51 protein-coding genes, 2 tRNA genes and 2 pseudogenes (2 of these 55 cut by a window edge) are annotated in these 57671 nt (G+C 53.4%); 13 read left to right on the plus strand and 42 right to left on the minus strand.

All coding sequences use genetic code 11. From position 1 onward, the window contains the following. Together V8L73_RS15915 and V8L73_RS15920 are read left to right on the plus strand one after the other, a co-directional pair. Positions 1 to 546, plus strand: the 3' portion of a protein-coding gene (locus V8L73_RS15915; protein ID WP_051155841.1) for an AAA family ATPase. It extends 486 nt beyond the left edge of the window; only the last 546 of its 1032 coding nucleotides appear in the window; its start codon lies off the left edge, out of view; it ends in the stop codon at positions 544 to 546. Continuing rightward, complete coding sequence (locus V8L73_RS15920) at positions 543 to 1847, plus strand: DUF58 domain-containing protein (protein WP_347253428.1); 1305 nt, start codon at positions 543 to 545, stop codon at positions 1845 to 1847. Before V8L73_RS15915 ends, V8L73_RS15920 begins: the two co-directional genes overlap by 4 nt. 87 nt (positions 1848 to 1934) lie before the next feature. Here V8L73_RS15920 and truB read toward each other — a convergent pair whose 3' ends face one another. From truB to V8L73_RS15950, 6 genes are all read right to left on the minus strand, one after another. Then, positions 1935 to 2885, minus strand: coding sequence for a tRNA pseudouridine(55) synthase TruB (gene truB, locus V8L73_RS15925; protein ID WP_347253429.1), 951 nt, complete (start codon positions 2883 to 2885; stop codon positions 1935 to 1937). After that, the gene (gene rbfA / locus V8L73_RS15930; protein WP_027276033.1) at positions 2885 to 3286 is read right to left on the minus strand and encodes a 30S ribosome-binding factor RbfA; all 402 of its coding nucleotides are present in this window, start codon (positions 3284 to 3286) and stop codon (positions 2885 to 2887) included. The genes truB and rbfA overlap by 1 nt, the downstream gene beginning before the upstream one ends. 90 nt (positions 3287 to 3376) lie before the next feature. Then, entirely contained in the window at positions 3377 to 6052 is a 2676-nt protein-coding gene (infB, locus tag V8L73_RS15935; protein WP_027276034.1) for a translation initiation factor IF-2, read from the minus strand. 23 nt (positions 6053 to 6075) lie between these two features. Further along, on the minus strand, positions 6076 to 7563 hold the full coding sequence (gene nusA, locus V8L73_RS15940; protein WP_261831973.1) for a transcription termination factor NusA: 1488 nt from the start codon (positions 7561 to 7563) through the stop codon (positions 6076 to 6078). 19 nt (positions 7564 to 7582) lie between these two features. Continuing rightward, positions 7583 to 8035: a ribosome maturation factor RimP gene (gene rimP, locus V8L73_RS15945; protein ID WP_027276036.1), complete on the minus strand. Its 453-nt coding sequence runs from the start codon at positions 8033 to 8035 to the stop codon at positions 7583 to 7585. A gap of 208 nt (positions 8036 to 8243) precedes the next feature. Continuing rightward, positions 8244 to 8320 (minus strand) — tRNA-Met (locus V8L73_RS15950). A 220-nt stretch (positions 8321 to 8540) separates the two neighbouring features. Here V8L73_RS15950 and V8L73_RS15955 point away from each other — a divergent pair. Further along, complete coding sequence (locus tag V8L73_RS15955; protein WP_347253430.1) at positions 8541 to 9440, plus strand: LysR family transcriptional regulator; 900 nt, start codon at positions 8541 to 8543, stop codon at positions 9438 to 9440. Between the two features lie 57 nt (positions 9441 to 9497). Here V8L73_RS15955 and V8L73_RS15960 read toward each other — a convergent pair whose 3' ends face one another. The 12 genes from V8L73_RS15960 to norV form a co-directional block, all read right to left on the minus strand. Beyond that, positions 9498 to 10355, minus strand: a complete 858-nt coding sequence (locus V8L73_RS15960) for a dimethyl sulfoxide reductase anchor subunit family protein (RefSeq protein WP_261831972.1) — start codon at positions 10353 to 10355, stop codon at positions 9498 to 9500. A 1-nt stretch (position 10356) separates the two neighbouring features. Further along, complete coding sequence (locus V8L73_RS15965; protein ID WP_027276038.1) at positions 10357 to 10908, minus strand: DMSO/selenate family reductase complex B subunit; 552 nt, start codon at positions 10906 to 10908, stop codon at positions 10357 to 10359. A gap of 2 nt (positions 10909 to 10910) precedes the next feature. Further along, a complete protein-coding gene (locus V8L73_RS15970; RefSeq protein WP_347253431.1) occupies positions 10911 to 13496 on the minus strand; it encodes a molybdopterin-dependent oxidoreductase in 2586 nt (861 codons plus the stop codon). Positions 13497 to 13562: 66 nt separating this feature from the next. After that, positions 13563 to 14264 carry a TorD/DmsD family molecular chaperone gene (locus tag V8L73_RS15975; RefSeq protein WP_261831970.1) on the minus strand — a complete coding sequence of 234 codons (702 nt, stop codon included), beginning with the start codon at positions 14262 to 14264 and terminating at the stop codon, positions 13563 to 13565. A gap of 11 nt (positions 14265 to 14275) precedes the next feature. After that, the gene (locus V8L73_RS15980; protein ID WP_027276040.1) at positions 14276 to 15598 is read right to left on the minus strand and encodes a radical SAM protein; all 1323 of its coding nucleotides are present in this window, start codon (positions 15596 to 15598) and stop codon (positions 14276 to 14278) included. Positions 15599 to 15610: 12 nt separating this feature from the next. Continuing rightward, on the minus strand, positions 15611 to 16543 hold the full coding sequence (locus tag V8L73_RS15985; RefSeq protein WP_071783432.1) for a 4Fe-4S binding protein: 933 nt from the start codon (positions 16541 to 16543) through the stop codon (positions 15611 to 15613). 509 nt (positions 16544 to 17052) lie between these two features. Then, positions 17053 to 19149 carry a TonB-dependent receptor gene (locus tag V8L73_RS15990; protein WP_347253432.1) on the minus strand — a complete coding sequence of 699 codons (2097 nt, stop codon included), beginning with the start codon at positions 19147 to 19149 and terminating at the stop codon, positions 17053 to 17055. A gap of 420 nt (positions 19150 to 19569) precedes the next feature. Then, positions 19570 to 19752 (minus strand): DUF1869 domain-containing protein, encoded by a 183-nt coding sequence (locus V8L73_RS15995; RefSeq protein ID WP_027276043.1) that lies wholly within the window; start codon positions 19750 to 19752, stop codon positions 19570 to 19572. 2 nt (positions 19753 to 19754) lie between these two features. Then, entirely contained in the window at positions 19755 to 20108 is a 354-nt protein-coding gene (locus tag V8L73_RS16000) for a DUF1971 domain-containing protein (RefSeq protein ID WP_347253433.1), read from the minus strand. A 31-nt stretch (positions 20109 to 20139) separates the two neighbouring features. Then, positions 20140 to 20466, minus strand: coding sequence for a DUF1971 domain-containing protein (locus V8L73_RS16005; protein ID WP_027276045.1), 327 nt, complete (start codon positions 20464 to 20466; stop codon positions 20140 to 20142). A gap of 51 nt (positions 20467 to 20517) precedes the next feature. Continuing rightward, positions 20518 to 21651 carry an NADH:flavorubredoxin reductase NorW gene (gene norW / locus V8L73_RS16010; RefSeq protein WP_347253434.1) on the minus strand — a complete coding sequence of 378 codons (1134 nt, stop codon included), beginning with the start codon at positions 21649 to 21651 and terminating at the stop codon, positions 20518 to 20520. Continuing rightward, a complete protein-coding gene (norV, locus tag V8L73_RS16015; RefSeq protein WP_347253435.1) occupies positions 21648 to 23096 on the minus strand; it encodes an anaerobic nitric oxide reductase flavorubredoxin in 1449 nt (482 codons plus the stop codon). The genes norW and norV overlap by 4 nt, the downstream gene beginning before the upstream one ends. A 187-nt stretch (positions 23097 to 23283) precedes the next feature. Here norV and norR point away from each other — a divergent pair, with 187 nt between their 5' ends. Together norR and V8L73_RS16025 are read left to right on the plus strand one after the other, a co-directional pair. After that, the gene (norR, locus tag V8L73_RS16020; RefSeq protein WP_347253436.1) at positions 23284 to 24798 is read left to right on the plus strand and encodes a nitric oxide reductase transcriptional regulator NorR; all 1515 of its coding nucleotides are present in this window, start codon (positions 23284 to 23286) and stop codon (positions 24796 to 24798) included. Between the two features lie 414 nt (positions 24799 to 25212). Further along, positions 25213 to 27951, plus strand: a complete 2739-nt coding sequence (locus V8L73_RS16025) for an autotransporter outer membrane beta-barrel domain-containing protein (protein WP_347253437.1) — start codon at positions 25213 to 25215, stop codon at positions 27949 to 27951. A gap of 87 nt (positions 27952 to 28038) precedes the next feature. Here the strand turns inward: V8L73_RS16025 and V8L73_RS16030 are convergent, their stop codons facing one another. Further along, positions 28039 to 28521, minus strand: coding sequence for a DUF4822 domain-containing protein (locus V8L73_RS16030; protein WP_027276049.1), 483 nt, complete (start codon positions 28519 to 28521; stop codon positions 28039 to 28041). Between the two features lie 272 nt (positions 28522 to 28793). Here V8L73_RS16030 and cptA point away from each other — a divergent pair, with 272 nt between their 5' ends. Beyond that, positions 28794 to 30521 carry a phosphoethanolamine transferase CptA gene (cptA, locus tag V8L73_RS16035; protein ID WP_347253438.1) on the plus strand — a complete coding sequence of 576 codons (1728 nt, stop codon included), beginning with the start codon at positions 28794 to 28796 and terminating at the stop codon, positions 30519 to 30521. Positions 30522 to 30654: 133 nt separating this feature from the next. Here the strand turns inward: cptA and cueP are convergent, their stop codons facing one another. The 5 genes and pseudogenes from cueP to V8L73_RS16060 form a co-directional block, all read right to left on the minus strand. Next, positions 30655 to 31197, minus strand: coding sequence for a copper-binding periplasmic metallochaperone CueP (gene cueP, locus V8L73_RS16040; protein ID WP_027276051.1), 543 nt, complete (start codon positions 31195 to 31197; stop codon positions 30655 to 30657). 395 nt (positions 31198 to 31592) lie between these two features. Then, positions 31593 to 31754, minus strand: a pseudogene (locus tag V8L73_RS16045) (deaminase); the annotation flags it as partial. Position 31755: 1 nt separating this feature from the next. Further along, the gene (locus V8L73_RS16050) at positions 31756 to 32343 is read right to left on the minus strand and encodes a cytochrome c3 family protein (protein WP_347253439.1); all 588 of its coding nucleotides are present in this window, start codon (positions 32341 to 32343) and stop codon (positions 31756 to 31758) included. Positions 32344 to 32357: 14 nt separating this feature from the next. Next, complete coding sequence (locus V8L73_RS16055; protein WP_027276052.1) at positions 32358 to 32777, minus strand: cytochrome c3 family protein; 420 nt, start codon at positions 32775 to 32777, stop codon at positions 32358 to 32360. A gap of 23 nt (positions 32778 to 32800) precedes the next feature. Continuing rightward, positions 32801 to 34393, minus strand: a complete 1593-nt coding sequence (locus V8L73_RS16060) for an FAD-dependent oxidoreductase (protein ID WP_027276053.1) — start codon at positions 34391 to 34393, stop codon at positions 32801 to 32803. 178 nt (positions 34394 to 34571) lie between these two features. On the opposite strand from V8L73_RS16060, the gene V8L73_RS16065 reads away from it, so the two are divergent. Then, positions 34572 to 36371 carry a sensor histidine kinase gene (locus tag V8L73_RS16065; protein ID WP_027276054.1) on the plus strand — a complete coding sequence of 600 codons (1800 nt, stop codon included), beginning with the start codon at positions 34572 to 34574 and terminating at the stop codon, positions 36369 to 36371. Then, a complete protein-coding gene (locus V8L73_RS16070) occupies positions 36371 to 36997 on the plus strand; it encodes a response regulator transcription factor (protein ID WP_027276055.1) in 627 nt (208 codons plus the stop codon). Before V8L73_RS16065 ends, V8L73_RS16070 begins: the two co-directional genes overlap by 1 nt. Before the next feature lie 123 nt (positions 36998 to 37120). On the opposite strand, the pseudogene V8L73_RS16075 reads toward V8L73_RS16070, so the two are convergent. Further along, a pseudogene (locus tag V8L73_RS16075) lies at positions 37121 to 37546 on the minus strand (multidrug ABC transporter permease/ATP-binding protein); the annotation flags it as partial. Between the two features lie 342 nt (positions 37547 to 37888). On the opposite strand from V8L73_RS16075, the gene V8L73_RS16080 reads away from it, so the two are divergent. Further along, complete coding sequence (locus V8L73_RS16080; protein WP_027276056.1) at positions 37889 to 39262, plus strand: diguanylate cyclase; 1374 nt, start codon at positions 37889 to 37891, stop codon at positions 39260 to 39262. 289 nt (positions 39263 to 39551) lie between these two features. Here V8L73_RS16080 and V8L73_RS16085 read toward each other — a convergent pair. From V8L73_RS16085 to rlmE, 9 genes are all read right to left on the minus strand, one after another. Next, a tRNA-Leu gene (locus tag V8L73_RS16085) sits at positions 39552 to 39638 on the minus strand. Positions 39639 to 39680: 42 nt separating this feature from the next. Beyond that, the gene (secG, locus tag V8L73_RS16090) at positions 39681 to 40013 is read right to left on the minus strand and encodes a preprotein translocase subunit SecG (protein WP_027276057.1); all 333 of its coding nucleotides are present in this window, start codon (positions 40011 to 40013) and stop codon (positions 39681 to 39683) included. A 294-nt stretch (positions 40014 to 40307) separates the two neighbouring features. Further along, the gene (locus tag V8L73_RS16095; protein ID WP_347253440.1) at positions 40308 to 40952 is read right to left on the minus strand and encodes a hypothetical protein; all 645 of its coding nucleotides are present in this window, start codon (positions 40950 to 40952) and stop codon (positions 40308 to 40310) included. A 274-nt stretch (positions 40953 to 41226) separates the two neighbouring features. Further along, positions 41227 to 41895, minus strand: coding sequence for a GH25 family lysozyme (locus V8L73_RS16100; RefSeq protein WP_347253441.1), 669 nt, complete (start codon positions 41893 to 41895; stop codon positions 41227 to 41229). A 145-nt stretch (positions 41896 to 42040) separates the two neighbouring features. Next, entirely contained in the window at positions 42041 to 43381 is a 1341-nt protein-coding gene (glmM, locus tag V8L73_RS16105) for a phosphoglucosamine mutase (RefSeq protein WP_347253442.1), read from the minus strand. A 9-nt stretch (positions 43382 to 43390) separates the two neighbouring features. Beyond that, positions 43391 to 44224 carry a dihydropteroate synthase gene (gene folP, locus V8L73_RS16110; RefSeq protein ID WP_347253443.1) on the minus strand — a complete coding sequence of 278 codons (834 nt, stop codon included), beginning with the start codon at positions 44222 to 44224 and terminating at the stop codon, positions 43391 to 43393. A gap of 78 nt (positions 44225 to 44302) precedes the next feature. Then, on the minus strand, positions 44303 to 45241 hold the full coding sequence (locus V8L73_RS16115) for a hypothetical protein (protein ID WP_347253444.1): 939 nt from the start codon (positions 45239 to 45241) through the stop codon (positions 44303 to 44305). A gap of 221 nt (positions 45242 to 45462) precedes the next feature. Further along, positions 45463 to 47415 carry an ATP-dependent zinc metalloprotease FtsH gene (gene ftsH / locus V8L73_RS16120; protein WP_071783433.1) on the minus strand — a complete coding sequence of 651 codons (1953 nt, stop codon included), beginning with the start codon at positions 47413 to 47415 and terminating at the stop codon, positions 45463 to 45465. Between the two features lie 52 nt (positions 47416 to 47467). Continuing rightward, the gene (gene rlmE, locus V8L73_RS16125; protein ID WP_027276063.1) at positions 47468 to 48097 is read right to left on the minus strand and encodes a 23S rRNA (uridine(2552)-2'-O)-methyltransferase RlmE; all 630 of its coding nucleotides are present in this window, start codon (positions 48095 to 48097) and stop codon (positions 47468 to 47470) included. A 122-nt stretch (positions 48098 to 48219) separates the two neighbouring features. On the opposite strand from rlmE, the gene yhbY reads away from it, so the two are divergent. After that, positions 48220 to 48513 carry a ribosome assembly RNA-binding protein YhbY gene (gene yhbY / locus V8L73_RS16130; protein ID WP_027276064.1) on the plus strand — a complete coding sequence of 98 codons (294 nt, stop codon included), beginning with the start codon at positions 48220 to 48222 and terminating at the stop codon, positions 48511 to 48513. 89 nt (positions 48514 to 48602) lie between these two features. Here the strand turns inward: yhbY and greA are convergent, their stop codons facing one another. Further along, positions 48603 to 49079: a transcription elongation factor GreA gene (gene greA / locus V8L73_RS16135; RefSeq protein ID WP_027276065.1), complete on the minus strand. Its 477-nt coding sequence runs from the start codon at positions 49077 to 49079 to the stop codon at positions 48603 to 48605. A 312-nt stretch (positions 49080 to 49391) separates the two neighbouring features. On the opposite strand from greA, the gene dacB reads away from it, so the two are divergent. After that, a complete protein-coding gene (dacB, locus tag V8L73_RS16140) occupies positions 49392 to 50825 on the plus strand; it encodes a serine-type D-Ala-D-Ala carboxypeptidase (RefSeq protein WP_347253445.1) in 1434 nt (477 codons plus the stop codon). 57 nt (positions 50826 to 50882) lie between these two features. Here the strand turns inward: dacB and cgtA are convergent, their stop codons facing one another. The 4 genes from cgtA to rplU all read right to left on the minus strand — a co-directional run bounded on the left by cgtA (position 50883) and on the right by rplU (position 53867). Beyond that, positions 50883 to 52067, minus strand: coding sequence for an Obg family GTPase CgtA (cgtA, locus tag V8L73_RS16145; protein ID WP_261831952.1), 1185 nt, complete (start codon positions 52065 to 52067; stop codon positions 50883 to 50885). Between the two features lie 100 nt (positions 52068 to 52167). Further along, complete coding sequence (locus V8L73_RS16150; RefSeq protein WP_027276068.1) at positions 52168 to 53130, minus strand: DMT family transporter; 963 nt, start codon at positions 53128 to 53130, stop codon at positions 52168 to 52170. Between the two features lie 148 nt (positions 53131 to 53278). Beyond that, a complete protein-coding gene (gene rpmA, locus V8L73_RS16155; RefSeq protein WP_027276069.1) occupies positions 53279 to 53536 on the minus strand; it encodes a 50S ribosomal protein L27 in 258 nt (85 codons plus the stop codon). Positions 53537 to 53555: 19 nt separating this feature from the next. Further along, entirely contained in the window at positions 53556 to 53867 is a 312-nt protein-coding gene (rplU, locus tag V8L73_RS16160; protein ID WP_027276070.1) for a 50S ribosomal protein L21, read from the minus strand. 262 nt (positions 53868 to 54129) lie between these two features. Between rplU and ispB the strand changes: the two genes are divergently transcribed. Further along, complete coding sequence (ispB, locus tag V8L73_RS16165; protein WP_027276071.1) at positions 54130 to 55101, plus strand: octaprenyl diphosphate synthase; 972 nt, start codon at positions 54130 to 54132, stop codon at positions 55099 to 55101. A gap of 43 nt (positions 55102 to 55144) precedes the next feature. Here ispB and V8L73_RS16170 read toward each other — a convergent pair whose 3' ends face one another. Both V8L73_RS16170 and V8L73_RS16175 read right to left on the minus strand, forming a co-directional pair. Beyond that, positions 55145 to 55531 carry a DNA-binding protein gene (locus tag V8L73_RS16170; RefSeq protein ID WP_261831951.1) on the minus strand — a complete coding sequence of 129 codons (387 nt, stop codon included), beginning with the start codon at positions 55529 to 55531 and terminating at the stop codon, positions 55145 to 55147. Positions 55532 to 55565: 34 nt separating this feature from the next. Next, positions 55566 to 55940 carry a DNA-binding protein gene (locus V8L73_RS16175; RefSeq protein ID WP_027276072.1) on the minus strand — a complete coding sequence of 125 codons (375 nt, stop codon included), beginning with the start codon at positions 55938 to 55940 and terminating at the stop codon, positions 55566 to 55568. A gap of 573 nt (positions 55941 to 56513) precedes the next feature. Here V8L73_RS16175 and V8L73_RS16180 point away from each other — a divergent pair. Beyond that, positions 56514 to 56780, plus strand: a complete 267-nt coding sequence (locus tag V8L73_RS16180) for a helix-turn-helix domain-containing protein (RefSeq protein WP_027276073.1) — start codon at positions 56514 to 56516, stop codon at positions 56778 to 56780. Between the two features lie 82 nt (positions 56781 to 56862). Here the strand turns inward: V8L73_RS16180 and mdh are convergent, their stop codons facing one another. Then, positions 56863 to 57671, minus strand: the 3' portion of a protein-coding gene (gene mdh / locus V8L73_RS16185; RefSeq protein ID WP_027276074.1) for a malate dehydrogenase. Its footprint extends 130 nt past the window's final position; only the last 809 of its 939 coding nucleotides appear in the window; the start codon falls outside the window, past its right edge; the stop codon is at positions 56863 to 56865.

Here is a 57671-nt window from a genome sequence, read left to right on the forward strand (position 1 = left end):
CTTGAGCCGCCTTTCCTGGTTATCGCCACCCAAAATCCGATTGAACAGGACGGCACCTATGCCCTGCCGGAAGCGCAGCTGGACCGTTTCCTCCTGCACGCAGTTATTGACTACCCGACCGAAGCCGAAGAGCGCGATCTGATCGCCGCCATCACCTTTGAGCGCGTCGGCGATCGTCTGGACGTAGAAAATGTCGCCACGGTCGCCAGCCAAGAAGCGATCGTCGCGCTACAGAAAATCACCGCCTCCGTGCGGGTTGACGACAGCGTGCTGGACTACGCGCTGCGCATCGTGCGGGCAACCCGCAACTGGCCGGGCATCGCTACAGGCGCAGGGCCGCGCGGCGGCATCGCGCTTATCCGCATCGCCCGTGCCAGCGCTATCCTTGACGGCCGCGACTTCGTTACGCCGGACGACGTGAAGCAGCGCGCCCTGGCGACGCTCCGCCACCGCATCGCGCTTTCACCGGACGCCGAGATCGAAGGCCTGACGGAAGAGCATATTATTAATCGCCTGCTGGAACAGGTAGAGGCGCCGCGCAGATGATTCTGCCATCCAACCGGCTGCTGACTATCGGCGGGGTCTGGTTTGTTGCCTCCATCCCCGCCGCGATAGCCCCCGCCTTGCTTCCGCTCTGGCTGGTGCTGGGCGTCGCGCTGCTGTTGGTCGTGACGCTGGACGCCGCGCGTCTGGTGCGCCAGCCGCTTCCGGAAATACGGCGAGAAGTCGCGGGCAGCCTGCCACAGGCGGTATGGAGCGACGTAAAGTTATACCTGACGACGAGCGTGCCCGCCGGGCAACGTATCCAAATCAAAGACAGCCCGCCGGAAAAATGCGAATACAACGACGGCACTGTCGATACGCGGTTAATTCCCGGCCAGCAGGCGGAAATCGCCTATAGGATCCGTCCCCTGATGCGAGGTGACCTGTCGTTCGAACAGGCGCACCTGCGCCTTGAGTCGCCCTGGCGCCTCTGGCAGCGGCAGGCGTGGATTGGCGAGCGGCAAAAGGTCAGCGTTTACCCCAACTTTGCTCCCATTACCCAGATGGCGCTTCAAACGACCATGACGCAGGTCGGTATGGGATTCCACAAGTTTCGCAAACGCGGTCAGGGCATGGAGTTCGAACAGCTGAGGGAGTATCGCAGCGGCGATTCCCTTCGCCAGATCGACTGGAAGGCCACGACCCGCATGCGCAAAATGATCTCCCGCGAGTATCAAGACGAGCGCAACCAGCGGATTTTCATCATGCTGGACTGCGGCCGCCGCATGGGTGCCGGCGAAGGGGAACTCACCCACTTCGATCACACGCTGGACGCGGTCCTGCTGCTTTCCTACGTCGGGCTGCGCTACGGCGATTCCGTCGGGCTGATGAGCTTTGGCGGACCGGAGAGGCACCTGCCGCCCGTTCGTTCGGTTAACGCCATTAACCGCGTGCTGCACGAAATTTACGATCTGCAGCCCACGCTTTCCAGCAGCGATTTTGAAACTGCGGCGCAGTCGTTGGTCAGCCGCGAACGCAAGCGCTCTCTGGTAGTGCTGTTCACCAATCTGCGCGACGAAGATGAGCAAAGCCTGTTAGGCGCGGTCAGGCTGCTCGGCAAACGCCATTTGGTGTTAGTCGCTAGCCTGCGCGAAGCAGAGTTGGACGAAGCGGCCGGGTTGCCGATAAACAGCGCACAGGACGCGGCTTTGCGCGCTACCGCCGCGAGCTATCAGGCCAGGCGCAAAGCGGTGCTGGCGCGCCTGCGCAACGCGGGCGTTCTCTGTCTGGACGTTCAGCCGAAGGAGCTGGCGGTAGAAAGCGTTAACCGCTATTTGGCGATTAAGGCAGCGGGCAGGCTGTAAATGAATCAGCCGTGAGGCGGTCGATATAATTAAAAAGGGGAACGAATCACGTTCCCCTTTTTACATTCCGGCCAGACGCAAGCGGCATCAGTCGTTCATCGCCGGATCGACCACCAGACGGCGCGGCGCGACCATGCCGTCGTCGTTAATCTGCCCTACGCCGATAAACTCTCTTTCTTCACCGACCGTCAGGCGGACCATGCCGCTTTTCGGCGCTTCGGCGACGCGGACGGCCTGGCCCTGTTTAACATAGCCGCCAACGCTCGGCAGCAGGTTAACCTCAGGGAAATCCTCGACCGCAGTGTCCATCGGCAGCAGCAGTGGGTCCAGCAGCTCGGCCAGCGGGCGTTCCTCCGTCTGAGCCTGCGCAACCAGCGCTTCAAGCTGCGCCAGCGTCACCATTCTGTCGGCAGGATAGCGGGCCACGTTCAGCCTGCGCAGATAAATCACGTGGGCGCCACAGCCAAGCATTTCGCCAAGATCGTCAACGATCGTGCGAATGTAGGTGCCCTTGGAGCAGTGCACTTCAAGCTCCAGTTCGTTATCCTGCCAGCGGATGAGCGTCAGCTCATAGACGGTAATATCTCGAGCCTCGCGCTCAATCTCGATGCCCTGACGCGCGTACTCGTACAGCGGCCTACCCTGATGCTTCAGCGCGGAATACATCGAAGGCACCTGTTTTATCTCGCCGCGAAACCCTTCAAGCGCTTCATCCAACCGGGAGGCGTTAAAGGCAATCGGACGTTCTTCGACCACTTCACCGTCGGAATCGGAGGTGTTGGTTCTCTGCCCCAGACGGGCAATCACGCGATAGCGCTTGTCCGCATCCAGCAGGAACTGGGAAAACTTGGTCGCTTCTCCCAGGCAAATCGGCAGCATGCCGGTCGCCAGAGGATCCAGCGCGCCGGTATGCCCCGCCTTATTGGCCTGATAAAGGCGCTTTACCTTTTGAAGAATGTCGTTCGAGCTGGCGCCCGTAGGCTTATCCAGCAGCAGCACGCCGTGAACGTCGCGACCGCGACGGCGAGGACGGCCCATTACGCCTCGCCCTCGTCGCCATCAGCGGCGGCGCGACGCTCTTTATCATTCTTCACGACGTTGCTGACCAGGTTAGACATCCTCATGCCTTCAACCAGCGAGTTGTCGTAGGCAAAGGTCAGTTCAGGAATAACGCGCAGGCGCATTGCTTTGCCCAGCAAAGAGCGGATAAAGCCGCTGGCGTCAGTCAACCCTTCAAGGCCCGCTTTGATCGACGCTTCGTCGTTATCGTTCAGAAACGTGACGAACACTTTGGCATAGGCTAAATCGCGGGAAACCTCTACGCCGGAAACTGTCGCCATGCCGATGCGGGGATCTTTCACTTCTCGCTGAAGAATGATTGCGATCTCTTTTTGCATCTCTTGCGCAACGCGCTGAGTACGGCTGAATTCTCTCGCCATAATAATTCCTCCAAAAATAAGGGGGCATAACCGCCCCCTAATAATGCAATGTCGGCTCGGCTATGGAAGCCGGGCGCTAGCCTTCGAGCGTTAAGCGATAGTACGCTGAACTTCGATGACTTCAAACACTTCGATGATGTCGCCCACTCGGACGTCATTGTAGTTCTTCACGCCGATACCACATTCCATACCGTTGCGGACTTCGTTAGCGTCATCTTTAAAGCGGCGCAGGGATTCCAGCTCGCCCTCATAGATAACAACGTTGTCGCGCAGTACGCGAATCGGGTTGTGACGCTTCACTACGCCTTCCGTAACCATACAGCCGGCAATAGCGCCAAACTTCGGAGAACGGAATACGTCGCGCACTTCGGCCAGGCCGATAATCTGCTGCTTGTATTCAGGTGACAGCATGCCGCTCATCGCCTGCTTCACTTCATCAATCAAGTCATAGATGACGGAGTAGTAGCGCAGATCCAGGTTTTCGGCCTCGATAACCTTACGCGCAGACGCGTCGGCACGGACGTTAAAGCCCAGAATGATAGCGTTGGACGCCGCGGCCAGCGTAGCGTCGGTTTCAGTGATGCCGCCCACGCCGGAGCCGACAATTTTCACCTTCACTTCATCGGTAGACAGTCGCAGCAGAGATTCAGTGATCGCTTCCGCAGAGCCCTGTACGTCTGCCTTCAGTACGATATTCAGTTCGGCGACGTCGCCTTCTTCCATGTTGGCAAACATGTTCTCCAGCTTGGACTTCTGCTGGCGAGCCAGTTTGACTTCACGGAATTTGCCCTGGCGATACAGCGCCACTTCACGCGCCTTCTTCTCGTCACGTACGACGGTTGCTTCGTCGCCTGCGGCCGGTACGGCCGACAGCCCGAGAATCTCAACCGGAATAGACGGACCGGCTTCGGTGATTTCTCGACCCAGTTCGTCGCGCATCGCGCGCACTCGACCGTATTCGAACCCGCACAGAACGATATCGCCCTTGTGCAGAGTACCTTCCTGAACCAGTACGGTAGCAACAGGACCGCGCCCCTTATCGAGGAACGACTCAATCACTACGCCGCTGGCCATGCCGTCGCGAACGGCCTTCAGCTCAAGCACTTCAGCCTGCAGCAGAATAGCGTTCAGCAGGTCGTCGATACCCGTTCCAGCTTTGGCCGATACGGGAATAAACTGAGTTTCGCCGCCCCACTCTTCCGGCAGAACGTCGCGCTGAGCCAGCTCGTTTTTAACTCTGTCGAGATCCGCTTCCGGCTTATCGATTTTGTTAACGGCTACGACTAACGGCACCTTGGCCGCCTTGGCGTGCTGGATAGCTTCGATGGTCTGAGGCATCACGCCGTCGTCGGCTGCGACAACCAGAACCACGATATCCGTCGCCTGAGCGCCGCGAGCACGCATAGAGGTAAACGCGGCGTGGCCCGGGGTATCCAGGAAGGTGATCATACCGTTGTCGGTTTCAACGTGGTATGCGCCGATGTGCTGGGTAATACCGCCCGCTTCGCCAGAGGCCACTTTAGTTGAACGAATGTAGTCCAGCAGCGAGGTTTTACCATGGTCAACGTGACCCATGATGGTAACAACCGGTGCGCGAGGCTCCAGCGCCGCATCGGTATCGCGATCGCTCATCAGCGCTTCTTCCAGCTCGTTTTCACGACGCAGAATCACCTTGTGGCCCATCTCTTCGGCCACCAGCTGCGCGGTTTCCTGATCGATAACCTGGTTGATCGTCGCCATAGCGCCAAGCTTCATCATGGTTTTAATAACCTGAGAGCCCTTGACTGCCATCTTGTTGGCAAGTTCGGCTACCGTAATGGTTTCACCGATGATGACGTCGCGGTTAACGACCTGAGCCGGCTTGTTAAAGCTGTGCTGCAGCGAACTTGGCTTACGCTTGCCCTTACCGCCGCGAGTCGCCGCGCGGGCTTCTTCACGATCGGCCTTGGATTCGGAAAGCTTGTTGCCCTTCTTGGCGCGACCGGACTTGCCGCCGCGTGAACGACGTTCGCCTTCGACCTTACGGTCATTTTCATCTTCCGCTTCGCGCGCGTGGTGAGAGGTCGTCACGTGATAGTCGGTGGTATCCTCTTCCTGTGCGGGAGCTGCCCAGTTGGCCTCATTCTCTGCGGCCATGCGACGAGCCTCTTCCGCTACGCGATGAGCGTCCGCTTCGACCTTACGGCGAGTTTCCTCTTCTACCTTGCGCTTAAGCTCGGCAGCTTCCGCTTCGCGACGAGCCTTTTCGCTCTGTTCAGCTGAAACCTTTTCCGTCTTCGCCGGAGCCGGTTTAGCGTTCGCTACCGCTTTAGCCTTGTCTTCCTCGGATTTTTTCTCTGCCGCTTCGCGCTTGGCTTTTTCTTCCGCTTCGCGCTTGGCCTTCTCTTCGGCTTCACGCTTGGCTTTTTCTTCCGCCTCGCGACGAGCCTGTTCTTCAGCTTCGCGCTTGGCCTGTTCTTCCGCTTCGCGGGCTTCCTGCGAATCACGGTTTACGTAGGTGTGCTTCTTACGCACCTCAATCTGAACGGACTTATTCTTTCCGCCGGTGCTTGGGATGCTCAGCGTGCTGCGCGTTTTGCGCTGCAGCGTCAGCTTGGCCGGCGCGCTACCCTTGTTAAGGTGCGCCAACAGCGTTTCTTTTTCCTGCTGCGTCACAGAGTCTGCGGCAGATTTCTTGATGCCCGCATCAGCAAACTGCTGTAACAGGCGATCTACCGGAGTTTGGATCTCCGCGGCCAGCGATTTTACGGTTACTTCTTCTGACATGCTGTTCCTTCCTGCTACAGTAATTACTCTTCATTGCCAAACCAGCAAATATTGCGCGCGGCCATAATCAGCTCGCCGGCTTTCTCGCTGGTCAGGCCTTCAATATCGGTAAGATCGTCAACGCCCTGCTCGGCAAGCTCTTCAAGATTGCATACGCCCTTGGCGGCAAGCTTGTAGGCAAGTGCGCGATCGAGGCCGGGTAGGCTCAGCAGATCCTCTTCCGGCTTTTTACCACCCAGGCTCTCTTCCTGTGCCAGCGCCAGCGTCGTTAACGCATTCTTGGCGCGTGAACGCAGCGCTTCGACGGTGTCTTCGTCCAGACCGTCGATTTCCATCAGTTCCTTCGCGGGAACGTAAGCCAGCTCTTCCAGCGTTGAGAAGCCTTCCTGCACCAGCACGGTGGCGAAGTCTTCATCAATGTCCAGATATTTGGTAAACGCGTCGATCGCAGCAAAAGCTTCAGCCTGATGCTTGGCCTGCAGATCTTCGGTTGTCATCACGTTCAGCTCCCAGCCGGTCAGCTGAGCGGCCAGGCGAACGTTTTGACCGTTGCGGCCGATGGCCTGCGCCAGGTTGCTGGCTTCGACGGCGATGTCCATCGTGTGCTTGTCTTCGTCAACGACGATAGAGGCAACGTCGGCGGGCGCCATGGCGTTAATCACGAACTGCGCCGGGTTGTCGTCCCAAAGTACGATGTCGATACGCTCGCCGCCCAGTTCGCCGGATACGGCCTGAACGCGCGCGCCGCGCATGCCGACGCAGGCGCCGACCGGGTCGATACGCTTATCGTTGGTCTTCACGGCAATCTTGGCGCGTGAGCCCGGATCGCGAGCGGCAGCCTTGATTTCGATAACTTCTTCGCCGATTTCCGGTACTTCGATACGGAACAGCTCTACCAGCATTTCCGGGCGAGAACGGCTGATAAACAGCTGAGCGCCGCGCGCTTCAGGGCGTACGATATACAGCACGCCGCGCAGGCGGTCGCCAGGGCGGAAGTTTTCACGCGGCAGCATGTCTTCACGGTTAATCACCGCTTCAGCGTTGCTGCCCAGATCGAGAATGATGCTATCGCGGTTGACCTTCTTCACCACGCCGGTGACGATATCGCCTTCGTATTCACGAAACTGCTCCACCACCATGGCGCGCTCGGCTTCACGCACTTTCTGCACGATAACCTGCTTGGCCGTTTGGGTCGTAATGCGGTCGAAGGTGACAGATTCAATCTGGTCTTCAACGTAGTCGCCGAGCTGCATTGCCGGATCTTCGAACTGGGCCGCTTCCAGCGTGATTTCACGCGTAGGTTGAGTGACTTCCTCAACGACCAACCAGCGGCGGAACGTATCGAAATCGCCGGAACGGTGATCGATGCTGACGCGCACGTCGATATCCTGCTCATACTTTTTCTTGGTTGCCGTTGCCAACGCCGTTTCCAGCGCCTCGAAAATCTTCTCACGAGGAAGCGACTTTTCGTTAGAAACCGCCTCGACAACAGCCAGAATCTCTTTATTCATCTAGTTGCCTCATATGAGCTTAAAAGTGGGGAACAATGTTCGCTTTCTGAATATTGCTCAGAGCAAACATCTCATCTTTACCTTCGACGTTCAGAGTGATGGTTTCACCCTCAACGCCTTTAATCGTACCGACCCATCTGCGGCGATTTTGTACGCCCATGCGCAGGGTCAGGCTGACTTCTTCACCGATAAAGCGCTCGTAGTGCGCGGCGGTGAACAGCGGTCTGTCCAAACCGGGGGACGAAACCTCCAGGTTATAGGCCGTCGTGATGGGATCTTCCACGTCCAGCACTGCGCTAACCTGATGGCTGACGTCCGCACAGTCGTCAACGGAAATACCGTTTTCGCTGTCAATATAAATGCGCAGCGTCGACATGCGGCCGCGAATAAATTCAATACCGACCAGCTCAAAGCCCAGTGCTTCAACCGGTGCGCTAATCAGTTCCGTTAACTTTTGCTCTAGCGTGGCCAATCCCACCCCCAAGACATAAAAAAAGGGCCTTATAGCCCAGTGATTTTGCCGTCAAATAACAAAAAACCCCGCTTTACAAGTCGGGGCTTTTTGCAACTGGACCCTGTAAATGACTCAACGCCGTCGCGCTAAATCAGTCTAGTCTCTTTTCAAATAAAAGCAGCGATACGCCAAGAAGTTTATTATTTAAAAAGAGACCAAGGAAAACTGGTTGCGGGGGCCGGATTTGAACCGACGACCTTCGGGTTATGAGCCCGACGAGCTACCGGGCTGCTCCACCCCGCGTCCGAACGATGCGTATAATACGCGACTCGCCTATAAAACGCAAATGTTGATAAAGTCGACTCCCTTTGAAAACGCCCTGAAGAAATATTTGGCATAAAAGAGCGGATAATATTCGTACTGCGACCGGAATGCGTTATACAAGGCCGCGTTCGGCCCGGTTTTCAGCACCGAAGCGTAATGATAGTATGACTTCACCCATCTTTTATTTTTGGCGCCCTCAATGTCCTTTACGCTTCGCCAACTCGAATTTTTCGTTACGCTTGCCGATACGGGGCAAATATCAAAAGCCGCGCTGCGCTGCAACGTGTCGCAGTCGTCAATGACCGTATCTCTCAAAAATCTGGAAGAACAGTGTGAAAGGCAGCTATTTACTCGGCACGCGAAAGGCATTCGATTAACGAGCGAGGGGGAGCGGCTTTTACGCCACGCTCGGCAAATTCTAAATTCGGCCCAGCTGGCCGTAGCGGACGTTCGTATGCCTTCAAACGAGCTGCAAGGCCCGCTTCGCTTGGGCGTTACGGAGACGCTGTCGGCCTACATGCTGCCGACGCTGCTCAGCGACATCGCTGCACGCTTTCCCTCTTTGGAACTTGAGCTGCTGGAGCTACCCTCTACGCCGCTGTTTCAGGCGGTAGAAAACGGCGATGTCGACTTCGCCATTATGCTGATATCCAACATTACGCTGCCCAAGCGCTGCGAAACGGAGATCTTCTTTCGCTCAACCCGCCGCCTGTGGACCTGCGCGGGCCATCCGCTACAGAACGCGCCGACCATTACGCTAAAAGACGTGGCGCAGGAGGACTACCTGCTGCTCAATATGGACGACCATATTCCCATCGTCAACAGCTACTGGGGGAAACAGGGATTGAATCCCAAAGTCAAATTCGAATCGAGATCGATAGAGGCGGTCAGAAGCATGGTCGCGCTGGGCCTTGGCGTCACTATTTTGTCCGACTTCGTTTATCGCGCCTGGTCGCTGGAAGGCAACCGCATTATCCGCCGCGACGTAAGCAACGTCATTCCCTCGATGGATATCGGCGCTGTATGGATGAAGGATCGCCCGCTGTCGGGTCAGGCGAGGATGATGATTGATTTTATACGGGACCAGAGGATTTACTGAATTTAGAAAAAGAATGGGCCGCGCAAGCGGCCCATGAATAACAAAGGGATATAGACCTCAACCGCCTACGCTAAAGAAAGCGTAGCGACCCAGAAGCTCTCCCACAACGGTGACGACCAGCGCCAGAGACAGCAGCCCGCCCGGCAGCGCCTGACGCTTTTTAACGGCGTAGTTAACCGTAAGCAGCAGCGCAACCGCCAGCAGCACGTAGCGCCCTATCGTCAACGCTTCGACGTTTGCCGCAGCCGCTGTGCTGGTAATCCCGACAGACAGGCTGGACGTCAGGCCAGAGGTAGCAACGGCCAGCATTGCAATCACTGCAAGCGTCGCCAGCAAAATCCCCACGATGAACAGGCGAAGCAGCGACACCGTCAGGCCCGCATCGTCGCCTTCGGCCAACCGGCGCAGAGGCGACTGCATGCAGAGCGCGCCAAGCAGGCTACCCATCATGAGCGCCGAGCCGTAGAACCCGGCGTAGGTGCCCCAGCCCTGCCACAGGATAAAGCGGCTGTTGTCGTAAATAGCGGACATCACGAAGATATCCGCGACGCCCGCCAGCGCCGTCAGGGCCAGCAGCGCCGTAGGCACCTTCTTCTTCACCAGCACGACGACCGCCGTTAAAAACAGCAGCGCCATAAACAGCGCGGTGAACAGGATCTCGCGGCTCATCCACGAACTGGCGACGTGGCTTAAGGTATACAGCGCGTGCATCGGGTTGCCCAGGTGGGTCATCGACGCTAAAAGCCCTATAGCCCCAATCACCAGCGCGCACAGAATCGCCGGCCTGGCAACGGCCAGCCGCTTGTCGCCGTCCATCCCGCTAAGGGCGAACGTCTGGCAGTACCAGACGGTGACGACGCACCCTATCGCAAGCTGCATCAGCAGCGTAAAAATAACTAATGGCCATTCATGCATCTCAGTATCTCCGCTGTTTTTTATCGCCAACGACCAGGTTGGGATGGGTAATTGACGAATCGGGCAACCCTTCGATATTGGCGTTGTCTCCGTACTTTTTGCGCAGCTCGCTGATAGGACCGAAGTCCAGCGCCCGCATCGGACAGGCGTCCACGCACGCCGGGTTTTCCCCCTTGGCGCGCAGGCTCAGGCAGGTGTCGCACTTGGTCATCATGCCCAGCGCTTCGTCATACTGAGGCGCTTCATAAGGGCAAGCCCAGGTGCAGTAACGGCAGCCGACGCACAGGCTATGGTCGACGACGACGACGCCGTCCTCTTCGCGCTTATGCATCGCCTTGGTGGGGCAGTGGCTGACGCAGGCGGGCTCGTCGCAGTGGTTACAGGAAATGGAGAGGTGCCAGCGTCTCGGCTTGGGATAGCTTCCCTCTTCAAAGTCATAAACCCGACGGAAGTTGCGGCCAACTTCAAGGTCATTCTTATCTTTGCAAGCGATGACACAGGTTTTGCAGCCGATGCATTGCGCGGCGTTAAAATAAAATCCGACCTGTTCCATACTTATTGCTCCTCACCAAAAATAATACGCTGCGGTCTCGCTACGTCCGCAATTAGCGCTTCGCCATGCCACTTCTCTACGTTGCACAGCACGGTATTCCAACCGGACGTGCCCAAGCCGGTGGCGACCTGCTCGGTAATCGCGTTATCCGCGCCCGCCAGATCGACGCCGTTCTTCTCATCCAGTTCGAACCAGCTACCGTGCGGCAGGGCGACGACGCCGGGCTTGAGCGTTTCCGTTACCCAGGCCGGGCGCAGCGTTTTACCGGAAGCGCTGCTGATAAGCACCGTTTCGCCGTGCTTGATGCCTAAACGAACCGCGTCGGACTTATTAAGGTAGACGGGGGAAGGCCACGCCTCCCGAAGCCACGGAACGTTGTCCAACGTGCTGTGAGAACGCCTCAGGTAGTGAGGGTTATAAACCTGGAAGGGGTATTTGCTTTTGACCTTGCCCTTCCAGTCGGCGAAGCTTGCTTCGTATCCTTTAGCCTTCGGCGTATAGGCAGGGATCGGCGGTACTTCGCTCCAGTTGAATTCCTTACTGGCCTTGGTCAGCGCCGGACAGTAGATTTCAAACTTGCCGCTGCCGGTCTCGCGCGGATGGCCCTCGGGATCGCGCACAAAGTCTTCATAGGCGATGTAACCGTAGTTGTCGCCCTCTTTGCGCATAATCTGATAGCTGCCCTTTTCAAGGAACGCCTTCAGCGTAATTTTGCCCTGCTGCGCGCGTCCGGAGACGCCCCATTCGGCCAGATCCTGCTCGGTGATGGTCAACAGCGGCACCTTGGTCTTGCCGTCTTCGTCGATGACGTTGGCGCCCTGCAGCGTGTTGAAGAACTGCTGCTTCTCTGAAATCGGGAAGATTTTATCGACGTCGAGGCCAAGACGCTTGCCGATCTCTTTGGCGACCCACTGGTCGCTTTTCGCTTCATACAAAGGCTGTACGATATTCACCGCCACGATCAGAACTTCGCGGTTGCTCGGATTAAGGATGGTGCCTTCACGCTCCCACTCGGTGGTCACCGGCAGCACAACGTCAGAATACTTGGCGCTGGTGTGCAGTACGTAGGTCGGGGATACGATAAACTCCACCTTCTCTCTAAGCAGTGCGATGCCTTCGGTAATGTTGGCGCGAGTTTGCATCGTGGCATTGAAGGTATGGAACATCATCTGAACGTCGATGCGCTTATCGCCCGCGCCGCGTTGACGGCATACGCCCTCTTTCAGCACTCGGTTGATTTCATTATGGTTAATCGACGTTTTTATCGGATTGGGGAACGACGGTAGGCCGGTGCCGCCGCCGTTTACCAAGCGAGGCCCGCCGTTGCCGGCAGCGTAGTGGCAGCTGACGCCGGTCATTCTGCCCGGACGCCCCATGTGGCCAGTCATAAATCCCAGGGTTGAAAACGCATGTACCCAGCCTTCGCCGTCATGAATGCGCGCGGGCGCCCAGCCGGTCAGCATCGCGACGCGCTCGGTGCCGCCGATCTGTCTTGCCAAGCTGCGGATATCTTCAGGCGATACGCCGCAAATTTCAGACGCCCACTCCGGCGTTTTAGGCTCACGGGTGAAAGTGCCCAGCAGATAGTCTTTAAAGTTATCGTCCGGATTTGCGCCCGCGGGCATATGGTCTTTATCGAAGCCCACGCAGCAACGGTTCAAGAAGTCCCAGTCGATCAGCGGATTGGTAGTCGGCTCATCCTCTTCCAGCAGGGCGTACATGATGCCCAGCGCCAGCGCGTGGTCCGTTCCCGGGTTGATGGGAACCCACTGCGCGTCAAGCAGTTCACTGGTAGCGGTGTAGCTCGGGTCGATGCAGATAAAGCGAGCGCCCGCCTTCCTGGCCTGCAGGTAGTTATAGGACGGGCTGCCCGGGCTGCTCCATGCGGGGTTAGCGCCCCAGAGCACAACCAGCTGCGACTTGCGCAGATCGATACGATCGTTAGCGCCGAACTTGTACCAGCCGTCGTGTACGCCGAGATAGGGGGACGTATACAGCCAGGCGCCCCAGGAGGTGGTTCCCCAGTCGGACGTATAGCCGCCGTAGTTGGCGTAGACGTTAAAATAGTTGGCCCCGCTGCCGCCGGTCAGCCAGATGGATTCGTTGCCGTACTTCTCTTTTATCCGCTTGGTTTCGCTCGCAACGATGTCCAGCGCTTCGTCCCAACTGATGCGCACCCACTGGTCGCGGCCGCGCAGCGATTTATCGCCGCCGCCCGGCGCCCAGTTTTTACGCTTCATCGGATAGCGGATGCGGTCCAAACCAAACACCTGCTTACGCTGAGAGCGCCCGCGCAGACAGCCGCGCTGCTGCGGGGCATCGGCGGAGTCAGTGTGCGTATCGTCCGTTTTTTGCCGTTCGACGACGCCGCCAACCACCAGCGCCTTGTTAAGGCAGCGACCGCCGCAGTTATGCCAGCATGCCGCCGGCTTCCAGACGCCAGCCTTATCCGCCGCCGCAGAAGAGGGCGCTGCTGCGGTTTCCGCCCTCAGCCCCCGGCTTAGGGGCAGCGACGCGATTGCCGCTGCGGCAGTGCCCAGCTGTATAAACGTGCGCCTGCTGATACCTGAACGTGATTTATTTGTCATTAGATACTCCTAACATTGCTTATTGCTCGCTATGTTTTCCATCGTCGTTCTCGTTATTGTTTACTATCATCGTTTACCGTCGAGGTCGGCTTCCTTCGCCCAGGCGTCATTAAGCCGCCGAGCGTCGTGCTTTAAGAACGGGGGCAGCAAAAGCGCCACGCCGCGATAAAAATCGGTTTGTGCATGAGTCTGAACGTTTTGGCAAAACTCATCACAGAACGCCAAAAGATGCTGCGAAAGAAAATCGCACTGCGCGCGCAGGCGCGCGACGGCGCCGTTGAGGGAAACGCCTCTGTGCAAATCTTCGGCAACGCTTTGGCTTTGCTGAAACATAAAGTCCAGCTCATAGCCAATGTGGTCCGCCGCTTCGTTTTCACCTTCTTCCATCATCCAGCCGAAAGACTGATAAACGGCCTTTACCTCACGGGTACAGTGCTGAAAAAGCAGCTTATCCTTTGATACGTAGACCGACTCCCAAGGCGGTGCGGGAGGCGTCTCCGGCCCGATAAACAGGCGGGTGAAGTCCCAGTGCAGGTCTTCAAACGCGGCGTCTCCCGCCGTAAACGCGCTCTGCGACAGCGCGTTTTCTATCATTGTCAGCGCCGCGTTGAATTCCGCATCCGCTACGGGGGGAAACAGCGATTCGAGATCCTGTTCCCGTAAGAAATTCAACAGTTCCGGCGTCGGCTCCTCGATCAGAAGCCGCCGAAGGACGTCATAGCCCATCGGGCGCTGTGTGAGATAGTCGTGAACGTCTGAAGTGTTCATGGTCGTATCCTTTAAATCTCTGAAAATACGAAAGTGGACGGCGTGGCGTACTGCAACTGCACTTCTTTGATATCGAACTCGGTGGCCGAGTACTGCTCGATAACGTTAAGAGAAAGGCAGATTTCTACGTCCAACCGTTCGAGTAAAGCGATAGAAGAGGGATGAAACTGTACGAAGCCGCGCTTAACGTCGCGCCTTATGGGCCGTTTATGTTCGGTAAGAATGGCCGCCACGCCGTCGGCCTGTCGGCCAAAAACCTTGGCGCACTTCAGGAAATAGTCTTTCTCGGAGAAGAAGTAGGTATCGCCGACATCCGCATCGACGTTTTGCTGATAAACCTGCCCGGTATGCTTATTTTCCAGGGAGCAGTAGTGGACGCCTATCGATAGCCCCTTCTCCAGCGTAAACAGCATGAGCCTGAGCGCCGCGTTTTCGCTATCCGCGATAGCCAGACCGCCGGCGTACCAGTAGTTGTAATACACCTGATACGGCGGCGACTTCAGGGAAAATCCGCGTTCACGAAACGCCTGCGCGTTGTTTAACGGAAAACAGAATTCCAGCAGGTTAATGCCGTCGACGCCAATATCATCAAGCTCGCACAGCAGATCGCGCATTCTGTCGTCGCTGCCGGGGATAATGGGCATCTCCACCATCACCGAAGGGATATGCGCTCTGGCCAATCGAATACGCCTGAGCACCCGCGCCTGCTTTTCTAACGAGTCGTCAATTTTTATGCTGAAGCGGATCTCGTTTAGGCCCGACGCCTTTAGCCGCTCTACCGTTTCAAGATCGAGCGGATCGCCTGCGGTATAAAGGCGGGAATGGATATTCGGAAAGCTGTCGCGCAGGCGGTTAAAAAAGCTTACCGTCGCATCCTTATACAGCAAAGGCTCGCCGCCGGTCAGCGCGCCGTAGCTCAGCACGGCTCCGCTTTCGGCGATGTGCTGGACTTCCTGCTCCGCCTGACGAAAGTGGTTTTGGTAGTAGTCGTAGTCCTGCTGGTTGGGGTTAAAGCAGAAATAGCAGTCGCGATGGCACTTCAAAGAGAGAAAGGTGGTATGACTGGCTTCCCCGGTTCGACAGGCGATGCAGGCATCCGAAATCCAGTTAACGTGAATGCTTTTATCGCCGTTGGCAAAAACGGCGCCCTCGGCGCGCAGCCGTGCCCGAAGCGCTGCGTTCTCACGGGCCGAGGCCTCCGGCATTTCAAAATCAAGGCCGAATTGCTCCACGGCCTTCAGCGTATTCTTTTCGATATCCACATACTGCCTGGCATAGTCGGCAAAGTCGGGATCTTTGATACAGTCAAAGGAATCAAGGTGAATGGCTTTCATTTTATTCCTCCGTCACTGTGGGAAATTGAGGCTGTTCATACCGATGCGCTGGGTCGAAAAGCGCAGCCGCTCGCGCACGACGCAGGCCGGGCAGAGATGTTCATCGGGGCTCAACGACGGGTAGCGCCGCTGACAGCGCGGGCAGAGCGCCGCATGGAACGCGTACGACGAGACGGCGCTTTCCTTAACGTCCGGCCGAACGCTCAGCGCCTCTTCAGGGCAGCTCGCTTCGCAAAGCCGACACCCGACGCATTTCCCCGTATCGACAGAGAACTGCCGGTCCTGGTAATGAAACACGCCCGCAGGGCACAGCTGCAGGCAGCTGCCGCAAAGGGAGCAGCGCTCGGTAGAGACGTCGATACTGAACTGCTGGTAGGGTTTAAAAACCTCCGCCAGCGAAATATTTTTAGGCAGTTCGTCCTGCTTTAAATATCTCTGGATTAATCCAATGCCGAGTAAACGACGTCGTTTTATTGCGCTATCCTCTCGTTTAAAATAAGAATCATTATTATTTAAGGAGGGCGAAATAATGGAAAATGGCGGCTTGTTTATAGAATGTAAAAACGTGTTGGCTTCTTCGACAATATTCATCCATGACGGATGGCTTTCGTCGAGAATAAGGGTGCGATAGCCTTCATGATAATAAAGCAGCAGCTCTTTTAGCGAAGGAATGGATTCACCGTCCTGATATAAACGCTCATCCTCGGCGCGACGCTGCGGCATTGGCCCTTCTATGGCCATCACCGGACAGGCGAATACGCATCCGCCGCACCGGGTACAGGCTTCCGCCTTCACCGCTACGGTTTCATTTTCCGTAAGAGACAGGGCATGATGTTCACAATAATCAATACACTGCCGACAGGTTGCGCGTTTACTTTTATGCCGAATACAGTCTGATGTGACTAAAACCGTACCGCTTAGAAACGTGTTGATAGCATACTCCACGGCGCTGCTTGGTAATATAAACTGTTATAAAAATAAAAAATAAAAGCTAATTAAAATTAACTTTTTTAACAATGAAGGCGTATAATTAATTATTATGTTATTAAAATGTAACGATGGCTATTTATTACAATAACTCTATCGGGGGAATACTATTCTCGCACTTTTCGTAATGCCAATATAATTTTCACATATTGCATTATTTATTTTATCTATATTGCGATCTGGGTATTTACTTGTAATTGACGGTAAGAAATTATGGCGGCAGGCTGAGGTATAATTCTTCATCGATTAAAAGCTCTGCCTCCTCTTTGAGTAAGCGGCAGAGCCTGAGCGCTTAGAACGAGCGTTGGACGCAGTAGCGATCTGAGAACAATCGCGGTATACAATCCGATCGCTTGAATTCACACCTCTCGTATTTTGAGTTACTGCATCAATAACGAAATCGCCCCTTTCCAAGCGGGCGATTTTTAACGGCCGGGCGTTAAAAAAACAGAACGCTACACGTCCGCTTAGAAGCCGACGCTAACCGACACCCAGTAGTTACGCCCCGGCATCACGTGGCCCGTAGTGGACTGAGCGGAAGTGAAATAGTCCCCTGCCGTCGTTGTGCCACTGCCGACCTTATACACGTAGGTTTTGGTGAAGTCCTTATCAAACAGGTTATTCACCGCGCCGTTTAGCGTGACGTCTTTAGAGATCTTGTACGATCCGCCCATGTTGAAAACGGTATAGGACTTAAAGTTTTCTCCCAGATTGTCGTGAACCACCTTATTGGCGGCGCTCAGGTTCTCGTAGTTCTGAGTAAAGCGCGCCATTTTCCCCCGGTATTCCGCTTTAAACCAGGTGGAAAAACGATCGTTGACGTTCCACTTCAGGTTAGCATTCGCCATATGCTTCGGCGTGTTGGTCAACGGCGCGCCCTGGTTATCGCCGTCCTTCTGCTCGCTGTCGGTATAGGTGTAGTTCAGGTTAAGCATCAGGTCTTTGGTCCACAGCGGAATGCCGGTCGCAAGCTCCAGGCCCTGCGTGGTCGCCTTGCCGACGTTGGCGTAGGTGCTGGTGTTGTTGTCGATAGACTCGCTGACTATCTTGTTCTTAAAGCGGTTGTAGAACACGGTCGCATTCGCGCCAAACCCGCTGTCGTGCTCGTAGTAGGCGCCAAATTCGGTGTTAACGCTCTCTTCGGGATCGAGATTCGGATTGCCGATGGTGGTGATCGTCCCCTGCCCCGTCACGCCGCTGATGCCGTCATGTAACTGGGCAAGAGAAGGCGTTTTATAGCCGGTGCTGACGCCGCCTTTGAGGGTCAGCTCATCGAGCGCGTTCCAGACTAAGTACGCGCGCGGGCTGACGTGCCCGCCGAAGGTGTCCTGATATTCATAGCGAGCGCCGTAGGTTAAGGCCAGCGAATCTATAAGGTGCCATTCGTCTTCGCCAAACATCGACCAGGAGTCCTGTTCAAACTTGCTGCCGCCGTTGGCCAGCACGATCCCGTCTTTCATCTGGGCGTTCCAATACTCACCGCCGACGGTGAGCAGATGGCTTTCTCCGACGGGCATCAACAGGTTGGTATCCACGATGACGTTGGTGTTTTTCAGCAGGCGCTTATCGCCCACCTTGTCAGAACCTGCGGGAACCGACGACTTGGTGATAAGCCGCCCTTTATTTTCCGTTTCGTTATACGAGACGGTGGAATTCCAGGTCGCAAAAGAGAGCTGATTCGTGCTGCCTAGCGTCGCCTTGCGGCGCTGGTAGCGCAAGGTATCCTCATAGCCGCCGGAAGCGCCTATCGTGCCAAGCTGACCGTCGCCGTTGTCGTATTTTTGGTTAGCGATTTCGCCGTCAAGCCAAAGGGAATTATTCTCATCCCACTGCCAGGTCATCTTGGAACCCAGATTGTAATTGTCAGACTTGACCGGGTTAGGCCCGCGGTTGCTCAGCTCCGCGCCGGTCGATGAGGACTCGACGTGAGAAGCGTCGCGACGGAATATCGTGCCGCGCAGGGTAAGCCCCAGCTGGTCTTCCACCAGCGCACCGCCGGAATAAAAGGAGAATTTGGAGCTGTCGCCATAGGCGGTATCTTCCTGAAAGGTATGCTCAAGCGTCGCCGAGCCGGACCACTCCTTGGGCGCTTTCTTGGTAATGATGTTAACCACCCCGCCCATCGCGTCAGAACCGTAGAGCGTCGACATCGGTCCCCTGATGACCTCGATACGCTCAATGGCGGATATCGGCGGCATAAAGCTGGTATTCATGGCGCCGAAGCCGTTGGGCGTCACGTCGGAAGTCCCGTTTTGTCGAATGCCGTCGACGAGGATCAGGGTATAGCTGCTGGGCATGCCTCGAATACTGATATCCAGCCCGCCGGTTTTGCCGGTAGTGCTGTTCACGTCAACGCCTTCAACGTCGCTTAACGCTTCGGCCAAATCAGAATAATTACGCTGGCTTAGATCTTCCTGGCTGACGATTGAAACGCTTGCCGCCGCGTCTTTAAGCTTCTGCTCGTACCCGGATGCGGTCACGACCATAACGCTGTTATCGTCGGCAGAAATGGCGGGAGCAGAGGCGATGGCCGTTAACGTTAGGGCCATTGTTTTCTTTAACATTTTTATATTCTCTCGCTGTGGTTGAAAAAGCATTTAATGCAACGCATGTCCATAAGTCCGTCTGATTATATATTTCAGTAAATAAATGTAAATAAAAATCATTACCATTCTCAACCATAATGACTTATAAAATAAAGGGTTTTTACTGGGTGATGTTCATGGATGAGCATAAATACGGTGAAAAAACGCTCTACGGCTCTTTTTTCGCCTTTAAATAAAAGCGTTGCATTCGGTGCTTTTTGAGGGCTGACGTTATTATGAGAAGAATTAACGCCAAGCGAATTTATATGAAAAATCCGACGTCGGCAGATAATGAAAAAGAGAAACTGCGGCTGGGTGCCAGGCAAGAATACGGGGCCAGAGCGGCCCCGCATATGCTGACTAATACATCAGAGATACGGCTATTTTCAGCGCGGCCAATCACCAACCACAAACCTCATTTTCACCTTCCATATCGTAGGCGCGCACCGTATTCACCAGGTCTTTAAGGACGTCGGCGGCCACTTCCGGCACCAAGAGCGCAAGCGGCGTCTCAGTTTTGTAGTCAACGGAAACGCCGCTGTCGTTATTGGTGACTGTCACCGTATAGGTTGATGTGCTCATGGTTACCCCCTGTGAGTATTCACTACTTTTCCAAGGCCTGCGCCGCTGAGATCCGCATCCGGTTGCGCGAAAAAATCGATGTTAAAATAGGTGTCTTCCGTCAGCAGCTCGATTCGATGCCACTTCTGCGGCGGCGAAATGCCAAAAGAACCGGCCTCAATAACGAGCTCCAGATCCGGCTCCGCCGCATCGGCGTCAGAAAAGCCAAAATACTTCACGGCGCCCCGCATCACAGAAAGCCGCCCATAAACGCCCGCTTTCGTATTGTGATGGGCAAGAAGCGCCTTCGGGACGGTATCTTTATCCCAGAAGGGCGTTGCTCGCGTGTGCATAAAATTTTCAGGAATAGGTGTCATAACTTCACCTCCGTTTTAAACGGTTAAAATCTCACGCCGACGTCAAGACTGTCGGGTCGACAAAAAAATCGATGTTGAAACAGGCATCATCCGTTAAAAGCGCAATGCAGTGCCATTTTTCAGGCGGGAATACGCCGAAGCGCCCGGCTTTAATGACCATTTCGCATTCAGGCGTTGCGCACTGCGCGTCTGAATATCCAAGATATTTCACAGCCCCCCGCATCACCGACAGGCGAGGATAAACTCCGGGCCGGGTTCCCTTATCAAGATGGCGCAGGAAAAGCCCCTCGGGCGCCGTCGCTTTATTCCAAAACGGCGTAGAGCGGGTATGAATAAAGTGGCTCGGGATGCGTTCCATAGTGAATCTCCTACGTTTTAGTGAGAAACGGGCGCGGCCTTCATGAGGCATTCAGGCGGGCATCGCCTTCAGTAATGCAAACGCCTCTTTCATGCGATCTTCGCTGACGACAAAGGCGCGAAGCTGACCCTGCGCATCAAGGCCTTTGGCCACCATCCCTTCCAACTCAGCGCTGATTTGCCAGCTCAGGTCGCGGCGGCTGGTTTCTCCCGCCAGATGCAGCGGCATAGCCGGCGTTTTTACCTTCACCAGCATGGCCGGCAGTTTGAGCGGCGCCTCGCCCCCCAGCAAATTCTTCGCCAAATACATTGCGCTAAGCTGAATGGGCTGAAGGAAGGGCAGCACCTGGCCGTTGATTTCCGCACAGTCGCCCAGCGCATAGATATCCGGGCAGCTGGTTTGCAGGAGACTGTTCACGACGATGCCCCGATTTACCTTTACCCCCGCGCCTTGGGCCAAAGCGACCCGCGGGCGCAAACCGGTCGCAGCAATCACGACGTCAACCTCAACGCTGCGGCTGCGGTCAAATGTGGCGACGACGCCGGTTTCCGTTTGCGCTAACGACCGCAGCTGCGAACTGAGCAACAGATGAACGCCCATTTCCGTAAGGCGATGCTGTAAGCGTCCGCTCACTTCCGGCAACATCAGCGATGCCAGAATGCTGGCGGCGCTGTCCACAACGGTCACTGCTTTTCCGGCCCGACAGAAATCCATGGCAAGTTCAGAACCAATCAGCCCGCCGCCGACAATCAGCACCCGCTGCGCATTCAGCAGGCGAGACTCGCAGTTGCGGTATTCCGTCTGGCTGTTCAACGTCAACATCAGCTCATGGCCTGGAACCGGCGGCACGCAGGCGCTGGCCCCTGTCGCCAACACCAGCCTGTCGAATTTCCACTTTTGCTCCTGCCCTATGACTTCGCGGGCGTCGGCGTCAATTCCCATTACTCGAGTAAAGGGAAAGAGCCGCAGGTTGTACTGTGCGGCGAACTCGTCCGCCGTTTGGCGGGTAAGATCGTCCGCGCGCTGGCCCAGACTGATAACGTGGCTAAGATCGGGCTTGTTGTATTCATCGATGCTGTCGTCGGCGATCACCGTAACGGGGACGTTCGTATCCTGTTTGCGGATATTTTTCACCAGCTGGCGGGCCGCGAAGCCCGAGCCGATAATCACAATGCCGTTGTTCATTTTGCCTCCGAAGCCAGCTCGTCAAAGACCTCTTTTCCCAAAGAACACTCTGGGCACAGGAAGCCGTCCGGCACCTCGCTCCACGGCGTTCCCGGTTCAACGCCCTGCATCGGTTCGCCTTTCGCAGGATCGTAAATCCACTGGCACACGCTACACTGCATGCGGGGCCCTAGCTGAGCCGCGGCGGCGCAGGCACATCCGTCCTGAGCTGCGGCTTCAGCCTGCGCATCGGTCGTTTCCGGCAGCGGTGAAAGCGCCCACTGGCGGGCAACCTCTCGGCCGTGCTCTCGGCATGCTTCCAGCGTGTCTAAATCCGGGCGCCACTTGGCTTTCAAAGAAATGGTGGTTTCAAAGCCGGCGTCCATCAGGCGAGTCTGGATACGGTCTACCGCGCCGCCGTTCCATCCGTAGCTGCCGAAGGCCGAGGCCTTTTTATTGCGAAAACGCAGGCCGGCCATTTCCTCCAGCATGCCCGCCACTTTAGGCATCATGACGTTGTTCATGGTGGAAGAGCCCACCAGCACGCCCTTAGAGCGAAATACGTTCGTCAGGACGTCGTTCTTGTCACTGCGGGAAATATTAAAGATCTTTACCGCAACGCGCGGATCCACGTCGTTGATCCCCTGCGCAATCGCGTCCGCCATCATGCGCGTATTGTTAGACATGGTGTCGTAGAAAATCGTAATTCGGTCTTCCTGATAGTCGTTCGCCCACTCAAGGTAGCGTTCAACGATCTGTAGCGGATTATCGCGCCACACCACGCCGTGGGACGTTGCAATCATATCGACCGGCACGTTAAGACCGAGCAGCTCGTTCACTTTCGGCGCCACCAGGCGGCTAAACGGCGTCAGGATGTTCGCAAAATAGCGCTGACACTGTTCAAACAGCTCGATCTGATCCACTTCATCGTTGAACAGGCGTTCGTCACAGTAGTGCTGGCCGAAGGCGTCATTACTGAACAGTACGGCGTCGCCCGTAATATAGGTCATCATACTGTCGGGCCAGTGCAGCATCGGCGTTTCAATAAAGATAAGCTTTTTGCCGTTGCCGATATCCAGGCTGTCGCCGGTTTTCACGACGTTAAAATTCCACTCCGGGTGGTGGTGGTGGCCGTTAATGGAGTCAATGCCGTTAGCGGTACAGTAAATCGGCGTATTCGGAATGTAGGACATCAACTCCGTCAGCGCGCCGGCATGGTCTTCTTCCGCGTGGTTGATAACGACGTAGTCAATGTCTTCCAGATCGATTTCCGCACGCAGGTTCTGTACGAACTCGCGGCTAAACTTATGGTCGACGGTGTCTATCAGCACGTTCTTTTCTTCACGGATGAGGTAACTGTTGTAGCTGCTGCCCCGCAGGGTCTTATATTCGGTTCCGTGAAAATCACGAACCTCCCAGTCACGCTGTCCGACCCAGTGGATATTGCTTTTTACATGGATAGTCATAACGGCCTCATCAATAATTAAGATTTATGGAACAGATACATGTCTATAATCAACATCCGTGCCAAACTTTTAATTAATTGATTTACATGATTATCTTAAATTTCTGGTCTTTAATGACTGTCAAAATGACTTTTAAGAAAATAGTCAATATGACATTATTGCGGTCATATTGACTATGGAGACATCGATGAGCTTTTCAGTAAACGCACTGGCCAAAATCGCTATTGAGCTGCAAAGCAACGTCGGCCATCAGGACCGCTTCCAGCGCCTGATAACGACGCTGCGCCAAATCCTAGGCTGCGATGCCTCCGCTCTCTTACGCTATGAAGACCGACAGTTTATTCCCCTCGCGATTGACGGGTTGGCAAAGGACGTTCTGGGAAGGCGCTTTATCATTGAACAACATCCACGCCTTGAGGCGATAGCCCGCGCGGGAGACGTCGTACGCTTCCCATCGGACAGCGACCTGCCCGACCCTTACGACGGCCTGATCCCTGCACAGGAAAACCTTAAGGTTCACGCCTGCGTAGGCCTGCCCCTGTTTGCCGGACAGAACCTTATCGGCGCGCTGACCCTCGACGGCCTGGAGCCAGAACGGTTTGACGCCTTCAGCGACGAAGAGCTTCGTTTAATCGCCGCATTAACCGCCGGCGCGCTAAACAACGCCCTGTTGATTGAGCAGTTGGAAAATCAGAATTTGCTGCCGGGGCCAACGGCGCCGTCTTTCGGCAGCGGCAGCCATACGGAAACGATCGGCCTGTCGTCCGGCATGATTGATTTGAAAAAACAGATCGATATCGTCGCTGCTTCCGATCTGAACGTATTGATTATCGGTGAGACCGGCACCGGTAAGGAACTGGTCGCTAAATCCATCCACGAGCTGTCTCCTCGATCAGTAAGCCCTCTGGTCTACCTTAACTGCGCGGCGCTGCCCGAAAGCGTGGCGGAAAGCGAACTGTTCGGCCACGTTAAAGGCGCCTTTACCGGCGCAATAAGCAACCGCAGCGGCAAGTTTGAAATGGCGGACAACGGCACGCTGTTTTTGGATGAAATCGGCGAACTAAGCCTCTCACTTCAGGCTAAGCTGCTGCGCGTACTCCAATATGGCGATATACAGCGCGTCGGTGACGATCGCAGCCTGCGGGTGGACGTTCGGGTGCTGGCGGCGACAAACCGCGACTTAAGAGAAGAGGTTCAGGCAGGCCGATTCCGAGCAGACCTTTATCATCGCCTGAGCGTTTTCCCCTTAATTCTGCCGCCGCTGCGCGAACGCGGAGAAGACGTAATTTTACTGGCAGGATTCTTTTGCGAGCAGTGCCGCGCGCGGCTTGGCCTGTCGCGAGTGGTGCTAAGCCAGACCGCGCGCGCCAAGCTAATCAACTACGACTGGCCCGGCAACGTGCGCGAACTGGAACACGCGGTTTATCGCGCGGTTATTCTTGCCCGAGCAGGAAAACCCAAAGACGAAATATTACTGGAACCGGCTCACTTTACTCTGCAAAACGAACCGACGGCCAGGCCTGAAACCCCTGAAGCTCCGGCGCAGAACGTCAATCTTCGAAACGCAACGGCGGATTTCCAGCGCCGGCTGATTACCGACGCCCTGAAACAGCACGACCAGAACTGGGCGGCCAGTGCGAGGGCGCTGCAGACCGACGTTGCAAACCTGCATCGCCTTGCTAAAAGGTTAGGGCTGAAGTAGAGAAGCTCTCCTCGTTAGCGTGCGATCCCCGTATGAATACCAATCATTTAAGGTGCTGCCTTACAAAGGCGGCGCTGGTTCTATCTCATTTAATAGATCACGTTTCGGTCATCTCCGCTTTTCCTAATGCCTCCACCCCACCCAATCGCTCTCTGCAAAATTAGGAATGCAATGCATTTAAAAACATAAAATACAAAACAAACAACACGTTAATTATTAATTAAGCTTATAGGGCAAAGCAAAAGAACACTCAAAAAAGTTGTAATATCAAGAGAAACGCCTGCATACTAACCTTGCGCGACAGAGTCGTGAAATCAGCCTTCGATATTAGCAATTAATATACCGAGATCTTAAGGAATTGCGGCGCCCCCACTTTTATCGCCGCCAGGACAAATAAAGGAACTTAATAAGGATATGAAGATAACTAATAATGCGCTAATAAATAGTTCAATATGCACAACGGCATTATTTTTATTCAGCACGACAGCATACGCAGCCTCAATAAACCTTGTTGACGGCCAAGAGCATTACCTCAATAACGAAACCTATACTGACGGCGGACAAGGCAACGGGGCCCTCAAGGTCTTTGGCCAGGGAACCACCGCGATAGGTGATTCGCTAACGCTTCTACCTACGTCATACAGTTCCGGCGGCGCATACGCGGGAAGCGGCGGAAAAATCGTTCTTACCAACAGTACGGTAACGTCAGACAACGCCAATGACTCCTTCGTTTATGCTCTGTGGGCAAGATGGGACAACGGTAACGCCCAATCCACCATTGAAGCAGCGCAGACAACGGTAACCACCGCCGGCTCAAGCAGCCACGCCGCCGTTGCTCAAAGCGGCGGCTATATAGCGTTACGCGACAGCCATCTGACAACGTCGGGTTCCGGAGCCGCCGGCATTTTTTCTACCGGTTCAGGAACGTATACCGGGCTCCCTTCTTTGGTAGACGCTGACAATGTGACTATCGAAACCACCGGCAGTTTAGGCTTCGGCGCTCAGCTTACCGACGGCGGACGCCTTACCTTCCGCCAAGGAGAAATTAAAACCCAAGGGCAGCAAGGCATCGGCGTAATGACTTATGGAGCCGGCTCCGAGGCTCGCGTCATCGACAGCAACATTACCACATCGGGCGAGGACAGCGTCGGCATAGCAGCACAGCTTAATAGCGCCATCACGATGACCGGAGGGAAGATTGAAATACAGGGTGGCGGCGCAACGGCAATCGCACTTGCAAAAACCGGCTCGACGATACGTCTGAGCGCAGTAGACGGCCTCGCTTCACGCGATGCGGCTGTTGGGCTATCGGTGTTGACCGGCGGAACGATGACGGCCTCAGACGGTAGCCGAATTCGGGTCACGGGTGTTGACAGTACCGCGCTCAGCGTTAAAAACGGCGGAGACATCACCATACGCTCAAGCGCGGTAGAAGCTCTGGGGCAAGGCTCTGTAGGACTCTCCGTTAAAAATGACGACATGACCACGCAGGCTCAGCTTACGCTGACGGACAGCACGCTAAGGGCGGAAAAAGCCGCGTTTGAGATTGAGAGCGGAAACGCAAAACTATCCCTGAATAATGCTTCCGTTGAGGCTCAGTCCGGCATTATTCTCGATCTCGAAGGTAAGGCCCCTGGTACTGCCTCTGCCGTCATCGACAGTGCGGCTTCTCGGCTAAGCGGCGATATTCGAGGCGCATCGCTCGACCTGAACATGAGTTCAGGCTCCGTTTGGGCAGGAAGCGCCCACAGCGACAGCATAAGCGGCCGCTCGCCAAACGTCGTGATAAGCGACAGCCGCTGGAACCTGACCGGTAGCTCTGGCCTGGATAAGCTGACGCTCAACAATTCTACGGTCGATCTTTCCCATGCGCAGTCCGGCAGTGGCTACTCTACGCTGAGCGTCGCCCATCTGAGTGGCAACGGCTCGTTCGTTTTACGTACCGACATTGTCGGTGACGGTATCAACAACGCGGGCGACAGGCTGGTAGTGACGGAAACCAGCGCTGGAAACCACTTATTAACCATAACGAACCGCGGCAGCCTGGCGACCACCGGCAATGAGGTATTAACGGTAGTGGAAACAGCAGACGGCGCCGCAAGCTTCACGTCCACCTCTCAGGTGGAATTGGGAGGCTATCTGTACGACGTGCGCAAGAACGGCAACAGCTGGGAGCTGTACTCTTCCGGCGCTTATATTCCACCAACGGATCCAACTCCGGAGGAAAAGCCAAAACCGCCCGTCACAACAACGGCGGACGCCGGCGGTAACTACCTGAACGTCGGCTATCTGTTGAACTATGCCGAAACCCAGACGCTGATGCAGCGTATGGGCGACCTGCGTCAAAGCGGCGAGCGGGGTAACGCGTGGATGCGCGGGTTCGGCGGTAAGTTCGACGCCTTCGCCAGCGGCAAGCTGAGCGGATTTGACATGACCTATAGCGGAACGCAGCTGGGCTTCGATAAACGCGTTTCCGCCGAAACGCCTCTGTACATCGGCACGTTTATGGGCCTGACCCGCGGTTCACCGGACTACCGTAGCGGAGACGGCACAGTGCAGTCTCACCACGTGGGCCTTTACGCAACCTATATGGCGGATAGCGGTTTCTACATTGACGGCATCGCCAAGCTTTCCCGCCTGAAAAACTCGTTCAGCGTGATGGACAGCCAAAGTAATAAGGTCAGCGGCAGCGGTAGCTCAACGGGCGCCAGCGCTTCGGTAGAAGTCGGGCAGAGGCTCAGTCTTAGCCTGCCGGGCAACGGCTTCTATATTGAGCCACAGGCTCAATTCACCTACGGGCATCAGACCGCAGCGCACATCAACGCCAGCAACGGCCTGAGGATCCGTCTTGGCAGCTACGAGTCAATGATTGGCCGCGTCGGCACGCTGTTTGGCTATGAAACAGCGGTAGGTAATAGCAAAGTTGACGTTTACCTGAAAACGGGGCTAGTCAGAGAGTTCGACGGCAACACGGCCTATAGGCTGAACGGTTCACGCGAAGCGCACGGCTTCAAGGGAAACTGGTGGAACAACGGATTGGGGGTTAGCGCCAGCATAAATGATGCCCATGCGCTTTATGTGGAAGTTGACAGCTCAACGGGCAACCGATTCGACCAGCGTCAAGTTAACGGCGGATACCGCTTTAGTTTCTGACCGTTCCCCGTAATAATCGCCCGTTAAAGCGGGCGATTATCTTTATTCTCAACCTTTAGGCGATGGCGAAACGGCGTTGAGAATCAGTCATTTTTTTACTCTATGAACGATGTCGAAATAGTCGTTTTTATTGCCCTGCTCAGGATAGATCCTGTAAGTATATTCCTCAGGAGTTACCTTGACGTTTTCAACCACGCGGGTAAACAGAACGTCGCCTTTGTCATTCTTTGCCGTCAGTGAACGGCTTTTACCATCGTCGCTGAATGACCAGTCGCCCTGCATCTTAGGCTTGCCGTCAAGGGTGGTCATTTTAAACGTGCCGTCGGGATAGTATTCCGCTACGCCAAAAAAGTTGGTAACCCGCTTGTCTTCCGCGCTTACGCTTTTCTTATCCTGATTCAACGCTTCGGTCGTTACCCAAACCTTACCCACCATAATTTGCTCATAGGAATTTAGCTTGCTCTGCGCGGCCTTTTGCTGGCTCTCTGTCTGAGAGGAAGCAGCATGAACCGTAAAGGCCGTAACGGATGAAATAGCCAACAGCGCAGGGATTAATATCTTTTTCATCATATCTCCTAAGTGGATATACAAAATACACATGCAACGCTTTTATGGTTTAGAGTATATAACCCGCATCAATAATAACAATATCATTACATTCATTTACATTTAAACAACATTATCTTTCTTAAGGTTGTATTAATAATTAGGTTCTAACCTACCGGAGAAAAGCATTTCCTTGGGCATAGCCCCGGCATTAGCTGTAGCTATTCTTTTGCATTCGGGCACTTCGCTGACGCTATTTAGCCTGACCGCCTGATAACCTTAAGGTATTTATATTTATGCTTGCGACATTCAGCGCCAACCCTTTGTTCAGCTGGAGTGCCTTAGGATGGGCGTTGCTCTATTTTTGGTATTTTTCTACCGTCCTACAGATAGTCGTGGTGCTTCGCCGCCAGAGCGGTGGAACCGGTTTTCGCGATTCGCTCCTATACAGCACGCTGTGGTTGATCCCTGCGCTGTTATTTCCTGACTATATGGCGCCGCTGGCAGCGGTCATCGGGGTGATCCTATGGGTCGGCTCCGTTGGCGCGTTGGTCTACTACATGATTTACGGCAGCGAATTCTCGCAGAGCGTGCTGTTTATCATGTTCGAAAGCAATCCGGCGGAAGCCGGCGAGTACTTTAAACAATATTTCCGCTGGCCGATTGTTGTCGCCCTGCTGGCTTATACTGCCGTTGCCGTGTATCTATGGAACCAGCTGGAGCCCATTTATCTCTCTCCCGGCTGGAGAATCGGCGTCAGCCTGCTGATCCTCTACGTGCTGTTTGGTGAGAAACTGCGTCGCAGCCTGCGCGCACGCTGGCCGTGGCGGCGAATTATGGCCCGACTGATGGAGCGCATGGAACCCGCAGCGCCATGGCAGCTGGTTATCGCCTACTGCCAGTACCGCGCACAGCTGGCTAATTTGCAGCAGCAGTTGGACGGCAACAGCGCCATCGCGCCGCTGGAAGATTTGCAGGATAAAAACGGCGACACGCCGCGAACCGTGGTGCTGGTGCTGGGTGAGTCCACCCAGCGCAACCGCATGAGCCTGTACGGCTATCACCGGCAAACCACGCCGGAGCTTGACGCTCTGGCCGCCAGCGATCCGAACCTGACGGTATTTACCGACGTGGTCTCTGCCCGACCGTATACGATTGAGATCATGCAGCAGATCCTCAGCTTTGCCGACGAAGAAAACCCGGATCTCTACCTAACCCAGCCGTCGCTGATGAACATGATGAAGCAGGCCGGCTATACCTCATTCTGGATAACCAACCAGCAGACCATGACCCAGCGTAATACCATGCTGACCGTATTTTCGCGCCAGACCGACCATCAGTATTATCTGAATAACCAGCGGCGCCAAAAAAGCCGGCAATACGATGAAGTGGTGCTGGCCCCGTTTGCCGAAGCGCTAGCGCATCCGGCAGAGAAAAAATTTATCGTGGTGCATCTGCTCGGCACCCATCTCCACTATAAGTACCGCTTTCCGGAAAGTTACGCCCGGTTCAGCGGCAACGAAGGTTTACCGCCCTCCCTTGACGCCGGGCAAATAGAAGCCTGGAACGATTACGACAACGCCAATTTATACAATGACTTTGTGGTTTCAAGCCTGGTAAAAACCTTTCGCGACAGCTCTCCGAACGGCCTGCTGGTGTTCTTTTCCGATCACGGCGAAGAGGTGTTTGATACCCCGCCGCATACCCAACAGGGGCGCGACGAGTACGCGCCGACGCGTCCGATGTATGAAGTGCCGTTTTTTATCTGGCAGTCTCCACAATGGGCGGCCCAGCAGCAGGCTGACCTTAAACAGTTCACCGACCGCAAGCTCAGCCTGACGGAGTTTATTCACGGTTGGTCGGAGCTGGTTGGCGTGAGCTATCGCGGCTGGCAAGCAGATAAAAGTCTGATAAACCCGGCGTGGCAGCCTCGTCCACGCTGGATTGGCGACCCGTATCAGAAAAATGGCTTGCGGGAGTTCGACAGTTTGCCAAAGACCGTTAAACCTGGAGCTGAGTGTTAAAAGCGTTCAATGTCTGGATTGATAATACGCAATCAAATACCCCCAAGAGCGATGCCGTTGGGGGTTTTTGCTGCCTGTTATTTTGTCACGCGGGTGTTGCCAGAACCTTTTAACGGATAGAAATTGTTGAATATCAGCCAGCGGCCCTTAGCTGTAGGGAGGTCAGACAGGTTTGGCTATCGCTGGCCGTTTGAATAGGAAATGCCGCCACTTTTCCGCCGCGGCTAACTTCAATGACGCCTTCGATATTGCGCGGTAGCCATACGCCGACAAAGCCGTTTTGATAGCTTTTCATTTCCCTATTTACCAACACATTTCCCTGCTTGTCGGTGACTTTTACATTAAACAGCGTGTTCGGCATTTCCCCTTGGCAGCCAGAAAGGCTGTGATTGAAGCAGGGGTGCGTCTGCCGCTCATAGGGGGCAAAAGAGAGGTAAAACTTATCGCCGAGCGGCAAGGTATAACTTTGATTGCCTGAAGATAATTTCAACGCTGTGCCCGTCACTGAAGCTGAGTACCCCAGAGGGCGGGCCTGAGGATTTTGATCGATAGCATCGATGATTTGCTCAACGGATTTCCCCGCAAGCCCGTGTTCGGCTAAAAACTCAGCCTCGGTGGCCGAAAGAACGCTCCCGCTGAATAAGCTGAAAAATAAAAATAATATCGCCTTTTGCATAATGACCTCTTTAAATAATAGTTAATGACGTGATTATTATTCAAGCCATTATATTAACGTTAAGCTGGCACAATAAACCGCAGTAAATAACGCCCGGCACTCATTCTGATAAACATGCTCAGCCATTTTTTTCTGCTCAAGTTTACCCTTTCGTTTTTTACTGTCGGCAAGTGATTAAAACAATAACGCTGAAAATTGCAATGCAAAAAGGCAAAATTATTATGTTACCGCCGCGCTTTTATAAACAAACCCGACGCCTTACCATCGCAAGAAAATAAGGCCGGGGTATTGGTCGCTATTTCAGAAAAGCCCGCATGTTAGCCATAAATGCGGGCATTCCTGATGCGCTGTATCTGCCTGAGGAAGAGCCAGCTCTCCAGATGTCCCCACACCATCTACCCCTTATAGAACGTTGCGACGCACGCAACGACTTCGGCAGAGCAGGAAGCGTCCACCAGCATAAAGCTGACGTCGTCCTGCTCTTTCGGCCATATGCGTTCCCCTTTGTCGTTTAGCGGCAGCACGTCTCCTGTCGCAAAAGAAAGCGCGCACGAAATCCTATTCGCCTTTCTTGCTGAGCAGCTCCTCTAAAAACTTATATTCAGGCTTGGTTTGGTTTAACTCACCGCGAAGCGCGCCGGCGTGACCGACGGTAACGTGGCATGAAACGCACTGAACCGGCGTATCCGTCTGCTGCATGTCTTTACAGTGCTGATGCATTTCTAAAGATTTAGGATTAGAGGCTTCGGCCTTATCCAGCAGTTTGCTGTGACAGCCGAGGCACCCCGAGTCATAAACATAGGCCTCACGCTGTTCTCGGCGGGCTATCCAGTCTATTTTAGACGTATCGGTAAACGCGCTTTTGAAGGCGTCGTTAGCTCCCTGCGCGCCCTTTGAAACCAGATAGTCCAGCGTATTGGTATGTGGAAGATGGCAGTCCACGCATTCTGCGCTAAACCCGTGCGGGTTATTGCCGCCGTGGATATCCTGCTTGAACGTTTTCACCATCGGCTGCATTTCGTGGCAGCTCCCACAGAAGCTTTCGTCGCCGGTATTTCTTACCACTTCAGCGCCAAGCAGGCTTATGCCAATGCCGACCAGGATGGTGACGCAAGCCAGTAAAAAGATAAAGCGTATTCTACTCATGTCATTTTCCTTCTCTATGGCGTTGGCCCAAACCAGTCTCGGGTATTGTCGTGGCAAGTCTCACAGAGATTGCTCGACGGCCTGTGCTCGGCGTGGCACTCGTAGCAGTCCAGGTCGAGCCCATCGTGTAAGGAGCGATGGGGATTGGTTTGGTTGACGTCCATAAATCCGGTGCGCTTGGCGACCTTCTCGGCGCTGCCGTGGCAGGTCAGGCAGTCTTTCGTCGCCAGCGGCTTATATTCGGCAACGTCCTGCTCTTTATGGCAGGCCGAGCAGGGTAAATTCAGCTTTTGATGATGGGCCTTTAGCGCATACTTGTGCGAATCATCAACCGTACTTTTCGATTCTACCGCCGCGCTCTGCTCCGGCCCTGACAGCGCGTAAGGCGAGAAAAACAGGTAAAGCGCGGCCAGTATTAACGAGAACTTTTTCATTGTTATTTCCTACGGTTAACCGATTATTCCCAAGGGGTTTCCCTGCCGGCGTTTTCTCCGGCAATCATGCCGAAAACGCCGCAGTCCAGGCTGCCGCAGGCGGTAAGGCGGATATACCCGTAGCTTCCCGCAGAGGCTTCGCCACAGACAAAGACGCCGGGAATAGGCTGCTCGGTAACAATATCGAGGGGGCGCGCTTCGGTGTTGATCATCGCTCCGCCCTGGCTGTAGTTGTAGCGGGGGTTCAGCCACATCGCGTAGTACGGGGCTTTACTGATAGACGTCGACGACTTCATTAAGCGCTTAGGCTTGCCAAACTTATCCTTATCGTTAGCCATGTCGCGATTGTATTCGTCGATCGTTTTCTCTAATTCGGCCACGTCCATATTAAAGTTGCTGGCCAACGCCTCAAGCGAGTCAAATTTCCACATCGTGCCCTCAGTGCCGTTTTTTCCTTCAAGAGACAGGGTAAGACGCTGTTTATCGTGGTAATTATCGATCCCGGTTTGGTCATAGATCAGAATGATTTGTTCGCCGTCTATCTTCATGCGTTCTGAGAGTATTTTTAGCCCCAGCCCCTGACGGTCGTTGTTGTTATATTCATCGACGAAGCGCTTACAGGTTCTTGGATTAACCAAAATACCCCATAGAATGTCTTCGGTTGGAATAGGAAAGGCGAATCGAAACAGGGTCATGTGGATAGGCTTAAAGCCCGCTTTAATCATGGCCTTTAGAGCGCCAGCCGTTGCGCCCGGGTTGGCGGTCGAGACGGAGTTATAGAGAGCGCCGACCTCGTCGCCGCGAAACTTACGGTCCTGGTTATAGCCTCCTGTAGCCATAACGAGCCCCCGCTTTACCTTGTAGTAGCGAGGGCTGCCGGTACTGTTAAACGCAGGACTATCGTTTAGACCAAAGTCTTTAACGTCACGGTTAAAGATATAGTTCTCTCTCACCCGTACGCCGATAACCCGCCCTTCATCGTTGCGGATAATCTCTTCCAGCAAAACCTGCTTGCGGATTTCAACGTTAGGAAGCTTTTCCTGAACGTACTTTTGCAGGCTTTTTACAATTCCACTGCCGCCGTGAACCGGCCATACGCAGCGGGCGCGGGAGTGGCCGCCGAGCGACTTGATGCCCGTTCCATCACCGATGGACTTATCAAACTCAACGCCGTGATCGCATAAGAAATTAAACAGGGACAGAGTATTCTGGGCAATTGTCCTGGTAAGCTCTACGTGGCTATATCCTCGAGACTCTTTTTCTATATCGGCTAATAGGAGCTCCCATGAGTCATCCGTGACGCCGGCTTCTTTTTGCCACGGCGATCCCACAACGGCCATATTCAGGCCGGATATTAACGACGATCCCCCCAGTCGGGACATCTTATCGGCCAGAACGATTTTCAAATTGGGCGTCGTTTCCGCCGCCTTGATGGCGGCGATAAAGCCGGCCATGCCCGTCCCCAGGACGAGAACGTCCATCTCTTCATCCCAATGGATGCTTGATGCGTTCTCTTTCGCATCGGCACTAAACGGGAGCATTGCCGCCAGCGGTGCAACGGCAGCAGAGGTGAGGCCTAAACGAAGAAACTGACGTCTGGAACTGTTGTTTTTCATATCAATACCTTTTTATAGTTATGACGGCTATTGATACGGTGCAATAACGGCTTTTATTCCTCTATAGTGGTTTACCGCATACCTTTTGGCGGTTTGATATATATCAATACCGGGATCGGCGTTAAGACTAGTGTGTCAATAGTACAAATAGCTAAGCGTGGCGGGCATGGTATTAAAATTGGACAGACTAATCAGGCTAATAATTGGATTATTACTCATCCTGCTCACTGCACCGATACTGAAAGCGGAAACCTACCAACAACGCTATATCATACGCGTTGGCGTATTATCGTTCGATGACGCCAATAAGGGCGTTTATCGCTGGCAGCCGACGATAGACTATTTGAATCAGCGCTTCCCTCAGTATCAATTTATTCTTATTACTGGCGACATTAAGAGTATCGATCAGCTGGTGGCCAGTGGAACTATCGACTTTGCCATTACTAACGGCGTCAAGTTATTACAGTATCAAAGCGAATATGACGCCGTCCGGATGCTCAGCTTAAATCCTATATACGGTGAGCCTCGATACGCGATAGGCTCTACGGTGATTGCCCGCAGCGATATGCCCGATATGACCCGCTGGGAAGAGATTAAAAACAGGCGCATTGTTATTACAACGCCGCAGGCGTTCGGCGGCTTTCAAATCATCGAGAGAGAGTGGCTAAAAGAGGGAATCGATCCAATAAAGGATTTTACCCGGCTGAGCTTTGTCGGACTGCCGCAGGAAAACTTATTATCTCAATTGGCTAACAATGAAGCAGATATTGCCGTACTGCCAACCTGCGTATTGGAACTGGCGATTAAATCAGGCCGCTTTGACGCCGGCCAGTTTAAGGTGATTAAAGCCTATCCGCAGACGGCGTTGCCCTGCCTTAGCTCAACCCCGCTTTACCCTCACTGGACGCTTTCCCGAATGCAGCACGTTCACGAACAGCTGGCTCGGGAAATCGCCCAGGCGCTGTTATCAATAAAGCCCGACGATATGCCCGCTCTTCAGGGAGAATATCGAGGATGGACCGTACCCATTAACGACAAAAGCGTTGTTGAACTCATGCAAGACATTGGGCTATCGGACAGTGGCGGCCATCTTAAGGTACTATGGCAAAAGTATCGGGGATGGCTGTTCATCGTTATGGGATACGGGCTGCTGCTGGTCGGCTACCATTTGCGGGTTAACTATCTGGTCAAGACCAGAACGCGCAAGCTGCAGCAAATGATGGAACTAAATCAGGCGTCCTCAGAATGGCTCCGCACTCAGCAGGAACAGTTCTATTCCGCCCAAAGGATTTTGCTGTCGGGCGAGATGGCGGCAGGGATGGCCCACGAGCTCAACCAGCCACTCATGGCGATTAATAACTACGTTGTCGGATGCAGGATGCGCTTGCAGCAGCGACCTTTGGATATTGCCGCCCTAGACAACGCGCTTGAACAGGCCATTCGGCAAACGGCAAACGCGAAGAGCGTGATTCAACACGTTCGATTTTTTATTAAGCGCCACCCGGAAAAGCAGGAAGAAATTTGTTTAAACCTGGTTATTGCCAACGCGCTGTCACTGTTTTCAAACGAGCTAAAGCGCGGCGGCATTACGGTTGCCGCACCAGAAGCGCCGGAAGTCGTGATTCTCGCCGATGAGATTCTTATCCAGCAGGTCTTGGTTAACCTCATTCGCAACGCGCTGGACGCGATTAAGCTGCGGGAACCTCTGGTACGCGATCCCCAGATTACCTTTGAAATCGTCCCGTCGTCTTCCAAAGCCACGCTGAAAATTCGCGATAACGGCGTTGGGCTAACCGAGACGCAAATAGAGCGACTGTTCGTTCCGTTTGTCACCAGTAAGGACAGCGGCCTCGGCTTAGGAATGGCGATTTGCAAGCGTATTATCGAGGCCCACGGCGGGCGCATCTGGGCCGAAAGCCAGCCGGTCGGCGCCTGTATCTGCATTACGCTGCCGCGGATAAACGGAGTAACGCAATAATGTTAAAAGCGATCTATTTAGTTGATGACGATCCCGCGATTCGGGATTCCCTTATCTGGCTGTTAGAGGCGGCGGGCATCAGGTTGATTAGCTTTTCATCCGCCGATGCCTTTTTACAGCAGGTCGACGTCACCCTGCCCGGCTGCGTACTGTTAGATATTTGCATGCCGGGAATGACGGGCGTGGAACTGCAGGAGCAGCTAATGCGTCAGGACAATGTGCTGAGCGTTATTTTTCTCACCGGCCACGCTGACGTGCCTACCGCCAGCAAAATCTTTAAAAACGGCGCGTTTGACCTACTGGAAAAGCCGGTGGATATCGATGAACTGCTCCGGGTTATCCGCCAGGCGCTGATAAACAGCCAAAGGAAGTTTGAGTGGTTTGAGAAACACTATCAGCTGCGCAACGCGTGGGAGCAGCTAACGGAAAGAGAGAAACAGATCCTTGCGCTGGTATTGGAGGGGCTTTCAAATAAGGTTATCGCTGACCGCCTCTATCTGGCGCTGCGTACAGTGGAAATCCACCGTCATAATATGATGAAAAAGATGGGAAGCGATTCGCCTATTCAGCTGGCTCATGCGTTATCGAAGTATATGGACGTTAATAGTTTCACCGATAGAGAATAAAGCGTCCCCCACCAGAGCCTACGCTATTCCGTTGACGAGCTCGGGGCGTCAAGCCATCGCTCACGCCTATTATTCATCTAATGCCGTTTCCAATTGCTGATAACGATACATATTCCGATATCACCCGGCCGGCGGCACCAGCGTCGCATAGGCGCCTTGCTGGGCTATGCGCCCCTCCTGCAAAACCAACATTTCATTGGCATACCGCAAGCCAGAGAGACGATGTGTACAGAGAATCAACGTTCGCCCCTTCCCCCACTGGCGCAAACTCTGCAAAATACGACGTTCAGTACGGTCACCCACTGCAAAAAGCGCTGAGTCGAGAATCACTATTAACTAACAGGGCTAGAGCGATGGCAATTCGCTGTTTCTGAGCGCCGGATAACATAACGCCGCGTACGCCGACTTGGTTTGGTACCCCTGCGAAAAACTCAAGATGTCTTCATGTATACAGGCCAATGTGGCCGCCTGCTCAATTTTATTTTGCTTGGCCTGCGGATACCCTAGCGCAATATTTTCGGCAATCGAAGCAGAAAAAATGTCAGGCGAACCTTATGTTCATCATCTCATTCAGCTAAGACCGGAGAGATAAACCCTAATCCGTTGTCCAAACGCAGCACCATCGGATGGCGGAAGATCTCTAGCTGTAAATGGCACTTTTATGAGGGGCGATTACAATTACAGGGGGCAGAACCTCTGCGGCAGTTCATGGTCGGAGTGAGCCGGGACGTGATTGTTTCCTCGAGTTACGGCCCTTATTTACCGGGTGGCGTCCTAAAAGAAAAGTGCCAAATATTTTGAGTAAGCAGCCAATCATCTGGATTGTTAATCCCCGTAAGCGCTCAGTCCGCCGAGTATCTTTGCCCAATCTTTATTGTATAAGGGTGCAATATGAAAACTTACCTCAGTAAAATGAAGCAGGAATGGGCTGAGCTGATTGAGAGTACCTCTCCAGAGGTTCTGTCACTTGCGGCTAAGATTGCCCGTGAACACGCTGTGCCACTGAGTCAAACATTCTATGAAATTATGCTTGACGATCCTGAAGCGGAAGTCTTTCTGACAAATGAGCAGGTAGAGAAATATCTCAAACCGGCGCTGGCCGAATGGACGGAAAATGTGCTTACCTGTACTCAGGATAACATTGATCAGATGATATCCGTACAGCAGCATGTCGGAGAGGTGCATGCCCGGATAGGAATACCCGTACAGCTTGTTGAGATGGGCGCACGAACGCTGAAAAAACTGCTCTTTCCCCTTATACAGACTATGGAGTATGACTGTACTGACCGCGATCGGGTGGCACTGTGCCGCTTTGCAGTAGTCAGTATCGACCTTGCTATGGAAATCATGTCACGGGTATTTTCATTCAGTGACAATAGCGCTTCCCGAGAAGATGAGAACTACCGGATTTTTTCACTACTTGAAAACGCAGAGGAAGAGAAAGAGCGCCAAAGCGCCAGTCTTCTCTCTTGGGAGAATGACCTGATTTACAGAATTATGGTAGATACCGACATGGAAAGCGTACGACCACTGAGCAGGGCTGATTTTGGCCTGTGGTTTAATCATAAGGGGCGCCACTATTTCAGCGGACTACCGGAAACGGGCTACATTGCCAAGCAGCTGCAGGAACTGGATGAACTGGTCATCCGTACTCAGAACACACCCAAAGCGCTTGCCCGACGCGAGCAGCGGGTAAGCCTGTTGCTTCAGGTGAAAAGTGCACTGCTTCAGATAAGTATTTTTTTAAAAGCCCTGTTTGATGAGGTATCAAGGCATGAAGTAGGAATGGATGTTCTCACCCGCTTGCTAAACCGCCGTTTTCTTCCAACCATATTCAAACGTGAAATTGCCCAAGCAAACAGAAACGGAACCTCTCTGTCGGTTCTGATTATTGATGTAGATAAATTCAAACAGATCAACGACAGCTACGGGCATCAGATTGGGGATGAGATCCTTTGTAAGGTCTCACAGGTTTTCTATAATAATGTTCGCAGCAGTGACTATGTTTTTAGGTATGGTGGCGATGAGTTTCTCATTGTGTTGACTGAAGCATCGAAACATGAAGTCCGACAGGTTGCAGAACGAATCCGTGCGATGGTCAGTAAACAAACGGTAATGGCCCCTAACGGGCAGCGCATCGTGCTGTCTCTGTCCATCGGTGGTGCAATGTTCAGTGGTCACCCCGATTACGAACGTCTGATTCAAGCGGCCGACGAGGCGCTGTATCGGGCCAAAACGCTTGGGCGTAACCGGGTAGAAATGTAAGAGTTGGGGTGAACAAAAGGAGCCTCCCATCGCCATCAGATAGTTTTACTGGCTTATTACCTGATTTGACAGTTCTTACCTTAACATCCGTGAGTGCTATAGGGTTTCCTCCATCCGCTGGCGCAGGGTTTGCCTTTACGAAGGTTGTACCAACATTTACCAACAAGGGTTAATTGATGTCGATTGAATTGTGCTGACGTCAGGAAAGGATAAATCGAGGGAAAAGCCAGTAATTACGCGGATTTCAGATACAAAAATGGACGTCGGTTGACGTCCATTCTTTAAATATTGGTACCGAGGACGGGACTTGAACCCGTAAGCCCTAATGAGCACTACCACCTCAAGGTAGCGTGTCTACCAATTCCACCACCTCGGCACGGACCGACGGGATTAACCCATCGGTTTAAAACTCGTTCCCTTATTTAGGGATATCGCTGCTCGGCGTATTTGGCTTCACCGGAGCGGTTTGTTCAACCTTAACCGGTGCGCTCAAATCGTCGAATTCGCCGACTTTCTTTTCCTGACGGCTGCTCAGGTTACCCAGCGCCAGACTGATAATGAAAAACAGCGTGGCCAGAATCGCCGTAGTACGGGTCATGAAGTTGCCTGAACCGCCGGAACCAAACAGCGTTGCGGAAGCTCCGGAACCGAAAGAGGCACCCATGTTGGCCCCTTTGCCCTGCTGCAGCATAACCATACCGATCAGACCGATGGCCACCAGCAGGAAAATAATAAGAAGCGCTTCGTACATATTCTTGCCTGTAATCCTTGCGGGATACCCCGTCGTAAAGCTTGCTGGTTCAAAAGAGGGAGAAACTAACGATTTTCTCAACCTAACCAGAGCGGGTGTGAATACTAACGAAAGCCACAAAGAGGTGCAAGCGCATTTTTATTCATCGTGCGCATTTGTAGAAAAAACCAGCGTTTCCGGCGTGCTCTTGCGGCTTATCTTGACCATTATAAGGGAAAGTCCCCGGTCTTATCCATCTCTAATATAGGCGAGTGCCGCCATTCTTCTCTTTGCGGAAAATAGCGGATTTAGCGCCTACGCCCCATAGTAATCGATGGTTCTTTCCTGCGTAAAACGGTTCTCCTGCGGCCCCCACTCGGCGTGTAGCCAGTTAGCGTGGTGATCGTAGCGACTATAGTGCTTTTCACTCCGCCTTTTATGCTTCGCGTAAAACTTAGCCTCGGCAATAATTCGCTGAAGAATATTATTCTCGTTGTAGTCAAAGTAGTAAGAGGACTCATAGCTGCTGTCGCGAGAAAGAGAATCGCTTCTGGCCAGTAACCCGTTGGGATTATAGTGATAGCGTTTTACCGTATACCCTTCAGAATACTCTTTTTCCACCTGCGATTTTTCGATGACTTCGGTCAGTTGCCCTTCGATGTTGTAAATAAACTGCCTCATCCATCCGCTGTTCATAAGTTCGCTTTTAACGATACGACCCTGTCCGTCCTGCTGGTAGCGCACGACGACGTTTCCTACGCTGCTCAGCTGGCCGTTTATTATCCAGTTAATGCTCTTCACCCAGCCCCGACTGTCTTTATAAACATAAGTGACGGACTCGCCGCGGCGGTTCTTTTCGCGCCGCTTAACCCGTACGACGTCGCCTTCGGGGCTGTAGTCAATCTCGCTGGAAATAATCCGCTCGCCGTTACGAAAGGTCACTTCTTTCAGCTTTTTCACGCGAAGCGGCGCAGGAGAAAAAGCGTGAGCCGAGTTTTCGGTTAACGCCAGATTAAAGGAAAAAATAGCTTTGTCTTTTGAGCTAAGCGGAGTGCTTGCATAGGAAAGACAAGAAAAAGCGAACAGGCATATGAGTAAAAAATAATGGGTAAAAAACGCCCTCATCGTCACCACCACACCCTATATGTTATTGCTAAATTCCATTCGGGCAGGATTTTAGCACCATAAAACAGTGTGGAACAACAATTATTGCCTACATGAACGATTGCCTATATTAATCATTTATAAGCGTTTCAAATTTATCTTTTTTCCCGTTAAAAACGTTGAAATCAACAAACGTTTCTATGCCTTCCAGCTTCCCGCGGTTGGCGTATTGCCAAAATAACCAGTCCCTGTTATCAGGCTGGAGCCCAGGCTTGCGATAAACGTCCCGTAGCCAAATAGCGCTTTTCGGCATTTTGTCTATCAGGAAGTCATCATAAAACTCTCTGGTTACATACAGGATAGGCCTCTGCCCATACGCCTTTTCAAGCCGATCGGACAACACCTCAACCTCTTTAAGCACCTCCAACCTGCCGGAGGTTAACTGACAATTGCCGCCGTACTCGAGATCGATAACCGGAGGCAGAGTCCCCTTTTCAACCGGCACAGAGGAAATAAAGTTATCGGCCTGTTCATCTCCGCTGCTGCAAAAGGTAAAAAAGTGGTAAGCGCCGACGACAAATCCCCTTTGACGGGCGTCCTTCCAATTAAGGTGGAAGCGTTTGTCTTTAAAATTTCCCCCTTCCGTCGCTTTGATAAAAATAAACTGGATCTCGGCAGTATTAAGCCTGTCCCAATCGATCTCTTTTTGATGATGGGAGATATCGATTCCCTGAATAGGGAACTCTTCCCGGGATGGGTAGTTAAAGCGGATAACCCCCTGATAGAGGGCAAAAACCATAAAAGCGGCAAGCGCCGCTATGCTGCATGCTATTGTGAGTAAAAGCCTTATGCGCATAATATCCCTGTTCATTCATCCCTGTCGTATGCGAAGTAAAAGGGCGGATAAATCCGCCCCGCTTTTCCTCATTGGCTCGTTAACGCCGCTAGCCTGCGGCTTTAACCGCATCGGCAATGCGATTTGCTAACGCCAAAACCTGCTGTTCGTCTTCACCTTCGACCATCACGCGGATCAGAGGTTCAGTGCCGGATTTCCGCAGCAGAACTCGACCGCGTCCCGTCAGAGCCTCCTCCGCTTCCAACGTAGCCTGCTTCACGCTCTCCGTCGCCAGCGGATCGTGCTGCCCAGAGAAGCGAACGTTAACCAGAATTTGCGGCAGCAGCTTCATTCCGCTGCACAGGTCGTGCAGGCTCATCTGGTTGCGCACGACGGCGGCCAGAACCTGCAGGCCCGCAACGATCCCGTCTCCGGTCGTGGTCTTATCCAACAGGATAACGTGCCCGGAGTTTTCCGCGCCGATGGTCCAGCCTAATTCGTTCATTTTCTCCAGAACGTAGCGGTCGCCCACTTTCGCTCTGGCAAACGGGATGCCCAGCTGCTTAAGCGCCAGCTCCAATCCCATGTTGCTCATCAGGGTACCAACGGCGCCCCCTTTAAGCTGCCCTTTGCGCAGCGCTTCGCGGGCGATGATGTACATGATTTGGTCGCCGTCGACCCGGTTGCCGAGGTGATCCACCATAATGACGCGGTCGCCGTCACCGTCAAAGGCTATGCCCAGATCGGCCTTCTCGGTGAGAACGCGCTCTTGCAGCGCACGCACGTCGGTTGCGCCGCACTGTTCGTTGATATTCATGCCGTCCGGCTCGCAGCCGATGGTGATAACCGTCGCTCCCAGCTCGCGCAGCACGCTGGGAGCGATGTGGTAAGTCGCGCCGTTTGCACAGTCAACAACGACTTTAAGGGAACTCAAGCTCAGTTCGCTCGGAAAGCCGCCCTTACAGAACTCGATATAGCGCCCGGCGGCGTCGTTTATCCGGCTGGCCTTACCCAGCTCGGCAGACGTCACGCAGGTCAGCGGTTTTTCCATCTCGGCTTCAATGGCTTCTTCAACCGCGTCGGGCAGCTTGGTGCCGTCTATCGAGAAGAACTTGATGCCGTTGTCGTCAAAGGGGTTATGAGACGCAGAAATTACGATACCGGCCTCTGCGCGGAACGTCCTCGTCAGATAAGCCACCGCCGGCGTCGGCATGGGGCCGGTAAATGAAGCCGACAGCCCTGCGGCCGCCAAACCGGCTTCAAGCGCGGATTCCAACATATAGCCGGAAATACGGGTATCTTTACCAATGATTATCTTTCGCGAGCCGTGGCGAGCCAATACCTTACCTGCGGCCCAGCCCAGCTTGAGAACGAAGTCAGGCGTAATCGGATGCTCACCCACCTTGCCGCGGATGCCGTCAGTACCAAAATATTTACGTGTGCTGCTCATGATGTTTTTTTATCCCCTTGCGCCAAGCGTAGCTTCCACAATTCGCATTGCTTCCACCGTTTCTTTAACGTCGTGTACGCGAATAATCTGCGCCCCCTGCATTGCAGCGATAGTCGCGCAGGCGATGCTTCCAACCAGCCGTTCTGAGGGCGGTACGTTCAACAATTGCCCAATCATTGACTTACGCGACATTCCGATCAGCAGCGGCAGTCCGAAACGGTGAAATTTGGACAGGTGAGCCAGCAGCTGATAGTTATGTCGCAAATTTTTACCGAAACCAAAGCCGGGATCGAGCACTATTTTTTTTCGTTCAATACCGGCCTGTTCACAACGCGCGATCTGCTCGGCCAGAAAGGCGTCAACTTCAGCAACGACGTCATGATAGTGCGGTTCCTGCTGCATCGTTCGCGGCATACCCTGCATGTGCATCAAGCACACGGGCAACCCGCACTCGGCCGCAGCCTCCAGAGCTCCGGGCTCCTGAAGCGCGCGAATATCGTTAATAAGATGAGCACCCGCTCGGGCGGATTCACGCATCACTTCCGCCTTGGAGGTATCAACGGAGATCCAAACGTCAAAATTATGGGCAATGGCTTCAGTTACTGGAATCACTCGTTCCAGCTCTTCCTCAACCGATACGTCAGCAGCGCCCGGGCGGGTAGACTCGCCGCCAATATCGATAAGCGTCGCGCCTGCCTGAATCATCTCGTTAGCGTGGCGCAGCGCGCTGTCAATCTGGCTATAGCGTCCGCCGTCGGAAAAAGAGTCCGGCGTGACGTTAAGGATCCCCATGACTTGAGGATAATTGAGATCCAGCGTGAGCCCTCGGCTTTCTAACTTCATGATGATTCTTCAACCTCTCATCGCGTCAAAAAAATAATACGCGCCGCCGGTATCCCTCAACGACGGCATAACCCGGCCTTATTTATTTACCGTCAGGCCGTGAGCAATTTGGCGAAACTCCGGCAAAAACTGCTCGCTAAGCTCGCTCTTCACAATCCCTTTAATGACGTAATATCCATCGGAGGAAACGATGATGGCCTGATAGACCTTAACCGGCTTATGGTTACGCGCATCCTCCGCATTAGCCTGAAGCTCCACGGCATCCAAACCGCCTATTTTCAGGCTTTTTACGCTGTCTTTCACGACTTCCGCTTCAATTAGCGACGAAGTGCTTTTTAAATGCTTTTCGGCAAATGAGGCCAAGTCGCCGATTTCAACGTTATTAAACGACGGGGCTATAACCAGCAACGGCTCTGCGCTTTCCGACGGGAAGGGGTCACCAGGACGCGTCATGGCAAGCGCGCTGTTCATACGCTTGGTTATCTTAAGGTTTTCCGTTTCTTTTACCGTATAGCTCAGGCCGTCCAGACTTACCTTATTTCTCGCCTCGTCTTGAACTTCCAGACTTAGCAAGGCGTCTTTAATCTTTGCGCCTTCAGTGCTTTCATTCGCTGCCTGATAGGTTCCAACCATCATCAGCGAACCCTTATCGTCGCCCTGCAGCAGGATCCACTTATGGTAGTCCACGCTGCCGTCGCTTTGCGCTATCTTATACAGCCACAGCTTTTTCCCCTGACGCTCCGCCTGCTCTGAACCCAAAACGCGAACACCCTTTACGGTCAGCAAGTCGGGAATGAATCCGTGCTGCACTTCTTCCAGCGGAGATGACATTTCGGTCGCCATAATGGAAGCGCCGCTCTTTTCATTGAAATAGCCAGAAAACTGCTTTGACTGAGCAAAGCCTTCAGGCGGATTAATCGACGCAGCAACGCCAGGGATTTTTTCTATCGCCTGAGCGCCACTTGCTAGGCCAAAAAGGGAAAACAGCAGTGCCGTTGCTAAACGATGCATCTTCATAGCGCAATATAACTCCGTGATGTAATTAAACGTCCCTGGGCGCAAACAGCATCGTAGTAAAATCATCTTTTTCTATCGATGTCACTTATCAACAAACGTCGCGATACGGCCCAATATCCGGACGTCACAATATCATATTGCGCCCCTTGTCGCTGCCGTTTCTTGACGTAAAAAAACGGCCCTCCGTCTGGAGGGCCGCTTAGCGTTAAACAACGTTTTAATTACATCGCCGGCTTGTCGCTGGGTTCGTTTTTATTGAACTCGGGCGACGACGGCTTTTCTTCTGAAGCCGGAGGCGGATTTTGCGCGCTGCCGGCCGGCGGCTGCTTCATGCCGCTGCTCTGGGTATCATCCCATCCGGCAGGAGCGCGAACTTCGCGGCGCGCCATCAGGTCGTCGATTTGCGGAGCGTCAATCGTCTCGTACTTCATCAGCGCGTCTTTCATGGCGTGCATGATGTCCATGTTCTCTTCCAGAATCACCCTTGCGCGCTGGTAGTTGCGCTCAATAATGGCCTTCACTTCCTGGTCGATAATGCGCGCCGTTTCGTCAGACATGTGCTTGCTCTTCGAAACGGAGCGCCCCAAGAACACCTCGCCCTCTTCTTCCGCGTACAGCAAAGGCCCCAGCTTCTCGGAGAAGCCCCACTGGGTCACCATGTTGCGAGCGATAGAGGTCGCCACTTTAATGTCGTTAGAAGCGCCGGTAGAAACCTTTTCCGAACCGTAAATCAGCTCTTCGGCCAAACGACCGCCGTACAGCGTTGAAATACGGCTTTCCAGCTTCTGGCGGTTTTCGCTGATGGCGTCGCCTTCCGGCAGGAAGAACGTCACGCCCAGCGCGCGGCCGCGAGGAATAATCGTGACTTTATGCACCGGATCGTGCTCCGGCACCAGACGACCAATAATCGCGTGGCCCGCTTCGTGATAGGCGGTAGACTCTTTCTGCTCTTCCGTCATCACCAGAGAACGGCGCTCGGCGCCCATCATGATCTTGTCTTTGGCCTTTTCAAACTCCACCATCGACACTACGCGCTTTTTCGTGCGAGCGGCGAACAAGGCGGCTTCGTTGACCAGGTTAGCCAGATCCGCGCCGGAGAAGCCCGGCGTACCGCGAGCGATAACGGATTCGTCTACGTCAGGCGAAACCGGCACGCGGCGCATGTGCACCTTCAAAATCTGAGCGCGACCGCGAACGTCCGGCAGGCCAACGACGACCTGACGGTCAAAGCGGCCAGGGCGCAGCAGCGCGGGGTCAAGCACGTCAGGGCGGTTAGTTGCAGCGATAACGATAACGCCTTCGTTGCCTTCAAAACCGTCCATTTCAACCAGCATCTGGTTCAGCGTCTGCTCACGTTCATCGTGACCACCGCCCAGACCGGCGCCGCGTTGACGGCCAACGGCATCGATTTCATCGATAAAGATAATGCACGGGGCCGCCTTCTTGGCCTGTTCAAACATGTCACGAACGCGAGATGCGCCCACGCCGACGAACATTTCAACGAAGTCGGAACCGGAGATAGTGAAGAAAGGCACCTTCGCTTCGCCAGCGATAGCCTTCGCCAGCAGCGTTTTACCGGTACCCGGAGGCCCTACCATCAGTATGCCTTTCGGGATCTTGCCGCCCAGCTTCTGGAAGCGGCTCGGCTCGCGCAGAAACTCAACCAGTTCGCTTACGTCTTCTTTCGCTTCGTCGCAGCCCGCCACGTCGGCAAACGTGGTCTTGATCTGCTCTTCGGTCAACATGCGCGCCTTGCTCTTGCCGAACGACATGGCGCCTTTACCGCCGCCGCCCTGCATTTGGCGCATAAAGAATATCCAGACGCCGATAAGCAACAGCATAGGGAACCAGGAAATAAAGACCTGCTGCAGGAAGCCCTGCTGCTCCGGTGGTTCACCAACAGTTTTCACGTTATTTTTCAATAACATGCTAAGCAACAGAGGATCTTCCGTCGGCATATAGGTCGTACGCGCGGCGTCGTCCATCATCTTGTACTTGACTTCACGCCCGCTGATTCTGGCCTCTTTCACCTGCTTATTGCTGACCTGTGTCATAAATTCGGAATAGTCAGTACGGCTTCCGCCGGGCTCACTGGTTCCGAAACTCTGGAACACCGTCATCAGGACAACAGCAATGACCAGCCAGAGAATTAGGTTTTTCGCCATATCACTCAAGGAATTAACCTCATATTACAATGGTGTTAACGTAACAATACGCGTTAGGGTACTATAGTTTGCGCCCAGTCGCTACAATGTATACTTCACGCGAACGAGCCCGAGAAGCATCAGGTTTACGAATCTTTACTTTTGTAAACATTGAACGGATTTCACGTAGGTATTCGTCGAACCCTTCCCCTTGGAAAACTTTAGCGACAAAGCTGCCCCCCGGCGCCAGTACGTCTTTACACATCTCCAGCGCCAGTTCCACCAGATACATCGCTCTGGGGATATCAACCGCAGGCGTACCGCTCATGTTGGGCGCCATGTCGGACATCACAACCTGAACTTTGCTTTCCCCGACTCTTTCCAACAGCGCCTTGATCACCATCTCATCACGAAAGTCGCCCTGAAGGAAATCAACTCCGACGATAGGATCCATAGGCAAAATGTCACAGGCGATGATACGCCCCTGATTGCCGATTTGCGTTACCGCATACTGCGACCACCCGCCGGGCGCGGCGCCCAAATCGACGACGGTCATACCAGGTTTAAACAATTTATCGGTCTGCTGTATTTCGTCGAGCTTAAACCATGCGCGAGAGCGAAGCCCTTTTTTCTGCGCCTGCTGGACGTATTTGTCGCTAAAGTGTTCCTGTAGCCAGCGCGTTGAGCTGGCTGAACGCTTTTTATTACCCATTCGGTATTCCAACTGTACTAATATTAGGGTGTATTTCAGCTTCACGCCAAGTTGGTGCTAAGTATTAGATGGCGGTAGAATATGCCGTTTTCAACCCTTAACCGCAAATTGACATTAAGACAATGAACCTATCTAACAAACAAAAGCAGCACCTGAAGAGCCTGGCTCATCCACTAAAGCCAGTCGTCATGATCGGCGCAAACGGCCTGACAGAGGGCGTTCTTGCTGAAATCGAACAGGCGCTGGAGCACCACGAGCTGCTCAAAGTCAAGATTTCAACCGAAGAGCGTGAAACCAAAATGCTGATTGTCGACGCTATCGTTCGAGAAACCAAAGCGTGCAACGTGCAGGTTATCGGTAGCATGCTGGTGCTTTACAAGCCGAGTAAAGACAAGAAAATCGCACTTCCTCGATAAACTCGAAGGAAAAAGGTGATGCACGGCTGTCACCTTTTTCACTTCTTTACACTTGGTCAAATAAAGACCGCCCCGCCTTGGCGTAGCGTTTAGACGTACTCAACGCTAAGAATTTCAAACTCAATATCGCCGCCGGGCGCCTTAACGATAACGACGTCGTCAGCCTCTTTGCCTATCAAACCGCGCGCCATCGGCGAGTTGACGGAGATCAGGTTCTGTTTGAAATCAGCCTCGTCGTCACCGACGATGCGATATACCACTTCTTCTTCCGTATCCAGATTCATCACCTTTACCGTCGCACCGAAAATTACGCGGCCGTTATTGGCCATCTTGGTGACGTCGATAATCTGAGCGTGGGAAAGCTTGGCCTCAATCTCCTGGATCCTGCCTTCACAAAATCCCTGCTGTTCGCGCGCCGCATGATATTCCGCATTCTCTTTCAAATCACCGTGAGCTCTGGCTTCAGCGATATCTGAAATAATTTTAGGTCGACGTACGTTTTTCAAATACTCCAGCTCTTCACGCAGCCTTTCTGCGCCAAGCAGCGTCATCGGAATTTGTCGCATACTACTATCCTTCTAAAGCTGCCGAGTCGTTGTGTTCGGCAACCGTTTAAAGCCTTATCATCGGACCGCCGCCTGTGCGCTTTAAGAGCAAAAACGGCCCGACCCGGTTAAATTTCCAGGCCAAACGGCGATCATGGGAAGCCGCTATTTTACCTGAGACTTCCCCCGGGGTCATCGTTTAGTTTTCTCATCTTCTGCCTACGGCCTTTTGCCAAATGGCAACTGCGGTATAAATTAGCCGGTTAAAGCGTGATACACTTTAACCGTTTTTTCGCCTTTTTCTATTTGCAGGTATGCAGGTAATTACCCACTATGCGTTTATTGAAAATTTTCGGCGCCGCACTTTGTGCTCTCAGCGCCGCTGCCCAAGCCGCTGAAGTCGATAAGTACACCGGCCTGCTGCCGGAAGGCGCGTCTCTCTCTCTTATGGTGCAAAAAGTGGGCGCACGGTCCACCGTTCTTGATTATCAGGACAAGCAGCTTACACTGCCCGCCAGTACGCAAAAGGTCGTCACGGCGCTGGCTGCGCTGCTCCAGCTTGGGCCGGACTTCCGCTTCACTACGACGATTGAAGGTGGCGGAGCGATAAATAACGGCGCGCTCAACGGGGACCTGATCGTGCGCTTTAGCGGCGACCCGACGCTCACTCGCCAGCAGCTACGAACGATGATCCAAAGCCTCAAACAGCAGGGCGTGCGCAAAGTATCCGGCGGGCTGACTATCGATACTTCCGTATTCGCCAGCCACGACAAAGCGCCGGGCTGGTCCTGGAACGATATGACTCAGTGCTTTAGCGCCCCGGCCTCCGCAGCCATTATCGATAAAAACTGCTTCTCCGTTGCGCTACAGACCGCCAAACAGTCGGGCGGAACGGCCACGGTTCAGGTCGCCTCTTATTACCCGGTACAGGTCATAAGCCAGGTGAAAACCTATCCGCGCAACGCGCCCGAAGGCCGCTTTTGCGAATTTGACGTTACGGCAGGAGAAAATCAGCGCTATACCTTGACCGGCTGTCTGACGCCGCAGGAAAAGCCCATTACCCTTTCCTTCTCCATTCAGGACGGAAGCGACTACGCGGCAAAAATAATAAAAAGCGAGCTGAGCCAGGCCGGCATTCAAATTGGCAACGCTGTACGCTATCAGACTACGCTGACCAAGCCAGGCCGCGTTCTGGCCCAAACTCAGTCGGCTCCGCTGCACGACCTGCTGAAAATAATGCTTAAAAATTCTGATAATATGATCGCCGATACGGTCTTTCGCACCATGGGCTACAGGCAGTACGGCGTGCCGGGGACTTGGCGTTCCGGCTCCAACGCAGTAAGACAGGTTCTGCTTAAGCAGGCGGGGATCAATCTTGGCAACACGGTCATGGCAGACGGTTCCGGACTCTCGCGCCATAATTTGATTGCAGCCGATACCATGATGCAGATCCTTCAGTACATCGCGCAACACGACCAGCAGTTGGACTTTATCTCCATGCTGCCCACCTCCGGGCAAGACGGCACGCTTCGGGCGCGCAGCGGCTTTAAAGAAGCCGGCCTTACCGGGAAGGTCTCGGCCAAGACGGGGGCACTACAGGGCGTTTACAACCTCGCAGGCTTTATGACGACCGCCAGCGGAGAGAGGGTCGCTTTCGTTCAGTTTCTGTCCGGCTATGCGATGACGCCGCAGGAGAGAGGAAACGGTAAAAAAACGCTATCTGGCTTTGAAAGCACGCTCTATCGGGATATTTACAACGCGAACTAGCAATAAATGAAAGAAAAAAGCCGCGAATAGTTTCGCGGCTTTTTCGTTTCGGAAAGATTAACGCTCGTAAATAATCTCTACGCCATCGTCATCTTCTTCGTCCCAGTCGTCGTCATCCCAGTCATCATCGTCGTCAACAACGTGTGCCTCTGGATTATTCAACTGGTCGCGATGATAATCGTCCCACATGAACTCGGCCTTCTCCGGCCCGGACTCTTCTTCTTCAAGCGCTTTAGGGTTCGCGTTCAGGAACGCCATAACGTCCCAGCAGAGCGCCGTTACCCCTTCGCGATTGGCAGCGGAAATCAGGTAATACTTATCTTCCCACCCCAGCGCATCGGCAATCGCCTTCGCTCTGGCTTCCGCCTCGTCCTTATCAAGCAGGTCAACCTTGTTGAACACCAGCCAGCGCGGCTTTTGCGCCAGCTTTTCGCTGTACTGCTGCAGCTCATTGAGGATGATGTGCGCATTCTCAATCGGATCGGACTCATCAACTGGCGCAATGTCGATAAGGTGAAGCAGCACGCGGCAGCGTTCCAGATGCTTAAGGAAGCGGATCCCCAGCCCTGCGCCGTCGGATGCGCCTTCAATCAGGCCGGGAATATCGGCGACAACGAAGCTTTGTTCGTTATCCATCCGAACGACGCCCAGGCTCGGCACCAGCGTGGTAAACGGATAGTCGGCCACTTTCGGCTTAGCGGCAGAAACGGCGCGAATAAAGGTAGATTTACCCGCATTCGGCAGGCCCAGCATGCCGACGTCCGCAAGCAGCATCAGCTCAAGCAGCAGCTCACGCTTGTCCCCCGGCGTGCCGTTGGTTTTTTGGCGAGGCGTACGGTTAACCGACGACTTAAAGCGCAGGTTGCCCAAGCCGTGGAAACCGCCTTTGGCCACCATCAGCTTTTGCCCATGGCGGGTCAAGTCGCCCAGCACCTCTCCCGTTCCCTGATCCAGAACGCGCGTACCGACCGGCACCTTAATGGTGATGTCCTGACCGCGACGACCGGTACAGGCCTTACTTTGGCCGTTCTGCCCACGCTCGGCGCGGAAGCTTTTTTCAAAGCGATAGTCGATCAGCGTATTGAGGTTTTCATCGGCGACCATAAACACGTCACCACCGTCACCGCCGTCACCGCCGTCCGGGCCGCCCTTAGGAATATATTTTTCTCGGCGAAAGCTCACACAGCCGTTGCCGCCGTCGCCAGCCTCAACTCGGATAGCGGCTTCATCAACGAATTTCATTCTTACTCTCCACTCATTCGCCCGACGCCGTCGGGTCGCTTACTGTCAGTTTATCCTATTTATACGCTGCCGCACGCTATCGCGGGCGCAATAGATAAACCTACTTGATAGATAGGCCCGGCTTCTTATCCGAGCGGCGGGGAAACAGACGATGCCCCGCGGCAGAAAACATTGCGCCCAGCACCACAATAACGGCGCCGCTATAGCCCATAAAATTCAACACCATCATAGAGAACGTTTCCGGCCACATTAGCGCTAACAGATCGGAAAACAGCAGCGTAAACAGCGGCGTTAGCGTAATCAGCGCGCTAACCTGAGCGGCCTGCCAGCGTGCCATGGCTTCTCCCAGCGCGCCGTAGGCTACCAGCGTGTTCAAACCACAAAACGCCAGGCACGCAAGCTGCCAGGCGTTCAGATTAAAAATTTCTGACGGCGCCGCCAATGGCGTAACAAAAACGGCGCTTAACACATACAGCAAAAACAGAATTTGAGACGCAGAAAGCCTACGCTGCAGCACCTTCTGCGCAACGGCGTAGGCAATCCAAACCAGAGACGCGCAAACGCCGAGCAGCACGCCCATGGTGTAATCCGTCAGGCGCGTAAAAATCTCAACCAGATTAGTGTTAAAAAACATCACGATGCCGATCACTAGCGTAACCGCACCGATAATCTGCGTAATTCGCATCGTCTCTTTTAATATCAGCACGCTGGCAAACAGCATACCGATTGGCGAAAGCTGGCCAATAACCTGAGAAGCGGTCGGCGTCAGATACTGAAGCGCAGAGCTGAAAAAGATAAAGTTTCCCGCCAGCCCCAGTGCGGCTATCAGCAGAACGATAAGCCAGCGCGGGCGACGAAAAAGCCCTAATCTGGGCAGCTTACGCTGAAACGCCAGCACCAGCCCAAGCCCTACCGATGAAATAACGAATCGATACCAAACCAGCGTGTATGGCGTCATGTCAGGAAAAACCTGCTTCATCGCAATCGGCACGGCGCCCCACAACACGGCGGTGATTAAGGCGAACGTAACGCCTAATGCCATACTCTGCTTAACCTGAGACATTGCCCAACAGCTCCGGAATAAAAAACGATGCGCTATCCGTCAGCCTTGATGCCAAGCTGACGTTTTTTTCAACTAAGGGTAACATAAACCACAAATAAAAAGCCCCGCAATCACATTGCAGGGCCTTAAGTCTGTAAAGCTCGAAAACTTATTCAGCGACAATGCTGATGAATTTACGGTTTTTCGGGCCTTTTACTTCAAACTTGACTTTGCCGTCGATCAAAGCATACAGAGTATGGTCACGACCGCAGCCAACGTTGGTGCCAGCATGGAACTTGGTGCCACGTTGACGAACCAGAATGTTGCCAGCCAGAATAGACTCACCGCCGAAGCGCTTTACGCCAAGACGTTTGCTTTCAGAATCGCGGCCGTTTCGTGAGGAACCGCCAGCCTTTTTATGTGCCATTTATCCGCTCTCCTATACCTTAAGCGCTGATACCAGTGATTTTAACATCAGTAAACCACTGACGGTGGCCCTGTTGCTTACGGTAGTGCTTACGGCGACGGAACTTAACGATCTTAACTTTCTCGCCACGACCGTGCGCCACAACTTCTGCCTTAATCTTGCTGCCGTCTACGAACGGAACGCCGATTTTAACGTCATCGCCATTCGCAACCATCATCACCTGATCAAACTCGATAGTTTCACCAGTTGCGATGTCCAGCTTTTCCAAGCGAACGGTTTGACCTTCGCTTACTCGGTGTTGTTTGCCACCACTTTGGAAAACCGCGTACATATTAACTCCGCTTTCCGCGCACTTACCGCCAAATCTATAAAATGTGCAAAGCGCGCTATAAAATATTCACAATAGGGCGCGAATTCTACGCAAAAATCCGACCGTTGACAAGCTAAGAATCAGAGAAGAAATACAAGAAAATGATCGAGCGCTTTTTATGGCGTTCATCTATGCTAATTTTCGAGTACAATCACCCGGGTTACGGTTCTGTAAACAGAGGCGGGACGGCGCCGATTTAAAACGATAAAACAACAAACACACTATGAATATTGAACAGATTACGCAGTTAGCGGAAAAGGACATGGCCGCGGTGAACGCCGCGATACTCGCGCAGTTGAACTCTGACGTTGTACTCATCAACCAGTTGGGGCACTACATTATCAGCGGCGGCGGAAAACGCATTCGTCCCACGATCGCCGTTTTGGCGGCCCGAGCGCTCAACTATGAGGGTGATGGACACATTACTTCAGCCGCGCTGATTGAGTTCATCCATACTGCAACGCTATTACATGACGACGTTGTGGACGAATCGGATCTTCGCCGAGGAAAAGCGACGGCCAACGCCGCATTTGGCAACGCCGCCAGCGTACTGGTCGGCGACTTCATCTATACCCGCTCTTTTCAGATGATGACCAGCCTCGGCTCGCTCGAGATTCTTAAGCTCATGTCGGCCGCAACTAACGTGATCGCAGAAGGTGAAGTTATGCAGTTAATTAACTGCAACGATCCCGACATCACTGAAGAAAACTACATGCAGGTAATTTACAGCAAAACCGCTCGTTTATTTGAAGCGGCTGCGCAGGCGTCTGCCATTCTGGCTAACGCTACGCCAGAACAGGAAAAGGCGCTGCAGGAGTACGGTCGCTATATTGGCACCGCTTTCCAACTGATAGACGACCTGCTGGACTACAGTGCGGACGGCGTTCGTTTGGGGAAAAACCTGGGTGACGATCTGAACGAAGGCAAGCCCACTCTGCCGCTGCTGCACGCCATGCACAACGGAACGCCGGAGCGCGCAGCGCAAATCCGCGGCGCAATTGAGCAGGGCAACGGTCGCCACCTGCTGGAAGAGGTGCTGGAAACGATGCGTCAGTGCGGCTCGCTTGACTACACTCAGCGGCGCGCCGAAGAAGAGGCCAACAAGGCGATCGCCGCGCTGGCCTGCCTGCCGGATACGCCTTATAAAACCGCGCTCGAATCCTTAGCGCGACTGTCCGTACATCGCGATACTTAATCCATTCGCTTCAATACTAAACGGGCGCCAAGCGCCCGTTTTTTTATGCCTCAACCACGTCGTTATCCATTAAGGCAACGCTGTCCGGGGTATTCACCTTGTCCATAAGCCCGGCAATCCCTCTGCGCATAAGCAGAGAAACTATTTTATCCCGCTCCTGCGACGTTAGCTGGTTATACGCCGTTACCCAGATAGTAAAAGGCTCGTCGGTTTGAGTGTTGTACAGCGCACTGTCTTCCATTGCGCGAAGAACGTGCTGCACGCCGACAGGTATGCTGTCTATGTGATACTCCACCGCCTTGCCCTGTACGCCAAGACGACGTCGACGAATCCACAGCTCTCTTTTAGCCTTTTGGTTAATTCCCTGAGCAGTGCCTGGAAGACCGCCAATGCCAACCAGCTCTTTTGCTGAAAACCATTCTTTTTTCATATGTCATCCGTTACAAAAGCCTGAGTGATTAAACCTATACTACTTCTGCCATATCCGTAGATACGCCAATCCTTTCCATAAGCCCCGTAATGCCGTCACGGACAATAAGGGAAACAAGACGCTCTCTTTCCGTCACCGTAAGCTGGTTATAGGCAGTAACCCAAACGGCAAAAGGATCGTTGGCCGGCGCGTTCACGGTATACTTCCCACCGTCTTCATTAGCCAATAAAACGACCTTCGCCTTATCCGGAACGCTATCAATATGGTATTCAAGCGCTTTACCCTGAACGCCGGTTCGTTTTCGGCTTTTCCACTTTTCGCGTCTCGCTTTCTGATTAATTCCCTGAACCGTAGTGGGCAGCCCCCCTACGCTGGTTAATTCATGCGTTGAGAACCATTCCTTTTTCATATAAAGACCCCTACCTAGATCTTAATACCTGCACATAAACATTAACCCTTCGTCAATGTTTATCGTTTCCATAAAATAGATTTATGTCTCGCGTAGACAACAATCTCATCCGGCTATATTCATTATATTTAAATTGGTAACAAGTTTATGTTAGTTAATTTAATAAAAAAACCTAAATATTTAAAATATACCCTGTCTTTTAAGACAGTAAGACCGGTGAGAAAACCTGCCCAATGCGTTAATCACCTGACACCAAGACATTGATAATAAATATATTTCATTATTGGAAAGCGTAAAGATTGATAAGAAGAAAGGCCTAAATTCACTTTCTTAAAAATAAATTAATAATAGAATTTTTAAGCAAAAATCTTATAATAAAATGACTAATGAGAATGAATAATTTAAAAATAATTATAGAATTCAATATATATAGCATTTCATAGCGAGCCAAAATTGTTCAGAAAAAATTAAAAATCATCATTATTAAGAAAATATTTTCTATTACCCGTTTATGTAATCGACTTAAATCCTATTTATCAAATTTATGTAAAACATCTAAAAAGGAGGGAACGAATGGACGAAAGGAAAGAAGACTGGCACTCTGCTGATATTATTGCCGCCCTGCGTAAACGAGGGACGACGCTAGCCGCGCTGTCGCGTCAATCGGGATTAAGCTCATCAACGCTGGCAAACGCTCTCGTTCGTTCATGGCCAAAAGGCGAGTGGATCATCGCAGAAACGCTGGGGGTCCACCCAAGCGAAATCTGGCCTAGCCGCTATTTCGACCCCATAACCCATCAGCTCAAGGCTAACCGCACAAGGCGACAAAGCGACGACTAGCCGCATCTTATCCAATAGAAAGGATAATAAAAAACCGCTGTAGGCCTTCACCAACAGCGGCTTTCATCAAACGCGCACGGGATTATCCCTGAATAAATTTCTCGCCCAGTTCAATATCCTTGTGCAGCACGTCCAGCATGCCTTCCAGCGCTTTTTGCTCATATGCGCTCAGCGTGCCGATATCTTTAATACTCTCAATGCCGTCTTTACCCAGCACTAAAGGTTGTGCAAAGAAGCGGGCGTACTTGCCGTCGCCTTCAACATAGGCACACTCGACGACATTCTTCTCGCCCTGCATCGCGCGAACCAGAGAAAGCGCGAAGCGCGCGGCCGCCTGAGCCATAGAAAGCGTAGCTGACCCGCCGCCGGCTTTGGCTTCTACTACTTCGGTGCCAGCGTTCTGGATGCGCTTGGTGAGAGATTCAACTTCTGCATCAGTAAAGCTTACGCCCGGGATCTGAGAAAGCAGAGGCAGAATAGTAACGCCAGAGTGGCCGCCAATTACGGGGACAACAACGTCCTGCGGCTGCTTGCCTTTCAGAGCGGCAACGAAAGTGCTGGAACGGATGATGTCCAGCGTCGTCACGCCAAACAGCTTGCTCTTATCGTAAACGCCGGCCTTCTTCAGGACTTCTGCCGCGATAGCGACCGTCGTGTTGACCGGGTTGGTGATAACGCCGATGCAGGCTTTCGGGCACGTCTCAGCGACTTGCTGAATCAGGTTGCGGATGATGCCCGCGTTGATGTTAAACAGGTCTGAACGATCCATGCCGGGCTTACGGGCAACGCCCGCAGAGATAAGAACGATGTCAGCACCTTTCAGGGCAGGGCGCGCGTCTTCTCCGCTAAAGCCGACAATCTCAACCGCCGTAGGAATATGGCTCAAATCGA

Source organism: Leminorella grimontii (genome assembly GCF_039789245.1).
GTDB classification, from domain to species: Bacteria; Pseudomonadota; Gammaproteobacteria; order Enterobacterales; family Enterobacteriaceae; genus Leminorella; species Leminorella grimontii.

Bases quoted from the DNA above. Each gene is read 5' to 3' on its own strand.
- V8L73_RS15920 (WP_347253428.1), top strand. From the start codon at position 543: ATGATTCTGCCATCCAACCGGCTGCTGACTATCGGCGGGGTCTGGTTT.
- truB (WP_347253429.1), bottom strand. From the start codon at position 2,885: ATGGGCCGTCCTCGCCGTCGCGGTCGCGACGTTCACGGCGTGCTGCTG.
- rbfA (WP_027276033.1), bottom strand. From the start codon at position 3,286: ATGGCGAGAGAATTCAGCCGTACTCAGCGCGTTGCGCAAGAGATGCAA.
- infB (WP_027276034.1), bottom strand. From the start codon at position 6,052: ATGTCAGAAGAAGTAACCGTAAAATCGCTGGCCGCGGAGATCCAAACT.
- nusA (WP_261831973.1), bottom strand. From the start codon at position 7,563: ATGAATAAAGAGATTCTGGCTGTTGTCGAGGCGGTTTCTAACGAAAAG.
- V8L73_RS15955 (WP_347253430.1), top strand. From the start codon at position 8,541: ATGTCCTTTACGCTTCGCCAACTCGAATTTTTCGTTACGCTTGCCGAT.
- V8L73_RS15960 (WP_261831972.1), bottom strand. From the start codon at position 10,355: ATGCATGAATGGCCATTAGTTATTTTTACGCTGCTGATGCAGCTTGCG.
- V8L73_RS15965 (WP_027276038.1), bottom strand. From the start codon at position 10,908: ATGGAACAGGTCGGATTTTATTTTAACGCCGCGCAATGCATCGGCTGC.
- V8L73_RS15970 (WP_347253431.1), bottom strand. From the start codon at position 13,496: ATGACAAATAAATCACGTTCAGGTATCAGCAGGCGCACGTTTATACAG.
- V8L73_RS15975 (WP_261831970.1), bottom strand. From the start codon at position 14,264: ATGAACACTTCAGACGTTCACGACTATCTCACACAGCGCCCGATGGGC.
- V8L73_RS15980 (WP_027276040.1), bottom strand. From the start codon at position 15,598: ATGAAAGCCATTCACCTTGATTCCTTTGACTGTATCAAAGATCCCGAC.
- V8L73_RS15990 (WP_347253432.1), bottom strand. From the start codon at position 19,149: ATGTTAAAGAAAACAATGGCCCTAACGTTAACGGCCATCGCCTCTGCT.
- V8L73_RS15995 (WP_027276043.1), bottom strand. From the start codon at position 19,752: ATGAGCACATCAACCTATACGGTGACAGTCACCAATAACGACAGCGGC.
- V8L73_RS16000 (WP_347253433.1), bottom strand. From the start codon at position 20,108: ATGACACCTATTCCTGAAAATTTTATGCACACGCGAGCAACGCCCTTC.
- V8L73_RS16005 (WP_027276045.1), bottom strand. From the start codon at position 20,466: ATGGAACGCATCCCGAGCCACTTTATTCATACCCGCTCTACGCCGTTT.
- norW (WP_347253434.1), bottom strand. From the start codon at position 21,651: ATGAACAACGGCATTGTGATTATCGGCTCGGGCTTCGCGGCCCGCCAG.
- norV (WP_347253435.1), bottom strand. From the start codon at position 23,096: ATGACTATCCATGTAAAAAGCAATATCCACTGGGTCGGACAGCGTGAC.
- norR (WP_347253436.1), top strand. From the start codon at position 23,284: ATGAGCTTTTCAGTAAACGCACTGGCCAAAATCGCTATTGAGCTGCAA.
- V8L73_RS16025 (WP_347253437.1), top strand. From the start codon at position 25,213: ATGAAGATAACTAATAATGCGCTAATAAATAGTTCAATATGCACAACG.
- V8L73_RS16030 (WP_027276049.1), bottom strand. From the start codon at position 28,521: ATGATGAAAAAGATATTAATCCCTGCGCTGTTGGCTATTTCATCCGTT.
- cptA (WP_347253438.1), top strand. From the start codon at position 28,794: ATGCTTGCGACATTCAGCGCCAACCCTTTGTTCAGCTGGAGTGCCTTA.
- cueP (WP_027276051.1), bottom strand. From the start codon at position 31,197: ATGCAAAAGGCGATATTATTTTTATTTTTCAGCTTATTCAGCGGGAGC.
- V8L73_RS16050 (WP_347253439.1), bottom strand. From the start codon at position 32,343: ATGAGTAGAATACGCTTTATCTTTTTACTGGCTTGCGTCACCATCCTG.
- V8L73_RS16055 (WP_027276052.1), bottom strand. From the start codon at position 32,777: ATGAAAAAGTTCTCGTTAATACTGGCCGCGCTTTACCTGTTTTTCTCG.
- V8L73_RS16060 (WP_027276053.1), bottom strand. From the start codon at position 34,393: ATGAAAAACAACAGTTCCAGACGTCAGTTTCTTCGTTTAGGCCTCACC.
- V8L73_RS16070 (WP_027276055.1), top strand. From the start codon at position 36,371: ATGTTAAAAGCGATCTATTTAGTTGATGACGATCCCGCGATTCGGGAT.
- V8L73_RS16080 (WP_027276056.1), top strand. From the start codon at position 37,889: ATGAAAACTTACCTCAGTAAAATGAAGCAGGAATGGGCTGAGCTGATT.
- secG (WP_027276057.1), bottom strand. From the start codon at position 40,013: ATGTACGAAGCGCTTCTTATTATTTTCCTGCTGGTGGCCATCGGTCTG.
- V8L73_RS16100 (WP_347253441.1), bottom strand. From the start codon at position 41,895: ATGGTTTTTGCCCTCTATCAGGGGGTTATCCGCTTTAACTACCCATCC.
- glmM (WP_347253442.1), bottom strand. From the start codon at position 43,381: ATGAGCAGCACACGTAAATATTTTGGTACTGACGGCATCCGCGGCAAG.
- folP (WP_347253443.1), bottom strand. From the start codon at position 44,224: ATGAAGTTAGAAAGCCGAGGGCTCACGCTGGATCTCAATTATCCTCAA.
- V8L73_RS16115 (WP_347253444.1), bottom strand. From the start codon at position 45,241: ATGAAGATGCATCGTTTAGCAACGGCACTGCTGTTTTCCCTTTTTGGC.
- rlmE (WP_027276063.1), bottom strand. From the start codon at position 48,097: ATGGGTAATAAAAAGCGTTCAGCCAGCTCAACGCGCTGGCTACAGGAA.
- yhbY (WP_027276064.1), top strand. From the start codon at position 48,220: ATGAACCTATCTAACAAACAAAAGCAGCACCTGAAGAGCCTGGCTCAT.
- greA (WP_027276065.1), bottom strand. From the start codon at position 49,079: ATGCGACAAATTCCGATGACGCTGCTTGGCGCAGAAAGGCTGCGTGAA.
- dacB (WP_347253445.1), top strand. From the start codon at position 49,392: ATGCGTTTATTGAAAATTTTCGGCGCCGCACTTTGTGCTCTCAGCGCC.
- cgtA (WP_261831952.1), bottom strand. From the start codon at position 52,067: ATGAAATTCGTTGATGAAGCCGCTATCCGAGTTGAGGCTGGCGACGGC.
- V8L73_RS16150 (WP_027276068.1), bottom strand. From the start codon at position 53,130: ATGTCTCAGGTTAAGCAGAGTATGGCATTAGGCGTTACGTTCGCCTTA.
- rpmA (WP_027276069.1), bottom strand. From the start codon at position 53,536: ATGGCACATAAAAAGGCTGGCGGTTCCTCACGAAACGGCCGCGATTCT.
- rplU (WP_027276070.1), bottom strand. From the start codon at position 53,867: ATGTACGCGGTTTTCCAAAGTGGTGGCAAACAACACCGAGTAAGCGAA.
- ispB (WP_027276071.1), top strand. From the start codon at position 54,130: ATGAATATTGAACAGATTACGCAGTTAGCGGAAAAGGACATGGCCGCG.
- V8L73_RS16170 (WP_261831951.1), bottom strand. From the start codon at position 55,531: ATGAAAAAAGAATGGTTTTCAGCAAAAGAGCTGGTTGGCATTGGCGGT.
- V8L73_RS16175 (WP_027276072.1), bottom strand. From the start codon at position 55,940: ATGAAAAAGGAATGGTTCTCAACGCATGAATTAACCAGCGTAGGGGGG.
- V8L73_RS16180 (WP_027276073.1), top strand. From the start codon at position 56,514: ATGGACGAAAGGAAAGAAGACTGGCACTCTGCTGATATTATTGCCGCC.